Source organism: Sphingomonas sp. SORGH_AS_0789, from assembly GCF_031453055.1.
Taxonomy (GTDB): Bacteria; Pseudomonadota; Alphaproteobacteria; order Sphingomonadales; family Sphingomonadaceae; genus Sphingomonas.
This window is the reverse complement of the sequence record NZ_JAVIYV010000001.1, coordinates 1,132,439-1,190,109: the sequence shown is the minus strand read 5'-3', so window position 1 is coordinate 1,190,109 and position 57,671 is coordinate 1,132,439. Positions and strand designations below refer to the sequence as shown.

General features: G+C 65.7%; 46 protein-coding genes, 1 tRNA gene and 1 riboswitch (2 of these 48 running past the window's edge). Of the genes, 31 read left to right on the top strand and 16 right to left on the bottom strand.

Annotation, left to right across the window (positions count from 1 at the left end; all coding sequences use genetic code 11):
- On the top strand, positions 1-1,574 hold the 3' portion of the coding sequence (locus tag QE360_RS05475; RefSeq protein ID WP_309699895.1) for a DEAD/DEAH box helicase family protein. Its footprint begins 1,552 nt before the window's first position; only the last 1,574 of its 3,126 coding nucleotides appear in the window; the start codon falls outside the window, past its left edge; its stop codon occupies positions 1,572-1,574.
- Positions 1,575-2,543: 969 nt separating this feature from the next.
- On the opposite strand, the gene QE360_RS19115 is transcribed toward QE360_RS05475, so the two are convergent.
- Positions 2,544-2,711 carry a helix-turn-helix domain-containing protein gene (locus QE360_RS19115; RefSeq protein WP_405052670.1) on the bottom strand — a complete coding sequence of 56 codons (168 nt, stop codon included), beginning with the start codon at positions 2,709-2,711 and terminating at the stop codon, positions 2,544-2,546.
- Between QE360_RS19115 and QE360_RS05470 the strand changes: the two genes are divergently transcribed.
- On the top strand, positions 2,640-3,251 hold the full coding sequence (locus tag QE360_RS05470; protein WP_309699893.1) for a hypothetical protein: 612 nt from the start codon (positions 2,640-2,642) through the stop codon (positions 3,249-3,251). The two genes, QE360_RS19115 and QE360_RS05470, sit on opposite strands and share 72 nt — an antisense overlap.
- Positions 3,252-3,271: 20 nt before the next feature.
- Positions 3,272-3,616 carry a hypothetical protein gene (locus tag QE360_RS05465; protein WP_309699891.1) on the top strand — a complete coding sequence of 115 codons (345 nt, stop codon included), beginning with the start codon at positions 3,272-3,274 and terminating at the stop codon, positions 3,614-3,616.
- Between the two features lie 408 nt (positions 3,617-4,024).
- Here the strand turns inward: QE360_RS05465 and QE360_RS05460 are convergent, their stop codons facing one another.
- Positions 4,025-4,966, bottom strand: coding sequence for a hypothetical protein (locus tag QE360_RS05460; RefSeq protein ID WP_309699889.1), 942 nt, complete (start codon positions 4,964-4,966; stop codon positions 4,025-4,027).
- Between the two features lie 319 nt (positions 4,967-5,285).
- Between QE360_RS05460 and QE360_RS05455 the strand changes: the two genes are divergently transcribed.
- The 3 genes from QE360_RS05455 to QE360_RS05445 all read left to right on the top strand — a co-directional run bounded on the left by QE360_RS05455 (position 5,286) and on the right by QE360_RS05445 (position 7,457).
- Positions 5,286-5,957, top strand: a complete 672-nt coding sequence (locus QE360_RS05455; protein WP_309699887.1) for a hypothetical protein — start codon at positions 5,286-5,288, stop codon at positions 5,955-5,957.
- A gap of 294 nt (positions 5,958-6,251) precedes the next feature.
- Positions 6,252-6,467 (top strand): hypothetical protein, encoded by a 216-nt coding sequence (locus tag QE360_RS05450; RefSeq protein WP_309699885.1) that lies wholly within the window; start codon positions 6,252-6,254, stop codon positions 6,465-6,467.
- A 396-nt stretch (positions 6,468-6,863) separates the two neighbouring features.
- A complete protein-coding gene (locus QE360_RS05445) occupies positions 6,864-7,457 on the top strand; it encodes a recombinase family protein (protein ID WP_309699883.1) in 594 nt (197 codons plus the stop codon).
- Between the two features lie 774 nt (positions 7,458-8,231).
- Here QE360_RS05445 and QE360_RS05440 read toward each other — a convergent pair.
- The 3 genes from QE360_RS05440 to QE360_RS05430 form a co-directional block, all read right to left on the bottom strand.
- On the bottom strand, positions 8,232-9,164 hold the full coding sequence (locus QE360_RS05440; RefSeq protein WP_309699882.1) for a DUF2971 domain-containing protein: 933 nt from the start codon (positions 9,162-9,164) through the stop codon (positions 8,232-8,234).
- 106 nt (positions 9,165-9,270) lie between these two features.
- On the bottom strand, positions 9,271-10,647 hold the full coding sequence (locus QE360_RS05435) for a DUF6538 domain-containing protein (protein WP_309699880.1): 1,377 nt from the start codon (positions 10,645-10,647) through the stop codon (positions 9,271-9,273).
- A 179-nt stretch (positions 10,648-10,826) separates the two neighbouring features.
- Positions 10,827-10,913, bottom strand: a tRNA-Leu gene (locus tag QE360_RS05430).
- Between the two features lie 106 nt (positions 10,914-11,019).
- On the opposite strand from QE360_RS05430, the gene QE360_RS05425 reads away from it, so the two are divergent.
- The 8 genes from QE360_RS05425 to QE360_RS05390 all read left to right on the top strand — a co-directional run bounded on the left by QE360_RS05425 (position 11,020) and on the right by QE360_RS05390 (position 21,953).
- A complete protein-coding gene (locus QE360_RS05425) occupies positions 11,020-11,952 on the top strand; it encodes a complex I NDUFA9 subunit family protein (RefSeq protein WP_309699878.1) in 933 nt (310 codons plus the stop codon).
- A 93-nt stretch (positions 11,953-12,045) separates the two neighbouring features.
- Positions 12,046-12,855: an undecaprenyl-diphosphate phosphatase gene (locus tag QE360_RS05420; RefSeq protein WP_309699876.1), complete on the top strand. Its 810-nt coding sequence runs from the start codon at positions 12,046-12,048 to the stop codon at positions 12,853-12,855.
- A 153-nt stretch (positions 12,856-13,008) separates the two neighbouring features.
- Positions 13,009-14,460 carry an NAD(P)-dependent oxidoreductase gene (locus tag QE360_RS05415; protein WP_309699874.1) on the top strand — a complete coding sequence of 484 codons (1,452 nt, stop codon included), beginning with the start codon at positions 13,009-13,011 and terminating at the stop codon, positions 14,458-14,460.
- Positions 14,457-15,014: a DUF2059 domain-containing protein gene (locus QE360_RS05410; RefSeq protein WP_309699872.1), complete on the top strand. Its 558-nt coding sequence runs from the start codon at positions 14,457-14,459 to the stop codon at positions 15,012-15,014. The genes QE360_RS05415 and QE360_RS05410 overlap by 4 nt, the downstream gene beginning before the upstream one ends.
- A 13-nt stretch (positions 15,015-15,027) precedes the next feature.
- Positions 15,028-19,548, top strand: coding sequence for a glutamate synthase large subunit (gene gltB, locus QE360_RS05405; RefSeq protein ID WP_309699870.1), 4,521 nt, complete (start codon positions 15,028-15,030; stop codon positions 19,546-19,548).
- 288 nt (positions 19,549-19,836) lie between these two features.
- Complete coding sequence (locus QE360_RS05400) at positions 19,837-20,916, top strand: AI-2E family transporter (protein WP_309691490.1); 1,080 nt, start codon at positions 19,837-19,839, stop codon at positions 20,914-20,916.
- A 91-nt stretch (positions 20,917-21,007) separates the two neighbouring features.
- A complete protein-coding gene (locus QE360_RS05395; protein ID WP_309699868.1) occupies positions 21,008-21,535 on the top strand; it encodes an OmpA family protein in 528 nt (175 codons plus the stop codon).
- Between the two features lie 67 nt (positions 21,536-21,602).
- Complete coding sequence (locus QE360_RS05390) at positions 21,603-21,953, top strand: hypothetical protein (RefSeq protein WP_309699867.1); 351 nt, start codon at positions 21,603-21,605, stop codon at positions 21,951-21,953.
- A gap of 12 nt (positions 21,954-21,965) precedes the next feature.
- Here QE360_RS05390 and QE360_RS05385 read toward each other — a convergent pair whose 3' ends face one another.
- Entirely contained in the window at positions 21,966-23,036 is a 1,071-nt protein-coding gene (locus QE360_RS05385; RefSeq protein ID WP_309699865.1) for a low specificity L-threonine aldolase, read from the bottom strand.
- Positions 23,037-23,082: 46 nt separating this feature from the next.
- Positions 23,083-23,193, bottom strand: a riboswitch (SAM-I-IV-variant riboswitch).
- 114 nt (positions 23,194-23,307) lie between these two features.
- Here QE360_RS05385 and QE360_RS05380 point away from each other — a divergent pair.
- Both QE360_RS05380 and QE360_RS05375 read left to right on the top strand, forming a co-directional pair.
- Positions 23,308-24,375, top strand: coding sequence for a LacI family DNA-binding transcriptional regulator (locus tag QE360_RS05380; RefSeq protein WP_307102032.1), 1,068 nt, complete (start codon positions 23,308-23,310; stop codon positions 24,373-24,375).
- 203 nt (positions 24,376-24,578) lie between these two features.
- Positions 24,579-25,982 carry a sugar porter family MFS transporter gene (locus tag QE360_RS05375; protein WP_309704073.1) on the top strand — a complete coding sequence of 468 codons (1,404 nt, stop codon included), beginning with the start codon at positions 24,579-24,581 and terminating at the stop codon, positions 25,980-25,982.
- Positions 25,983-26,168: 186 nt separating this feature from the next.
- On the opposite strand, the gene QE360_RS05370 is transcribed toward QE360_RS05375, so the two are convergent.
- Both QE360_RS05370 and QE360_RS05365 read right to left on the bottom strand, forming a co-directional pair.
- Positions 26,169-27,422, bottom strand: coding sequence for an ROK family transcriptional regulator (locus tag QE360_RS05370; RefSeq protein WP_309691497.1), 1,254 nt, complete (start codon positions 27,420-27,422; stop codon positions 26,169-26,171).
- 158 nt (positions 27,423-27,580) lie between these two features.
- Positions 27,581-28,786, bottom strand: a complete 1,206-nt coding sequence (locus QE360_RS05365; RefSeq protein ID WP_309699863.1) for a PQQ-dependent sugar dehydrogenase — start codon at positions 28,784-28,786, stop codon at positions 27,581-27,583.
- A gap of 172 nt (positions 28,787-28,958) precedes the next feature.
- Here QE360_RS05365 and rimP point away from each other — a divergent pair, with 172 nt between their 5' ends.
- From rimP to rbfA, 6 genes are all read left to right on the top strand, one after another.
- Positions 28,959-29,537, top strand: coding sequence for a ribosome maturation protein RimP (gene rimP, locus QE360_RS05360; RefSeq protein ID WP_309691500.1), 579 nt, complete (start codon positions 28,959-28,961; stop codon positions 29,535-29,537).
- Positions 29,537-31,153, top strand: coding sequence for a transcription termination factor NusA (gene nusA / locus QE360_RS05355; protein ID WP_309699861.1), 1,617 nt, complete (start codon positions 29,537-29,539; stop codon positions 31,151-31,153). The genes rimP and nusA overlap by 1 nt, the downstream gene beginning before the upstream one ends.
- Entirely contained in the window at positions 31,153-31,389 is a 237-nt protein-coding gene (locus QE360_RS05350) for a 4-oxalocrotonate tautomerase family protein (RefSeq protein WP_309699859.1), read from the top strand. The genes nusA and QE360_RS05350 overlap by 1 nt, the downstream gene beginning before the upstream one ends.
- Complete coding sequence (locus QE360_RS05345) at positions 31,370-32,173, top strand: DUF448 domain-containing protein (protein ID WP_405052569.1); 804 nt, start codon at positions 31,370-31,372, stop codon at positions 32,171-32,173. The genes QE360_RS05350 and QE360_RS05345 overlap by 20 nt, the downstream gene beginning before the upstream one ends.
- Positions 32,170-35,058 (top strand): translation initiation factor IF-2, encoded by a 2,889-nt coding sequence (infB, locus tag QE360_RS05340; RefSeq protein WP_309699857.1) that lies wholly within the window; start codon positions 32,170-32,172, stop codon positions 35,056-35,058. Before QE360_RS05345 ends, infB begins: the two co-directional genes overlap by 4 nt.
- A 101-nt stretch (positions 35,059-35,159) precedes the next feature.
- Positions 35,160-35,561: a 30S ribosome-binding factor RbfA gene (rbfA, locus tag QE360_RS05335; protein ID WP_307102046.1), complete on the top strand. Its 402-nt coding sequence runs from the start codon at positions 35,160-35,162 to the stop codon at positions 35,559-35,561.
- A gap of 315 nt (positions 35,562-35,876) precedes the next feature.
- On the opposite strand, the gene QE360_RS05330 is transcribed toward rbfA, so the two are convergent.
- Positions 35,877-36,467, bottom strand: coding sequence for a YceI family protein (locus QE360_RS05330; protein WP_309699855.1), 591 nt, complete (start codon positions 36,465-36,467; stop codon positions 35,877-35,879).
- A 52-nt stretch (positions 36,468-36,519) separates the two neighbouring features.
- On the opposite strand from QE360_RS05330, the gene QE360_RS05325 reads away from it, so the two are divergent.
- From QE360_RS05325 to pnp, 4 genes are all read left to right on the top strand, one after another.
- A complete protein-coding gene (locus QE360_RS05325; protein WP_307102050.1) occupies positions 36,520-37,128 on the top strand; it encodes a thymidine kinase in 609 nt (202 codons plus the stop codon).
- 27 nt (positions 37,129-37,155) lie between these two features.
- Complete coding sequence (gene truB, locus QE360_RS05320; RefSeq protein WP_309699852.1) at positions 37,156-38,157, top strand: tRNA pseudouridine(55) synthase TruB; 1,002 nt, start codon at positions 37,156-37,158, stop codon at positions 38,155-38,157.
- 12 nt (positions 38,158-38,169) lie between these two features.
- Complete coding sequence (gene rpsO, locus QE360_RS05315) at positions 38,170-38,439, top strand: 30S ribosomal protein S15 (RefSeq protein WP_261268525.1); 270 nt, start codon at positions 38,170-38,172, stop codon at positions 38,437-38,439.
- A gap of 250 nt (positions 38,440-38,689) precedes the next feature.
- On the top strand, positions 38,690-41,014 hold the full coding sequence (gene pnp / locus QE360_RS05310) for a polyribonucleotide nucleotidyltransferase (RefSeq protein ID WP_309699850.1): 2,325 nt from the start codon (positions 38,690-38,692) through the stop codon (positions 41,012-41,014).
- 295 nt (positions 41,015-41,309) lie between these two features.
- Here pnp and QE360_RS05305 read toward each other — a convergent pair whose 3' ends face one another.
- The 4 genes from QE360_RS05305 to QE360_RS05290 form a co-directional block, all read right to left on the bottom strand.
- A complete protein-coding gene (locus QE360_RS05305; RefSeq protein ID WP_309699848.1) occupies positions 41,310-42,302 on the bottom strand; it encodes a glycosyltransferase family 2 protein in 993 nt (330 codons plus the stop codon).
- Between the two features lie 34 nt (positions 42,303-42,336).
- On the bottom strand, positions 42,337-43,752 hold the full coding sequence (locus tag QE360_RS05300) for a M48 family metalloprotease (RefSeq protein WP_309699847.1): 1,416 nt from the start codon (positions 43,750-43,752) through the stop codon (positions 42,337-42,339).
- A 379-nt stretch (positions 43,753-44,131) separates the two neighbouring features.
- Positions 44,132-46,231, bottom strand: coding sequence for a bifunctional (p)ppGpp synthetase/guanosine-3',5'-bis(diphosphate) 3'-pyrophosphohydrolase (locus tag QE360_RS05295; RefSeq protein WP_309699845.1), 2,100 nt, complete (start codon positions 46,229-46,231; stop codon positions 44,132-44,134).
- 231 nt (positions 46,232-46,462) lie between these two features.
- Entirely contained in the window at positions 46,463-48,874 is a 2,412-nt protein-coding gene (locus QE360_RS05290) for a ligase-associated DNA damage response DEXH box helicase (protein WP_309699842.1), read from the bottom strand.
- 19 nt (positions 48,875-48,893) lie between these two features.
- Between QE360_RS05290 and QE360_RS05285 the strand changes: the two genes are divergently transcribed.
- Positions 48,894-49,892: a ligase-associated DNA damage response exonuclease gene (locus QE360_RS05285; protein WP_309699840.1), complete on the top strand. Its 999-nt coding sequence runs from the start codon at positions 48,894-48,896 to the stop codon at positions 49,890-49,892.
- Positions 49,893-50,001: 109 nt separating this feature from the next.
- Here the strand turns inward: QE360_RS05285 and mdoH are convergent, their stop codons facing one another.
- The 3 genes from mdoH to QE360_RS05270 all read right to left on the bottom strand — a co-directional run bounded on the left by mdoH (position 50,002) and on the right by QE360_RS05270 (position 54,413).
- Entirely contained in the window at positions 50,002-51,801 is a 1,800-nt protein-coding gene (gene mdoH / locus QE360_RS05280; protein ID WP_309699838.1) for a glucans biosynthesis glucosyltransferase MdoH, read from the bottom strand.
- The gene (locus tag QE360_RS05275; protein WP_309699836.1) at positions 51,798-53,309 is read right to left on the bottom strand and encodes a glucan biosynthesis protein; all 1,512 of its coding nucleotides are present in this window, start codon (positions 53,307-53,309) and stop codon (positions 51,798-51,800) included. Before QE360_RS05275 ends, mdoH begins: the two co-directional genes overlap by 4 nt.
- Before the next feature lie 489 nt (positions 53,310-53,798).
- Positions 53,799-54,413: a TlpA disulfide reductase family protein gene (locus tag QE360_RS05270; protein ID WP_309699834.1), complete on the bottom strand. Its 615-nt coding sequence runs from the start codon at positions 54,411-54,413 to the stop codon at positions 53,799-53,801.
- Between the two features lie 16 nt (positions 54,414-54,429).
- Between QE360_RS05270 and argH the strand changes: the two genes are divergently transcribed.
- The 4 genes from argH to QE360_RS05250 all read left to right on the top strand — a co-directional run.
- Positions 54,430-55,797, top strand: a complete 1,368-nt coding sequence (gene argH / locus QE360_RS05265; RefSeq protein WP_309704068.1) for an argininosuccinate lyase — start codon at positions 54,430-54,432, stop codon at positions 55,795-55,797.
- A complete protein-coding gene (locus tag QE360_RS05260; protein WP_307102074.1) occupies positions 55,794-56,030 on the top strand; it encodes a hypothetical protein in 237 nt (78 codons plus the stop codon). Before argH ends, QE360_RS05260 begins: the two co-directional genes overlap by 4 nt.
- Positions 56,030-57,292, top strand: coding sequence for a diaminopimelate decarboxylase (gene lysA, locus QE360_RS05255; protein ID WP_309699832.1), 1,263 nt, complete (start codon positions 56,030-56,032; stop codon positions 57,290-57,292). The genes QE360_RS05260 and lysA overlap by 1 nt, the downstream gene beginning before the upstream one ends.
- A 204-nt stretch (positions 57,293-57,496) precedes the next feature.
- Positions 57,497-57,671, top strand: the 5' portion of a protein-coding gene (locus QE360_RS05250) for a bifunctional precorrin-2 dehydrogenase/sirohydrochlorin ferrochelatase (protein ID WP_309699830.1). Its footprint extends 599 nt past the window's final position; only the first 175 of its 774 coding nucleotides appear in the window; the start codon lies at positions 57,497-57,499; its stop codon lies beyond the right edge, outside the window.

Genomic DNA, 57,671 nt, shown 5'->3' with positions numbered 1-57,671 from the left:
GCTTCATCCTCGACGTGCTTAAGAACTACACGCCCTATCGGCTCGCATTCCGCCTCGCCAACGACGGCCGGGAATGGGACGATCAGCAAGTCGAGCGCAATGCGGCGCTCAAGGGCATCATGCGCTGGGTGCGACTCCACCCCTATAATATTGCACAAAAGGTTCAGATCGTCGTCGAGCACTTCCGCGAAAACGTCGAGCCGCTACTCGATGGCAACGCCAAGGCAATGGTGGTGCTGGGTAGCCGGGTCGAGGCGGTGCGCTGGAAGAAGGCGATCGACAGCTACATTAGGTCGCAAGGTTACGGCCTTGGCACGCTGGTCGCCTTCTCTGGTGAGGTAAACGATGCCGAGTCAAACGGCGAGCCCGTCACCGAGGGCAGTGCCTTGCTAAACCCCGGCCTCAAGGGCCGTGATATCCGTGATGCGTTCGCGGGAGCGGACTTCCACCTGCTGCTGGTTGCGAACAAGTTTCAGACCGGCTTCGATCAGCCACTGCTGTGCGGCATGTATGTGGATCGACGACTTGCGGGCATTCAGGCCGTGCAGACACTATCGCGACTTAATCGTGCGCACCCCGGCAAGGACACCACCTACGTCCTCGATTTCGTGAACTCGTCTGAGGAAATCCTCACCGCCTTCCGCACCTACTATGATACTGCTCAGCTTGAGGGTGTCACTGACCCGAACCTTGTCCTTGATCTCAAGGGTAAGCTCGATGCCAGCGGGCACTATGATGATTTTGAGGTCGAGCGTGTCGCTGCGGTCGAAATGAACCTCCGCGCCAAGCAGGGCGATCTCATCGCTGCCATCGAGCCTGTCGCTGACCGCCTACTCAAGCGCTACAAGGCTGCACAAGAACGCCTGCGGAGCGCACGCGAACGTAACGACGATGACGGCGCGTCGGACGCTCAGGATGAGATCAACGCGCTCGTTTTGTTCAAGAACGACATGGCGGCATACCAGCGCGCCTACAGCTTCCTCTCGCAAATTTTCGACTACGGCAGCAGCGCGGTCGAGAAGCGCTTCGTGTTCTACAAACGGCTGACCCCGCTGTTGGAGTTCGGTCGCGAGCGCGAGGGCGTAGACCTGTCCAAGGTCGTGCTGACTCATCACAGCCTCAAAGATGAGGGGCAGCGCCGCCTCGACGTGTCAGGCCGCGATGAGAGCAAGCTCAAGCCGATGACCGAGGTCGGTTCCGGGTCGGTGCAGGAGAAGGAGAAGGCGCTGCTCGCCGAGATCATTGAGCGCGTAAACGATCTGTTTGGTGCTGATACCACCGATGGCGACCAACTGAGCTACGTCACAACACTGCGTGACAAAATGCTAGAATCTGACGCGCTGGTGACGCAGGCGGCAAATAACACCGAAGCTCAGTTTGCCAATTCACCTACACTCAAGGACGAATTGATGAACGCGATCATTGAGGCGTTCGAGGCTCATTCCTCATTGAGTAAGAAGGCCCTTGATTCGCAGAAGGTGAGGGACGGCCTTAAGGAGGTTCTGCTCGGACCTGCCCAGCTTTACGATGCGCTACGTGAGCGGGCTAAGCGGGAAACGTCTGGAGCGTCATAATGCTTTTTTCTATCGCCGACAATTTTTCCTTCTTAGGAATTTTTAGATTCGCAGTATTTTCATCGGCTGGGCAATATTTAACGAATTATCATATGTACCAGATTAGTGAGTGGAGTCGTAATGGAAATTTCTATATTCACCTTGGATCAAATATGCTTTGGTATTGATGGCCATCGCTCATTCTGAATTTAGTATCATGATGAACGATTGGAGCATATATCTGAACGGCGGACGGCGAGCGCCCACCGGCTGACTGCGCCGCTTCGCAAAACCCTGCGCTCCGCTTCGGATTTCACCAATCGGCTTGCAGCATTTATGATAGATTGATCATTATCAATCATCCGAAGGAAGCGGACACAACTCTATTCCCCCTCCATCTTTTACAAGGTTACTGAACGAACAGTTTTGGTGAAAGACGGAGGGGAAAGAATGGGTTCGTGATGGCTGGGCATCATCCGTGAGGTTGTCGAACTGTGAGGTGCAGCTTGAGGCTTTTACGCCTTCGACCGTGACGATCCGAAACCGGTCATTACTGCAATCTTTCGCACCCAACCCCTCGCGCAAGCGGTCATAGGGGAATTACGTTGTATAGTGCATCGTGGTTATCTCTTTGGGAGAAGCGCATCGCCCAAGCTCTCGTTAACTCAACCGAGGCGATGCATGCGACGTGTCAGCGTGAACGGACAGCGGTCGCAATCTGTTTCGGGCTTTATTTGACTTCGCACCCGCGACGACCGTTGCTTGCTCAACAGGCGGCAGGGCTCTGGCCCCCACCATTCTTCCCGATGCCCCGTCTCGTGTCCGGGTCGGTTGTTGGCCGGGCCAGCCTTCGGACGCCCTGCAAGATATTCTATCTATTTAGCATATATAAAAATTTTATGGCTATAAATAAATTACAAATTGCCAATAGGAGTCACGCCTTCGCAAGCTCTCAGCAATTCCTACTTAAGACAAAGTTCGCTGATCTGATTAAGATATTTCCGCCACAACGTGAGTATAAAGGGCCGCTGGTTCGTTACCAAGGGCGATTGCTATATCGTATAGCAGCAAAACATCGACCCCTTGATGCCCCCCTTCGATCTTGCTGATGTAACCCTGCGTCTTCCCGATCCGTCGCGCGAGTTCGATCTGCTGCAATCCCGCGTCCTCACGGGCTTGGCGCAGCACTCTGCCGACGGTCTTTTGACGCTCCCCGAAAGCCATGTGCGAACGGTAGGCGCAGGACTGTTGCATTCCATTTTGGAATGTGCATGCTCTTGGCGCGCGATTTTAAACGCCGCCCGGGGGAATAATATGCATGTGCGCTTGAGCAATGATCGGACAGGCGAGGTGAAGGATATCAAGATCGGATTCAGCTTCACGCTATTCTTTTTTTCATCCGTCCTTGGAATTCCGCTTTTCCTACGCAAGCTTAATCAGTGGGGCGGCTGTATGCTGCTTATGTGCATCGTTTACTGGTGTGTAAATTATCTACCTATGCCCGACGATGGCGAGCCTTGGCCGAGCGGCAGTGATGTATTCTTCACAGCCCTTAGCTTTGCCATGCTTGGCTTCTCAATTTTCTTCGGCATCAAAGGCAACGAAATGACTGCAAAACATCTTCTGGAGAACGGTTGGTCGTTCATGGAGGATGATCGAGCTACCGAATTTGCCAAGATTAAGTGGTCGCTGTTTTGACGAAGCGAGCACTGCTCGCGGTGGCGATCGCCGTCACCGCCTGCGCAGATCGCATTGAGAACCTGACATGCAGCGACTTGGAATTGGAGGCTGTCGATATGTCCAAGGGCAGCCTCATTAAAATTACGAATGCGCGCCTCATTCGTCGGTCACCATCCGAGCTTGTCTGCAAGGGAACCGGCGTCTTCGCGGATAACAACGACGCGCCGATCACATATCGCGCCTACACTGACGAAGATCACGAAATTATGGTTTCGGCGAGCACGGACGACAATCAGATTGATGCTGATTCACAACGAGAGTTCGAACGTGCGTCGCAAGCCTTCAATGAAACGGTAGATCGTATTTACGGCGACGACAATTAATAACGATGCACTATTTAGACTGTGAAGTGGAACGATCTATTTCCATACAGGTATGTTATCCACTGCTTTCCTAAATTAGCCAGCACACTGTAATCTAGTTTTAAAAGGCGCATTTGATTAAATAATATGCGATTTATTCTAAATTTAGAGATCGTTCGAGAGGATGTGGATTGATAAAAGTTAACCATGCTCATGCGAAAACTAAATAGTGTATTATGACAATATGCAACTCTAAATTCCTTTCGCTTTCAATCGAACACGAGCAATATGTCGCCCGTATCACCCCAATAATCCGCGCTCAACTGGCCAGTCTCTGCAAGACTGAAGCCCAAATTGACCGCTTCATATCTGAAATTCCGACCGAGCACATTGTTATCCGTCTTATGCGTGCTCTCACGGTGTAGCGAATCAGGCTGCAATCCGCTGTGGCTCACTGCTATGCTTCGGCATAGCCTTTAGCAGCATGGACCAATCAGCATTCTGAGGAATATCGAACTGCTTTTCCCGCTTGGGTCCGAGAAGCCCAGCCAGTTCCTCGGCCAGCACCGCAGGGGGCATGTCTCCACGGTTTGCTCTCCCCATAAACTGGGCTGCCTGCTTGAGAGTGCGTGGGCTTATGACAGCGAGGCGATCAATATTGGCCGTGAACCAATCCATAGCCTGCGCCTGAACTGACAGGGAATTCGCCTGCATGAGCGGTTTGCCGCCGGTGGGATTTCGAACTGTAACATCACGCGTGAGATGGGAACATAATGCAAGGTAAATACTCCATTCCCACAGCGCCAACGGATCATTTGGGATTGCAACCGGTCGCGAGCGATTGAAGAGCGCATCGCGATCAGCGAGTAGGTTTTTGTCCCAGCCTTCCTCGCCCATCAGGTCCAAGTTGGTAGTCACGACAATTGGAACGTTGAGGCCGATTTTTACCGCAATCTTTTTACCATCAACCTTGACGAGCCGCGTGATGATGTCGGGAGTAACTGGGTCAGTCGCCTGTTTTAGCAATTCAAACATCGGCTTGGATCGAAAGATGATATCCGCCTCTTCCATGATCAGCGGCCTCGATCCTCTTGCCTCTGCAAAATAATCCAGAAGCTCGCGCGCCGTCGCCGGACGGAAACGGAGGGGCTCCAGTCCTTGAGCGCGCCAGACGCGTTCCTGCTCAACGATGCTATGGGTTTTTCCAATCCCCGGCGGTCCGCTTATATAGAGCGCGCGCAGGCCCACCCCTCCGTGGTGCCCGAGATCGCCGAGCTTGTATCGTGCCGCTGCTATTCGCCGCGCCACAATATTGTCGGTTGCCACTTCCCGCCAATCGGCGACCGTCTGCCTGTTAATGATGTTCTGCATCGCTTTTCTCCGTGCCGCCCGCGAAGGCGAGGGTAGCTACCCAGCTTTGATCTCCATCCCCGATGGGGGCAGAGGGCTTATTGCGTGAGACCCGTAGGTCCCGGTCAGGTGGTTCGGCTCCGTTGGAACTTCCCCGGTATTCGAGCCCCCCTAGAGGGGCGGGCGCTCGCTACTTGAGCAAGCTTCCAACACGCGATGTGTCGGCTGGACGGCCATCCGAGGTCGGAGATACGTGACGGATGCACCCCCGCCGAGGATAAACTGCGCATTTTTCCAAACTTGTGGACGCTGAAGTTCTCGTCGGGCAAAGATGGGGCGCATGGGAAAGCGCCCCCTCGACGACAGCGACCGGAAGAAATCCGCTATTGCGCGAGCCGCAATAGCAAAGGAGCACGACGGACGAATTGATCTTGGTATCGCGCTCGCCGTCCTTGACGGCGCTAAGACCCTCAAATCACTTGTGGAAATTTTAAACCGCAATGGGGTCGCACCTCGCACGGCCAAAGTATGGACCATACCGCTTGTTGATCACGAGCTTTCCCGCACAGGCAACAAGGTGAAGGACCTATACACTTACTCGACACGTGCGTTCGGCGACGAACCATTGGACTGGTCGGAGGATGCTTTCTGGCGCGTGGTCACAGAACAACGGAAAGTCGCCGAGCGAAATGGGCGATGGGTGCCTGCGGTGAACCATGCTCCAAAAAAGCGCGATGTAGTTCGCAATGCTGAGCATGGTGAAGGCTACTTTCATGACACTCAGGGTCTGACGCTACTTTGTCGGTTCCGCCCGGGAACGGGATTATTTCCGCTGATCGGCCTCATGCCCGTGGAAGTTGAGGTGTTCGTGTGGGATATCTCTGCCGCCGATCGCGAAGACATATTTGGTAGGATCACGGATCGATTTCTTACCAAGTCGGCACTCGTGCGATCACGAACCATTACGCTCGAACAGCGGCGCGCTCGGCAGCGGGCCATCCGATGGTCATAGCGCGAAATATCTGACCAACTTGTATGCGGGTCTGGTGCAGGCGCATAGCGCCCGCAGCGTGCCGTTCCAGTGGGAAGTATCCTCGACAGCCCTCGTGTCACTGGGATTGCCCGCAGAGATCGACCCAGAAGAGCCATTCCGCAACCCTCCCCGAATTGCCATCTGTCAGACCCATGCTTTTCTGCCGATCCTGCGCGCTCACTCTGCCTGTTCCGAAATCGAATGGTTGGGGAACAGCAGATGGTGACGGTTCGATGATGAACGTTAGGATGTGCTCAGACAGAGGGGATCAATATGAGCGAGATCGAGGGCAAGATTGCCGTCAAGCGGAAGTCTGTCGGACTGCGCTTTAAGAAGGTGAAATCCACAGCACGGCTCGGCGGGGTTCAAAAGACGATTGAGAGCCTGATGGGCCTTCCTGCTGGAAGCGTTCGTTTCGTCACGCCGAAGGGTAAAAAGGTCCGATCTGACGCACGGGTCAGTAAACTCCGGTCGCATTGGGGAGAATGATGCCGACTTGGACCGGATGGCCCCCACGCAGCAGTTTGCACGTATACTCGCGGGGAAGAAAATTATTCCCCGTCACCCATGCGCGGGGAATCGATCTAGCGGACACCATTATTCAAATGGATTGGCCCCACAGCCAGCGCACCGTTGAACTTGCACTTACTACCGAGAGCGCGAAGTGGGACCGGTGGGACGAGAACGCGCTCTCTTTAATGGAAGACAACATTCGTCATGACCTCGGCCATGATGGCTATGGTGTCGTAATTACGCGATTGTCGGGTATGGGCAGACCTTGCACCGCCGAGATGCGGTGGAGGTTGGTTGTTAGGCCCAAGTAAAACAATGCCAAACCCTTCAGAATGAACTGAAATATTCCATAAGCTCTGGTATAATCCTGCTATGAGCAAGCGGGTCGCGATCTATACGAGGGTGAGCACGGACCAGCAGACGGTCGAGAACCAGCTTCGTGAACTTGACGGTGTTGCCGAACGCATGGGCTGGACCATTGTTGAGCGGCTAGCAGATGAGGGCATCTCGGGAGCCAAGGGTCGGGAAAAGCGTCCCGCCTACGACCGTCTTATGACGATGGTGGCGAGGAAAGAGATCGACCTTATCGCGTGCTGGTCCGTCGACCGGTTAGGCCGCAGCCTTCAGCATCTCGTGACCTTCCTTGGCGAGATCAACAGCCGGGGCGTCGACCTCTACCTTCATACGCAGGGGCTCGACACCTCGACCCCGGCAGGCCGGGCGATGTTCAGCATGCTCAGCGTCTTCTCGGAATTCGAGCGTGCCATCCTCCGCGACCGCATCATGGCGGGCCTCGCCCGATCTACGAAAAAGGCGGGTCGACCCTCGCTAGACGCTTATATCGAGCAGCGCGCCCGCAAGCTCCTCAACGCCGGGACCAGTATCAACGCGACGGCGAGGGCTTTGAAGATTGGGGTCGCCACCGTTCATCGCATCAAAACGAGGATGACGGTGCAGGCTGCTTGATCCGCCAGCGTGCACCCACGGTCAACATCACCCGAGACGGTCAAGGCCGTCCGTCGATATGGAGATCGAGCGTGCAGCCTATCCGGATATCAGTCCGTGCCGCACCTTCGGCCATCGCTTGGCATATTCCGACTATTCAAGCGGGAGTCCCTATGGCCGAGGTGAGCGCCAACCGTTCCACCTTCTGCTTCCCCCATGCTGACCCACGCGACCCTGATCCAGCGCTTCGAGCATGGATGACCAAGAACATTCGAGAAGCAATTCGCCGGGACGGTTTGAAACGCTGGATTTTATGGCCCGAGGGCGGTGTTACCTCATTCGTCGGGCCAGACCTTGCTACCCACCATCGAACTGCACCGCCCAAACATCATGGAGATGAGCATGCCTGACAACGCTCCCTCAACACCTGTGGCGTGCGCCGATGCTACGAATGATCTCGTGACGGTGAATGCCGATGGTTCGGGGCCTCTTCTGGCACTCGAACCGCCCCTCATTGTAAAAGCAGGAGGAAACTCCCCGGTCGAGGTGGAGGCCACCCGCTCGCCCCCGCTCACTCCTCTTCTGGGCACCATCGCTTCTTACAGCGTTGAAATCTCTCGGGGATCGTCCAAAAAACGGTCCCCAGAGAGCATCTGCTACCCGCAACTGCTACGGGAAAATGGCCCATCATCAGGCCGAAAATTCCGGAAAACCGCGCCTGTTGAGGGCCGTGTCGCCGGTAGGGAGACTGGCACTGGCGATTGACAACCGTGCGCTTTGTGACAGTTGCCTCACTCAGTTTTCATCGCCTTCTGGATCAAAGTCTTCCGCAGGCTTAAGCTCGTCCACTAGCTCAAGATTTTCATCCCACACCAAGTCTTTGAACAGCAAGAACGACGGTTCGCGAATACCAGCGCGCTGAACCTCTTCCCGATCAACCTGCTCTCTTCTAAGAGCGAAACTGTCATCTTTCGGTAGCATCTGCCAAAGTTTTATCTTTGGGTGATCGCTCAGCAAACGCACGAAACTGGTAATAATCGACGGGTCGCATCTGAGACCAAACAAGATGGCGGTGATCCGGAACGGCACGCCCCGCACACCGCTTTTATCAGATACATCTCGCCACTCTTTTTCATATTTCCACTCCGATGATTTCGAGTAGAAATAGGTATCAAACACCCGCTGACGGGCGAAATTATCCCCCTTTGCCTTCCAAAGCCAGAGGTCGCTAGTTTTGACGGCTCTCGGAGCCCGATAGTTCACTGGTGCGAGTCGAGGGTGGTCCTGATCACGAGTGTCATATTCTATGCATATGCCTTTGTGTTCATCGGCATAATGGCTCCACATCAAAGCGCTTGCCCATGTCGACGACAATGCGAGAACACCCTCGTTTCCGAGCTCATCATCCAACTCATCTTTTATTTTGTTCGCTACGATGGTTTTGAGGTAGCTCTCGACGGTCTCGTCTTTTCTGTAGTCTCCATATTCAGTTGAGTAATATCTTAATCGACTAATATCTCCCTCCGCTTCCTTCTCGCTTCTTGTCCTAAGAAGCATCTGGTATAGCAGGTTTTCTAAATGTGGCCGTGAGATATCTATCTCTATCGTTGGGTCACAATCGAGGGGATCATTGAAGGTTTTGGGTTTAGCGTAAAACACCTCTGCCTGAATCACTGACCGGAGAGAATTGATATGGAACGGGCGATATTTGTATAGCTTATCAGGCACGGAACTTTCCTCCCGGAGCGGTTCTTGCTCACCGTGTTGATACGGTTGACCGCAGCTTTCTCTATCCGCACCATAATTTAGCCCCCTGTGGCAATAGGGTATCGCATCAGCGCAGATGACGGACATCCACCTGTGCGAACGACAGCTTCCGCACAGCCTCGTTGAGCGCATCGACCCGGTAGCCGCTGCCGTAGTTCTCATGGACGGCGGTTCGCGATGACCCCGTTGTCCAACCGCCGAGCAGCAATGCAATGTCGTGGTCGATTCGCGCGGCGCGTAGCTCGTCCCTGAAGTTGTGGCGGAACGAGTGGAACGAGGTGCGGGGCCGCTGCGCTCCGCAGGCGCGGAGGAACTGGGTGAACCACTTGGAAAAGGCGACAGGGCGCGAGCCGGTTGAGCCCGTCTCTATGTCGTCGAATAGCTTCTTCTCGCCCGCCTTCCGTTTTGTCTCGGCGAAGTGGACCAACCCGCAGTCGATAAGCATTGGGTGGACAGGAATTAATCGGTCGCTCGCGGTGGTTTTCAACTGCTTATCGTTCGTCCCGTTCAGTGAGCGCAGGCTCACCACGATACAATCTACGCCATCGACGATGCGGATGTCGGTGGTATCAAGCTGGCAGATTTCACCCAAGCGCGCGCCGGTGAACAGCGCGATGAGCGGCACCCAGAATCGCGCGTTGCGTGGGCGGTGGTCCCCAACCTTGTTATAGCCGCGTCCGCCATCGACGCAGCCGCGATAGAGCGGCGCGTTGAAGATCGAATGAAGCTGCTCCCGGTCGAACGGTGAGCGCTTGTCCCGCTTGTTGATCGGGTCGGGGAGGCGCAACCCGCGCGCCGGATTACGGGCGAGCAGTTCCTCATTGACCGCCCAGTTGAGGAAACTGCTCATGTTGGACATCAGCGAGTTGGCGTTTGCCGCGCTGATGACCTTGATGTCGTCGCGCAGGCGGGCGCGATCTGCCGCCTCGCGCGGCGAGAGCTTCGGGAACAGTTTTCCTGCGTTTGCGGGGAGGAAGCGCAACACATCCAGCATATTGCGGCAGTGCGCACGCGAGATCGACGCGACGGGAACGGCTTCACCGATCACCGCGATGGCGAGCTTGCGGCTCGTCTCATACGCCTCCCGCGTGTTGGCGGTCCACGCGCGCGTCGGGTCGTCGATGTATTTGCGATATGCCTCGGCGAGCGTCAGCGGGCTATCAGGTTCAATGCTGGCGACGGGTTGAAGAGCGATCGAAATCGGGCGCTCGACAAAATCGTCGTTCAACGGTCCAATCAGCATCGCATCGACCGGCATGCCCGCCATCGCGCGGGCGTGCTCAATCTCCATTTCGATCCGAGCGACAACTCCCGGCAATCGGCGCAGGGCAACGGAAAGGCTGTCAGTCCTCAGCGAGCGCCAGATTTCGAGCCGATTCAGCAGTCTCTGAGCGTCCACCGGGACGGTGTGCCGATAGTAGAGTTTTTGCCCCCGTCGAAGCACGCCACGGGGCAAATCCCGTAGCAGCTTACCGTAGCAAACACGGCCCTCAACAGGCGCGGTTTTCCGGAATTTTCGGCCTGATGATGGGCCATTTTCCCGTAGCAGTTGCGGGTAGCAGATGCTCTCTGGGGACCGTTTTTTGGACGATCCCCGAGAGATTTCAACGCTGTAAGAAGCGATGGTGCCCAGAAGAGGACTCGAACCTCCACGACCTTGCGATCGCCAGCACCTGAAGCTGGTGCGTCTACCAATTCCGCCATCTGGGCACGGGGTAGGCCCGCGCCTTTAGGGTAGGGTTCGAATCCTTGTCAACGGCTTTTTTGCGAGGCAAAGGGGCGAAAGACGATTTTTCTCGAAAAAATAGGGACGGTCATGACGAACAAGCTGGTGACGCTGATTGGCGGCGGGGGCTTTCTGGGCCGCTATGTCGCACGCGAGTTGATGCGCACGGGCGCGCGGGTGCGGGTCGCGCAGCGCGATCCGCGCCAGGCCTATTTCCTGCGCACCCAGGGCGGGCTGGGCCAGACGCAGTTCGTCGCGGCCGATATCGCGCGGCCCGACACGGTCGCGCGCGCGGTCGAGGGCGCGGATGCCGTCGTCAATCTGGTCGGCGTGATGGGCGGCAATATGCAGCGCATCCATGTCGACGGCGCACGCACTGTCGCCGAGGCCGCGCGCGCGGCGGGGGTCGAGGCGCTGGCCCATGTCTCGGCCATCGGCGCCGACTCGAACGGCGCGGCGGCCTATGCCCGGTCGAAGGGGCAGGGCGAGGATGCGGTGCGCCAGGCTTTCCCGAACGCCACGATCCTGCGCCCCTCGATCGTGTTCGGGCGCGAGGACCAGTTCGTGAACCGCTTTGCAGGCATGGTGTCGGCGCCGATCGTGCCGATCCTGCGCGCCGGCGTGAAGTTCCAGCCGGTGTTCGCGGGCGATGTCGGCCAGGCGATCGTCGCGGCGATCCTGGACGGCGAAACGCATGGCGGCCGCACCTATGAGCTGGGCGGGCCGGACGTGCTGTCGATGGGCGAGCTGATCCGCTGGATCGCCGCGACGCTGGGCCGCAAGCCGAACTTCGTCGAACTGCCCGACTTTGCGGGCGCGCTGCTCGCCCGGCTGCCCGGCTCGCCGATCAGCTGGGACCAGTGGCTGATGCTCCAGCAGGACAATGTCGTCGCCGCCGATGCGCCGGGTCTCGCCGCGCTGGGCGTCACCCCCGCGCCGCTGGCGACCGTCGCGCCCGAATATCTGATCCGTTTCCGCAAGGCGGGTCGGTTCGGGCGGCGGGCGCAGACGCTGGCGGCCTGAGCCGTCCCATAACGCCCCACGGGTCGCCGCTTAGGCGTTTCCCTGTCGGCCCCGTCGTCCTATGGCGACGGGGCCAATTTTTTGGGGACGCTCGTGAACGATCTGCTAGCCGCCATCATCCTCGGTATCGTCGAGGGGGTCACCGAATTCCTGCCGGTGTCCTCGACCGGACACCTGATCCTGGCGGGCGCGCTGCTCGGCTATGACGATGCGCGGTGGCAGATGTTCAACATCGTCATCCAGCTGGGCGCGATCTTGGCGGTCGTCGTCCTCTACTGGCGGACCTTCTGGACCGTGCTGGAGGGGCTGTTCAAGCGCGATCCGGGCTCGATCCGCTTCGTGCGCAACCTGCTGATCGCCTTCATCCCCGCCGCCGTCATCGGCGTGCTGGCGAAAAAGCATATCGAGGCGCTGCTGCTCCAGCCCAAGGTCGTCGCCATCGCGCTGATCGTCGGCGGCATCGCAATCCTGGTGATTGAGCGGCTGGTGAAGCCCGGCACGACGCGCGGCATCGCGGCCGTCCCGGCCAGGACGGCACTCGGCGTCGGCTTCCTCCAGTGTCTGGCGATGATCCCGGGCGTCAGCCGGTCGGGCGCGACGATCCTGGGCGCGCTGACCCTGGGTGTCGAGCGGCGCACGGCGGCCGAGTTCAGCTTCTTCCTCGCCATCCCCACCATGCTGGGCGCCAGTGTGGTCGAGACGGCGGGGCATCTGGATGCGATGCGCAGCGGGAGCAGCGTCGGGCCGATCGAGATCGGTGTCGGCTTCGTCGTGTCGTTCGTGGTCGCCTTGCTGGTCGTCCGCTGGTTCGTCGGCATCGTCGGCAAGCACGGCTTCGGCCCCTTTGCCTGGTATCGAATCGTCGCGGGCAGCATCGCGTTGGCGCTGTTGACGCTGCATTGATGCCGGATCGGACCCATTTACTTGCGGGTCGCTCGCAATAAGGGCGTGTCGAGCGCGATTAAGGGGTTAAATAGGGCACGCTTGCTGTCCTATATGTCGATTTGCCCGTGACATGGGGTCGTTCGCGCAATATCCGCATCTTCGGAGGCGCATATGGCGAACGATTCTATGCTGAAGTTTGTAGGCCGCGAGCAGGCTTATCCGGCCAAGCGGGCGGCCGAGGCGCGCGCGGAGGATTTCCGCGAGATCGCCGAGCGTTACGCGCCCCCGGCGGCGGAGGATCAGGCCGGGCGCTGCTCGCAATGCGGCGTGCCCTATTGCTCGGTCCATTGCCCGCTGCACAATCATATCCCCGACTGGCTGCGCCTGACCGCCGAGGGGCGGCTGCGCGAGGCCTATGAGCTGTCCAACGCGACCTCGACCATGCCCGAGATCTGCGGCCGCATCTGCCCGCAGGACCGGCTGTGCGAGGGCAATTGCGTCATCGAATTTTCGGGCCACGGCGCGGTCACGATCGGATCGGTCGAGAAGTTCATCACCGACACCGCCTGGGAAGAAGGCTGGGTCGAGCCGCTGGTCCCCGGACCCGCGCGCGGCCAGTCGGTCGCGGTGATCGGCGCGGGGCCTGCGGGCCTGACGGCGGCCGAATATCTGCGCGTGTCGGGCTATGAGGTCCATGTCTATGACCGGCACGACCGGGCGGGCGGCCTGCTGACCTATGGCATCCCCGGCTTCAAGCTGGAAAAGCCCGTCGTCATGCGCCGGGTCGAGCGGCTGAAGGCGGGCGGCATCGTCTTCCATGAGGGCTTTGCGGTCGGCGAGGATGCCACGCTGGAGGATCTGCGCCGCCGCCATGACGCGGTGCTGATCGCGACCGGCGTCTATAAGGCGCGCAATGTCGATGTGGACGGCGCGGGCGCGAACGGCGTGATCGCCGCACTCGACTATCTGACCGCGTCGAACCGCAAGAGCTTCGGCGATACGGTCGAGGCGTTCGAGAATGGCTCGCTCAACGCCGAGGGCAAGAATGTCGTCGTGATCGGCGGCGGCGACACCGCGATGGACTGTGTCCGCACCGCGATCCGCCAGGGCGCCAAGTCGGTGAAGTGCCTCTATCGCCGCGACCGTGCCAACATGCCCGGCTCGCAGCGCGAAGTCGCCAATGCGGAAGAGGAAGGCGCCAAGTTCGTCTGGCTCTCCGCGCCGCTCGGCTTCGAGGGGGGCGAGACGGTGACGGGCGTGCGCGCCGCCAAGATGCGGCTGGGTGCCCCCGACGCGAGCGGCCGCCGTGCGCCGGAGGCCGAGCCGGGTGCCGACCATCTGCTCGAGGCGGACATGGTCATCAAGGCGCTGGGCTTCGATGCCGAGGACCTGCCGAGCCTGTTCGGCACCGCCGAACTGGGCGTCAGCCGCTGGGGCACGGTGCTGGTCGATGGCCGCACGCTGATGACCAGCCTGGACGGCGTGTTCGCGGCGGGCGACATCGTGCGCGGTGCCTCGCTGGTGGTCTGGGCGATCCGCGACGGTCGCGACGTGGCCAAGGCGATGCACCAGTGGCTGAAGGCGCGCGCCAAGACCGCGACGCGCGAGAAGGTGGCGGCATGATGCGCGGGCTTGCCTTTGCCGTGCTGCTGCTGGCGGCCCCCCTGTCGGCGCAGACCGCAACCGCTGCGGCGGCGCAGGACGATCCCGATCGGATCGCGGCGGCCGATGCGCTGATGACCAAGATGGGGCTTGAGCGGCAATATGACGCGATCATGGCCCAGATGATCCCCTTGGCGACCAGCCAGTTGTTCGACGGGCTGGAGCATAACAACCAGGTTCCCGCCAAGCTGCGCGAGGCGTTGTCCGAACCGAACCGCATGGCGGCGTTCAAACGCGATTTTGCCGAGCGTTTCGCCAAGGCGTTCCGTGCCCGTTATCCCGAGATGCGCGCATTGACCGACCGCGAATATGCCCGTGCCTTCACCGCTGCCGAATTGCGGGAGCTGACCGCCTTTTATGGCACGCCGCTGGGACAGAAGACCCTGTCGGTGATGCCCGAACTGCAACAGCGCCTGTTTCCGGTCGGCGTGAAGGTCGGTCGCGAAACCGGCGAAGCGGCGATGCGCGCGACGATCGAACATCTTATCCCCGCCGACCAGCGGCCGGCAGCCTGAAGGGGTGACATCCATGACCTTTGAAACCGAAAAGCAGCGCCTCGCCGAGCAAGGCATGTACCGCCCCGAATTCGAGGGCGATGCGTGCGGCGTCGGCATGGTCGCGGCCACCGATGGCCAGCCCTCGCGCCGGGTCGTCCAGTCGGCGATCGACGCGCTGAAGGCCGTGTGGCATCGCGGCGCGGTGGATGCGGACGGCAAGACCGGCGACGGTGCGGGTCTGCATGTCGACCTGCCGCACCGCTTCTTCGACGATGCGATCGCCGCCTCGGGGCACAAGGTGCTGCCCAACCGGCTGGCGGTCGGCATGATCTTCATGCCGCGCACCGATCTGGGCGCGCAGGAGACCTGCCGCACCATCGTCGAGAGCGTCATCATCGAGGCGGGCTATACCATCTATGGCTGGCGCCAGGTGCCGGTCGACGTCTCGGTCATCGGGCTGAAGGCGCAGGCGACCCGGCCGGAGATCGAGCAGATCATGATCGCCGGGCCGATGCCCGACGAGGTCGATGCCGCCGAGTTCGAGAAGAACCTGTACCTGGTCCGCCGTCGCATCGAGAAGCGGGTGATCGCGGCGCAGATCAGCGGCTTCTATATCTGTTCGCTGTCCTGCCGCTCGATCATCTACAAGGGGCTGTTCCTCGCCGAGAGCCTGTCGGTCTTCTATCCCGACCTGCAGGATCACCGGTTCGAGAGCCGGGTGGCGATCTTCCACCAGCGTTATTCGACCAACACCTTCCCGCAATGGTGGCTGGCGCAGCCCTTCCGCTGCCTGGCGCATAACGGCGAGATCAACACGATCCGCGGCAACAAGAACTGGATGCTCAGCCACGAGATCCGGATGGCCTCGATCGCGTTCGGCGACAATTCGGAGGACATCAAGCCGGTGATCCCGGCGGGCGCGTCCGACACGGCCGCGCTGGATGCCGTGTTCGAGGCGATCTGCCGGTCGGGTCGCGACGCGCCGACCGCCAAGCTGATGCTGGTGCCCGAGGCGTGGCAGAAGGACCTCGACACGCCCAAGGCGCATGCCGAGATGTATCAGTATCTCGCCTCGGTGATGGAGCCGTGGGACGGCCCCGCCGCGCTGGCGATGACCGATGGCCGCTGGGCGGTGGCGGGCATGGACCGCAACGCGCTGCGCCCGCTTCGCTATACGCTGACCGCCGACGGGCTGCTGATCGTCGGGTCGGAAAGCGGCATGGTGGTGGTGCCCGAGGCGACCGTCACCGCCAAGGGCCGGTTGGGGCCGGGGCAGATGATCGCGGTCGATCTGGCCGAGGGCAAGCTGTACGACGACCGCGCGATCAAGGACCAGATTGCGGGCGAACAGGACTATGCCGCGATGATCGGCGAGTTCCTGACCATGGACCAGCTGCCCGCGCCGTCCGAAGAAGAGGCGCTGGTGCGCATGCCCCGCGCGGAGATGCTGCGCCGTCAGGTTGCCGCCGGGCAGACCATGGAGGATATGGAGCTGATCCTGTCCCCCATGGCCGAAGGCGGCAAGGAAGCGATCGGGTCGATGGGCGACGACACGCCGCTCGCCGTCATTTCCGACAAGCCGCGCCTGATCAGCCAGTTCTTCCGCCAGAACTTCAGCCAGGTGACGAACCCGCCGATCGACTCGCTTCGCGAACGCTATGTGATGTCGCTGAAGACGCGGTTCGGCAATCTCGCCAACATCCTCGACACGGAGGATCGGCGCGAGCGCGTGCTCGTCCTGCCGTCGCCCGTCCTGACCGGCGCGGACTGGCACCGGCTGAAGACGCATTTCGGCCGTTCGGCGGCGGAAATCGACTGCACCTTCGAGGCCGATGGCGGTCCCGACCGTCTGCGCGCCGCGATCCAGCGAATCCGCAACCAGGCCGAACAGGCGGTGCGCGAAGGTCGGTCCGAGCTGTTCCTGACCGACGAGCATGTCTCCGAAGACCGCGTCGCGATCGCGGGCGTGCTGGCGGCGGCGGCGGTGCACACGCATCTCGTCCGCCGGGGCCTGCGCTCCTACGCGTCGATCAATGTCCGCTCGGCCGAGTGCCTCGACACCCATTATTATGCGGTGCTGATCGGCGTCGGCGCGACCACGGTGAACGCCTATCTGGCCGAAGCCGCGATCGTCGACCGTCATGGCCGCGGGCTGTTCGGTGACCTGTCGATCGAACAGTGCCTCGCCAACCATCGCACCGCGATCGAGGATGGCCTCCTCAAGATCATGGCCAAGATGGGGATCGCGGTGATCTCCAGCTATCGCGGCGGCTACAACTTCGAGGCGGTCGGCCTGTCCCGCGCGCTGGTCAACGACCTGTTCCCGGGCATGCCCGCCAAGATCTCGGGCGAGGGCTATAACTCGCTTCATTACTCGGCGATGGTCCGTCACGAGGCGGCCTGGGACCAGCATGTCGCGACGCTGCCGATCGGCGGCTTCTATCGCCAGCGCGACGGCGGCGAGACTCATGCCTATTCGGCGCAGCTGATGCACCTGCTCCAGACGGCGGTGGCGACCGACAGCTATTCGACGTACCTGCAATTCGCGCGCGGCGTCGGCGACCTGCCGCCAGTCTATTTGCGCGACCTGCTCCAGTTCAACTTCCCGAATGAGGGCGTGGCCGTAGATCAGGTCGAGGCGATCACCGAGATCCGCAAGCGGTTCGTGACGCCGGGCATGTCGCTGGGCGCGCTCTCGCCGGAAGCACACGAGACGCTGGCGATCGCGATGAACCGGATCGGCGCGAAGGCGGTGTCGGGCGAGGGCGGCGAGGACAAGCTGCGCTATCAGCCCTATGACAATGGCGACAACGCCAACTCGACGATCAAGCAGATCGCGAGCGGCCGCTTCGGCGTGACTGCGGAATATCTGAACGCCTGCGACGAGATCGAGATCAAGGTCGCGCAGGGCGCCAAGCCCGGCGAGGGCGGGCAGCTGCCCGGCTTCAAGGTGACCGAGTTCATCGCCAAGCTGCGCCATGCGACGCCCGGCGTGACGCTGATCTCGCCGCCGCCGCACCACGACATCTACTCGATCGAGGATCTCGCGCAGCTCATCTATGACTGCAAGCAGATCAACCCGCGCGCGCGCGTCTGCGTGAAGCTGGTCAGCTCGGCGGGCATCGGCACGGTCGCGGCGGGCGTGGCCAAGGCGCATGCCGACGTCATCCTGGTGTCGGGCCATGTCGGCGGCACGGGTGCCTCGCCGCAGACCTCGATCAAATATGCCGGTACGCCCTGGGAAATGGGCCTGTCGGAGGTCAACCAGACGCTGACCCTGAACGGCCTGCGCGGGCGCATCCGCCTGCGGGCGGACGGCGGCCTGAAGACCGGGCGCGACATCGTGATCGCGGCGATCCTGGGTGCCGAGGAGTTCGGCATCGGCACGCTGAGCCTCGTCGCGATGGGCTGCATCATGGTGCGCCAGTGCCATAGCAACACCTGCCCGGTCGGTGTCTGCGTGCAGGACGAGCGGCTTCGCGCCAAGTTCACCGGCACGCCCGAAAAGGTCATCAACCTGATGACCTTCATCGCCGAGGAAGTCCGCGACATCCTGGCGCGGCTGGGCGTGCGCTCGCTGGACGAGGTGATCGGGCGGACCGAGCTGCTGCGCCAGGTCAGCCGGGGTGCCGAGCATCTCGACGATCTCGACCTCAATCCCGTTCTGGCCAAGGTCGATGCGACCGATGCCGAGCGGCGGTTCAGCCTGTCGACCTTCCGCAACGAAGTGCCCGACAGCCTGGATGCGCAGATCATCAAGGACGCCTCGGCCGTCTTCTCGCGCGGCGAGAAGATGCAGCTGACCTATTCGGTGCGCAACACGCACCGCGCGGTCGGCACCCGCCTGTCGTCGGAGATCACCCGCAAGTTCGGCATGAGCAAGCTGGCCGACGGGCATGTCACCGTGCGGCTGCGTGGGAGCGCGGGCCAGTCGCTGGGCGCGTTCCTGTGCAAGGGCGTGACGCTGGAAGTGTTCGGCGATGCCAATGACTATGTCGGCAAGGGCCTGTCGGGCGGCACCATCATCGTGCGCCCGGCGGTCAGCTCGCCGCTGGCCAGCCAGAAGAACACGATCATCGGCAACACCGTCCTCTACGGCGCGACCTCGGGCAAGCTGTTCGCGGCGGGCCAGGCGGGCGAGCGTTTCGCGGTCCGCAACTCGGGCGCGACCGTGGTGGTCGAGGGCTGCGGCGCCAATGGCTGCGAATATATGACCGGCGGCGTCGCGGTGGTGCTGGGTCAGGTCGGCGCGAATTTCGGCGCGGGCATGACCGGCGGCATGGCGTTCATCTATGACGAAGAGGACCGCTTCGCCCGCCGCGCCAACCCCGAGAATATCGTGTGGCAGCGCCTGGCCTCCGCCCATTGGGAAGGCGTGCTGCGCGACCTGGTCGAACAGCATGCCGCCGCGACCGACAGCAAATGGTCGAAGGGTCTGCTGGAGGACTGGGACCGGGTCGCCGGGCATTTCTGGCAGGTCTGCCCGAAGGAAATGCTGACCCGCCTCGCCCACCCGCTCGATGACAGCGTCGAGGCGGTGGCGGCGGAGTAACGGACCATATTCTTCCTCCCCTGCAAGGGGAGGGGGACCATGCGCAGCATGGTGGAGGGGTGTCACCCTATCGAGAGTGCGACACCCCTCCGTCAGCCCTTCGGGCTGCCACCTCCCTTGCAGGGGAGGAATAGCGACCCACTCCGTTCAGCCTGAACGGGGCGGCGGGCTGCGGGGCAGGGCAAGAGCCTTTTGCGTCCTGACATCTCCGTCATCCCGCCGACAGGGATCGCGGAACCGTTGCGGGATCGTGACGGTTACGCCGCGATGCATGAAGGGGAGGGCCATATGAACATCGACCGCCAGAGGATCGAGCGAGGGGGATTCATCCTCTTCCTCGCGATCGTCACCATCGGCCTGATCGCGGTGATTTCGGGCTTTCTGATCGCGCTGCTCTGGGCGGGGCTGGCGGCGATCCTGTTTCGGTCGCTGTTCCAATGGCTGCTGACCAAGACCGGCGGGCGGCGCAATCTCGCCGCCGGGCTGACCATGTTGATTATCACCTTTGCCGTGGTGGTGCCGACCCTGTTGATCGGCAGCATGGTCGTCGACCAGGCGTCGGGCGTCTATCTGAAGATGCGCAGCGGCCAGATCGACTTCGCGCAATATTTCCAGCAGGTCCGCGACGCGCTTCCCCAGCGGCTGCGCCAGGCGATGGACAATTCGGGTGTCGGCAGTTTCGAGGGGCTTCAGGCGCGCGTCTCTCGCACGCTCAGCAGCAGCGTCAGCCAGATCGCGACCCGCGCGCTGTCGATCGGGCGCAACGCCTTCGCCTTTGCGCTGGCCTTTGGCGTGGGGCTCTATGTCGCCTTCTTCCTGATCCGCGACGGCGACCGGCTGGGCCCCGATTTCGTCCGCGCGCTGCCGCTGGAGCGGGGCGTGGCGACGCGGCTGGTCGATACGTTCGTCGCGGTGGTGCGCGCGACGATCAAGGGATCGGTCATCGTCGGGCTGGTGCAGGGGGCGCTGGGCGCGATCACCTTCTGGATCGTCGGCGTGCCCGCCGCGCTGCTCTGGGGCGTGCTGATGGCGATCGCGGCGCTGCTGCCCGCGATCGGCCCCGCGATCATCTGGGGGCCGGTCGCCATCTATCTGCTCGCGACCGGCGCGGTCTGGCAGGGGGCGGTGGTCGTCGCCTCGGGCGTGCTGGTCATCGGGCTGGCCGACAATATCCTGCGGCCGATCCTGGTCGGGCGCGACACGGGGCTGCCCGACTGGATCGTGCTGCTGACGACGCTGGGCGGGATCGAGCTGCTGGGGTTGAGCGGCATCGTCGTCGGACCGGCGGTCGCCGCGCTGTTCCTGGCGGGATGGCGTATCCTGAGCGAGCAGCGCGGGGCGGTCCCGGCTGCCGAAACGGCGGGCTGAGCGCACGCCGCCGCGGTTTGCACCACGGCAAGCCGGTCCCTATGGTCCGCCGCCACGGGGGCAGGGGTGCGCCTGGGGCAAAGGGACGGTAATGAGGGTGCGATCGGGCGGGTGGATGGCGATCATCGGGCTCGCGGTGGTGCTATGTGGATGCCGCGAGCGCACGTCTGCAACGGCCAGCCGGGGGACGGTGATCGAAGTGCCCGTGCCCGAGCCTGCTTCACCCGCCCGTCCGGCGGAGCCACGATCGGACGCCGTCGCGGGCCGGGTCGGCCCGACCATCGGCTTTCCCCAGGGCGGCGCGGCGCTGAACGCCGAGGCCCGCGCCGCGCTCGACCGGCTGGCCGGCGACCGGGCGGCGGGGCAGGGGCGGATCGTCCTGCGGGGCCATTCGGACAGCGAAGGCGATGACGACTCCAATCGCCGCATGTCGCGCAAGCGCGCGGAGGCGGTGCGCGACTATCTGGTGGCGCGGGGCATCGCGCCCACGCGGATCGAGGTGATCGCGCTGGGCGAGACCCGTCCCATCGCCCCCAATGCGAAGCCCGACGGCAGCGACGACAGCGCGGGCCGCGCGCGCAACCGCCGGGTCGAGATTGAGCTGGACCCCGCCGCCTGACGCTCGACGGAACCGTGCCGGTCACCCCGGATTGCGGACCGGGTCGCCGCCCTTTAGGGGGATGGGCATGGCCAAGGCTGATCGACTTGCTCGCCTCGACGCGCACCGCGTGGATATGGAAGGCGAATATCGCGAGGCGCTGATCGCCGCGCTGCGCACCACGGCGGCGGGCAAATGGGGGCTGTTCGATCATCGCAAGGACCGCGCGGCGCGGGCGGCGGCGGTCGTCGCGCAACTGACCGAGATCGGCGAGAGCATCGACGACGCGCGCGAGCAGCTGGGGCTGCCGCCGTTCGACCTTCATGCGGAGTTCCTGGCCGCGCGCGGGCCGGTCGGCCCCGAGGCGGTCGGCGAGCCCCGGCAGGCGCAGGCCTGGCTCGACCGCCTGCTGGCGGCCCTGCCTCTGACCGACGGATGACCGGCGGGCGGCTTACGCCGCCTCCAGCCCCTCCATCGCGACCGCCGCGATATCGTCGGCCAGCTGGTCGACCCGCGCCGGATCGGCGTCCCAGGCGAACATGAACCGCGCGCCCCCGCCGATGAAGGTATAGAAGCGCCATCCGCGCGCGCGCAAACCTTCGAGGACGGCGGGCGGCGCGCTCAGGAACACCGCATTGGCCTCGACCGGGAACATCGGCGCGATACCGGGCAGGCCCGCCACCCGGTCGGCCAGCCGCCGGGCACAGTCATTGGCATGGGTCGCGTTGGACAGCCAGGCGCCGGTGTCGAGCATCCCGATCCACGGCGCGGCGAGGTAGCGCATCTTCGACGCCAGCTGCCCCGCCTGTTTGCAGCGATAGTCGAAATCCTCGGCCAGCACGGGGTCGAAGAACAGGATCGCCTCGCCCACCGCCATGCCGTTCTTGGTGCCGCCGAAGCACAGCACGTCGACCCCGGCGCGCCACGTCATGTCGGCGGGCGAACAGCCGAGCGCGGCGCAGGCATTGGCGAAGCGGGCGCCGTCCATATGCAGCCGCAGACCCAGTTCGCGACAGGTCGCCGACAGCGCATGGATTTCGGCCAGCGTATAGACCTGCCCCGTCTCGGTCGGCTGGGTGATCGTCACCGCGCGCGGCTTGGGGAAATGGATGTCCGACCGGCCGGTGGCCAGCGCGCGCACCGCGTCGGGGGTCAGCTTGCCGTCCTCGGTCTGCGCGACCAGCAGCTTGGAGCCGTTCGAGAAGAATTCCGGCGCGCCGCATTCGTCGGTCTCGACATGGGCGGAGGCCGAACAGATGACGCTGTGATAGCTCTGGCAGAGCGCGGCGAGCGCCAGCGAGTTGGCCGCCGTGCCGTTGAAGGCGAAGAACACCTCGCACTTGGTCTGGAACAGCGTGCGAAACGCGTCGGCGGCGCGGTCGGTGAACGGGTCCTCGCCATAAGCGGGGACATAGCCCTGGTTCGCCTCGGCCATCGCCGCCCAGGCCTCGGGACAGATGCCCGCATAATTGTCGCTGGCGAACTGCTGGGGGGCAGGGTGCTGGGGAATGGCCGCGTCCATCACAAATCCTTCGTGCCTATGGGCGAGTCGGGATGAGGAAAGTGGCTGATCGTCCCGTTGTTGCCGGTCTGGCCACATCCCTCTCCGAAGGGGAGAGGCACCACCTTGCCGGGAGGCAGGTTGGTGCCGGGCGACGGCCCGACTCTTGATGCTGCGTCGCCCCTAGCCGCGCGGCTGGGGGAAATCAAGCCGTGCGGCCGGATCGGACTAAGCCGACCAAAATAGCGCAAAGCATTGCGTATCGTCGCCGAAAGGTGGAAGCGTAAACGTTATGAGCATCAGGACCTCGCGCCGCGGCAGCAGCGCTCCCACGATCAGCGATGTCGCGCGCGCGGCGGGCGTGTCGCTGATGACCGTCTCGCGCGTCATCAATAACGAGGCCAATGTCCGCCCCGCCACCCGCGAAAAGGTCGAGGCGGCGATCGCCCAGCTGAACTATGCGCCCAACCCCGCCGCGCGCAGCCTGGCGGGCGCGGCGCAGATCCGTGTGGGGATGCTGTACAGCAACCCCAGCCAGGGCTTTCTCAGCGAATTCCTGCTCGGCACGCTGGACCAGGCCTCGCGCCTCGACATCCAGATGGTGGTCGAGAAATGCGAGATCGGCGAGCATGAGGTGGAGGTCGCCCGGCACCTGATCGCGGGCGGGATCGACGGCGTGATCCTGCCGCCGCCCCTGTGCGAGGCGGATGCGGTCCTGTCGCTGCTGGGCGAGGCGGGGGTGCCCGCCATCGTCGTCGCGACCGGCGTGCCCGCCGAGGAGATGCCCGGCACGACCATGGCGGTCCAGATCGACGACCGCGCCGCCGCCGAGGAGATGACGCGCCACGTCATGACGCTGGGCCATCGCCGGATCGGCTTCATCTGCGGCAATCCCAATCTGTCGGCCAGCGCGCGCCGGTATGAGGGGTTCCGCGCCGCGCTGGAGGCGGCGGGCGTACCCTTTGACGAGGCGCTGGTCGCGCCGGGCCTCTATACCTATCGCTCGGGACTGGACGCCGCCGAGCGGCTGCTCGACCTGGCCGAACCGCCGACCGCGATCATCGCGTCGAACGACGACATGGCGGCGGCGACGGTCGCGGTGGCGCATCGGCGCGGGCTGGACGTGCCCAGCGACCTGACGGTCTGCGGGTTCGACGACACCACGCTGTCGACCACCATCTGGCCCGAGCTGACCACCATCCACCAGCCGATCGCCGACATGGCCCGCGCGGCGGTGGAGATGATCGCGACCGTGATCCGCCAGAAAAGCGCCGAGGCGGTCGACCATCGCCTGCTGGATTACAGCCTGATTCGCCGCCAGTCGGATGCCGCGCCGCGCCGCCGCCCGCGCGAAATCTGACGACGGCGCGGGCGGCGGCCGCGAATCCGTCCGGCATGGGACAGGATGCGCGCGCGCCCGCTTGACGAAGCGATGATTTAAGATAGCGTTACCACGGAAGGCCGGTCGCATCTTGGACCGGTGACAGGACGAGTTCGTGCGGATAGGCGAAGACGCCACGCAGCGACGAGGAGAGGGCCCGAGTGACCGATAATGCGAGAGGGTTGACCGCAGGCAGCGTCAACCATGGATTCATCGCCGCCATCGTCGTCGTCGCGACGATCGGCGGTTTCATGTTCGGATACGACTCGGGCGTCATCAACGGCACCCAGAAGGGGCTGGAGGCCGCGTTCGACCTCGGCCGCCTGGGCGTCGGCGTCAATGTCGGCGCGATCCTGGTCGGCTCGGCAATCGGCGCGTTCGGCGCAGGCCGTCTGGCCGATGCGATCGGCCGCCGCAACGTCATGATGCTGGCCGCGGGGCTCTTCCTGGTCAGCGCGCTGCTGGCCGGTGCGGCGGGCAGCTCGGCGATCTTCATCCTCGCGCGCATCATCGGCGGCCTGGGCGTCGGCGCGGCCAGCGTGATCTCGCCGGTCTATATCTCCGAAGTGACCCCGGCCTCGATTCGCGGCCGCCTGTCGAGCGTGCAGCAGGTGATGATCATCACCGGCCTGACCGGCGCCTTCGTCGCCAATTTCGCGCTGGCCCGCTATGCCGGTGGCTCGACCGCCGAATTCTGGCTGGGCTTCCCGGCGTGGCGCTGGATGTTCTGGCTCCAGGCGATCCCGGCGGCGATCTATTTCGCGGCGCTGTCGATCATCCCGGAAAGCCCGCGCTTCCTGGTCGCCAAGGGCCGCGATGCCGAGGCGCATGCCGTGCTGACCAAGCTGTTCGGCGAGGCCGAGGCGACCCGCAAGGTCGCCGATATTCGTGGCAGCCTGGCCGCCGACCAGCACAAGCCCAAGCTGTCCGACCTGGTCGACAAGACCACCGGCCGGATTCGCCCGATCCTGTGGGCGGGCATCGGCCTGGCGGTGTTCCAGCAGCTGGTCGGCATCAACGTCGTCTTCTATTACGGCGCGACCCTGTGGGAAGCGGTCGGCTTCTCGGAGGATTACGCGCTCCAGACCAACATCCTGTCGGGCGTGCTGTCGATCGGCGCCTGCCTGTTCACCATCGCGACCGTCGACAGGATCGGGCGCAAGCCGCTGTTGCTGATCGGCTCGGCGGGCATGGCGGTGACGCTGGCGATCGTCGCCTATGCCTTTTCGACCGCCGTCACCGGCGCGAACGGCGGCGTGACCCTGCCCGGCAACAACGGCGTGATCGCGCTGGTCGCGGCGAATCTGTACGTCATCTTCTTCAACGCCAGCTGGGGCCCGGTCATGTGGGTCATGCTGGGCGAGATGTTCCCCAACCAGATTCGCGGATCGGGCCTGGCGGTGTCGGGCTTTGCCCAGTGGATCGCCAATGCCGCGATCTCGGTCAGCTTCCCCGCGCTGGCGGTGTCGCCGGGGCTCAGCGTCACCTATTTCGGCTATGCCTTCTTCGCGGCGGCATCGTTCTTCTTCGTCAAGGCGATGGTGAACGAAACCCGGGGTCGCGAACTGGAAGACATGGCGGGCTGATCCGTAGGTCCCAGACCTGGCGAGGCCCGCTCCCTCCGGGGGGCGGGCCTTTTTCTACGCGCGCGCCTCCCTCCGTTCAGCCTGAGCGAAGTCGAAGGCCAAGGGAATCCCTCACCCCAGGGGGCAGGGGAGAGGCTTGGGGCGTGGCCTTCGACTGCGCTCAGGCCGAGCGAAGGGGTGTGCCCCTCAGCCCCGCCCGGCCTGGATCAGGATCGAATCGGAGGGCAGCAGCCGGTCCATGAAGGGCAGCATCGCCGCGCCGATGGCGGGGGCGTCCTGCGCCATGCGGGCGGGGCGGATTTCGGGGCGGGCGGGCAGCTCGATCGCGGCCAGCGCCTGTTTCAGCCCGTCGGCCAGCCGGACGATCAGCCAGCCGGGAAGGCGTCCGCCGATCAGGATGGCGTCGGGATCGAACAGGGTGGTGACCGCGACGAAGGGCTGGGTCAGCGCCGCGACCGAGTCGTGGACCCATTGGTCGATCACCGCGCAGACGACCGGATCGTCATGCTCGCCCAGCGTCTCGGGCGACCCGAAGGCACGGCCCGCCGCCGCCAGCCGGACGCGCAAGCCCGCCAGCGACACGGTATCCTGCACGATCGCCCCGGCGCGCCCGGCGCTGGGATCGGGGATCAGCCCGATCTCGCCCGACCGGCGATGCGCGCCGCGATGATAGGAGCGGTCGATGATCAGCCCGCCGCCCAGCCCCGCGGTGATCAGCAGATAGAAGAAGCTGGGGCAGGAGAAAGTCTCGTCATATTGCGCCTCGCCCAGCGCGGCGGTGGCGGCGTCATTGTCGCGCAGCACCGGCCAGGGCAGCACCGGGGCGAGCAGCGCGTCGAGGTCGACCGCGTCCCACTGGGCATAATCCTCGGGCTGGTCGGGCAGCGAGCGGCCGAGCCCGTCGGGCATGGCGACCCCGACGCCCAGGATGCGCGCCCGGTCGACCGCCCCCTCGGCCAGCGCCGCGTCCAGTGTCTCGCGCAGGAAGGCGACCACCTCGTCCGGCCCGGCAAAGGCGATCTCGCGGGTGGCGCGGGCGCGCACCGTGCCGCTCAGGTCAAGGATCGCCAGCGACAGATGGTCGCGGTCGATGGTCAGCCCGATCCCGAAGGCGCCCTCGGGGCACAGCTCGATCTTGAGCGCCGGCTGGCCGCGCCCGCCATGCAGCCGCCCGGCGGTGCGGACCAGCCCCATATCGGTCAGGCGGCCGGTGATGTTGGCGATGGTCGGCGGCGTCAGCCCGGTTTCGTTGGCGATCGCGACTCGTGTGGTTTCGCGGTGGAAGCGGATGACCTGCAAGACGGTGCGCAGATTATAGTCGCCCGCCCGCTCCAGATTGGTGCCCGACAGACCGCGCGACAGGCGGGCGTCGCGGGCATGCCCATCGGCAGGTCGCCCGCGCTCTGGCGACAGGAGCGGCACCGCTCGCATATGATCCATCTCCCTTGTGAAGCGGACCCCCATCCGCTCCCTGTTATACGCTTGGATCGGCGGGATGGACCGTCGAGGTCAAGTGGTATCGTAGAATATCGCAAATGGTATTGCCGCAGGGCCGCCCGGCCGGCGTCCGGGCGGCCCCGCCCTGCGGGTCGCTGCGATCAGGCGGCGGGTGTCAGGCGGATCAGCCGCCCCTGCGATTCGCCGCCATCCTCCAGCACATAGATGGCGCCGTCGGGGCCTTGCTCGACCTCGCGGATGCGCGCGCCCATATCCCATTGGTCGCCCTTGGCCGCGCTGGTGCCGTTCAGGTCGACGCGGACCAGCGCCTTGCTCGACAGACCGCCGATGAACGCGTCGCCGCGCCACTGCGGGAAGAGCGACCCCGAATAGATCATCAGCCCGCCCGGCGAGATCACCGGGTTCCACGAGATCTTGGGCGCCTCATAGCCATCGCCCGCGCGGTGATCGGGAATGTCGCGCCCGTCATAATGCGATCCATTGGAGGCATTGGGCCAGCCGTAATTGCGGCCTGGCAGGATCAGATTGACCTCGTCGCCGCCCTTGGGGCCCATTTCCTGTTCCCACAGATTGCCCGAGGCATCGAAGGCGAGGCCGAGCAGGTTGCGATGGCCATAGGACCAGACGGCCGGATCGAAGCCCTGGGCGGCCAGCGGATTGCCCGGCGCGGGCTTGCCGTCCGGGGTCAGGCGCAGGACCTTGCCCAGCGTCGCCTTGGGGGCCTGGGCGGGGGTGAATTTCTGCCGGTCGCCCGCGGTGAGGAACAGATATTGGCCGTCGGGCGAAAAGGCGATGCGGCCTGAATAATGGCCGTCGCCGGTGACGGCGGGGCTGGCGCTCCACAGGGTCTCGATGCCCGCCAGCTGCGCGGTGCCGTTCGTTTCGCGCAGCGTGCCGCGCGCCAGCACGACATGCTTGCCGCCATCGGTCGCGGCCGAATAGCTGAAATAGACGCGGCCGCTCTGTGCGAAATCGGGGGCGAGGACCACGTCCATCAACCCGCCCTGGCCCGCCGAATCGACGCCGATCCGCGCGATCGTCTGGCGCTGTTGCCCGTCCGCGGCGACCAGCAGCATCCGGCCGTCCTTCTCGGTGACGAGCATCCGCCGGTCGGGCAGGAAGGTCATCGCCCAGGGCGCGTCGAAATCGGCAACGACCGTGCGGCCAAAGGGCTGGCCGTCGACCACGGTGGCGGGCGGAGTGGCCGAGGGGGAGGGCGTCGGGGTCGGCGTGCCTCCCGGCGTCACCGCGACCGGCGGGGCGTTTCCAGTCTCGTCGGGCCCCGGCCCGTTGCCCGAACAGGCGAGAAGCGCCACCGGCAAGGCGGCGAGCAACGGCAGTTTCATGATCTACTCTCCCGGTTGGCCCTGTCGGCCCGATGGGCCGCCAACGCTTCGGCATGGATGCTTGTTTCGTCAGGGGGATATGTGTATAGAATGCGGCATTCTCTTACATCGTCGGGTGAAAGAGGCTGCGGGACGGGTTCCGCGGCAGCGCACCGGCACATCTGGAGCTTTCATGGCGGACATCGCCCTTCTGACGCAACTCATCGAACCCGAGGCGAAAGCGCTCGGCTTCGAGCTCGTGCGCGTGAAGATGTATGGCGGCACGTCGGACCCCACGCTGCAGGTGATGGCCGAGCGTCCCGACACGCGCCAGCTGAACATCGACGATTGCGCCGATCTGTCGCGCCGCATCTCCGACGTGATGGACGCGCTGGAGGCCGAGGGCCGCGACCCGATCGACCATGCGTACCGGCTGGAGGTGTCCTCGCCCGGTATCGACCGGCCGCTGACCCGGCTGAAGGACTTCGCCGACTGGGCGGGGCATGAGGCGCGGATCACGCTCGCTGAGAAGCTGAACGGCCGCAAGCAGTTCAAGGGCGACCTGAACGGGGTCGAGGGCGAGACGGTGGCGATCACCGATGCCGAGGGGGTTCGCCACGAACTGCCCTTCGCCGCGATCGAGGACGCCAAGCTCGTCATGACCGACCGGCTGATCGCCGCGACGGTGCCGCTGTCCCTGGATGGCGCGGAAGAGGTTTATTATCAGGACGCGCCCGAACAGGACGGCGCCACCACGGAAGGACGGCACTGATGGCTACCGCCATTTCCGCCAACAAGGCGGAACTGATCGCGATCGCGAATGCGGTCGCCTCGGAAAAGATGATCGACAAGGGCATCGTCATCGAGGCGATGGAGGACGCGATCCAGCGCGCCGCCCGCGCCCGCTACGGTGCCGAGAACGACATCCGCGCCAAGCTCGACCCGAATTCGGGCGACCTGCGCCTGTGGCGCGTCGTCGAGGTGGTCGAGCAGGTCGACGATTATTACAAGCAGATCGACCTGAAGGGGGCCGAGAAGCTGCAAAAGGGCGCGAGCGTCGGCGACTTCATCGTCGATCCGCTGCCTCCGATCGAATTCGGCCGCATCGCGGCGCAGGCGGCCAAGCAGGTCATCTTCCAGAAGGTCCGCGACGCCGAACGCGACCGTCAGTATGACGAGTTCAAGGACCGCCAGGGCGAGATCATCACCGGCGTCGTCAAGCGCGTCGAGTTCGGCCATATCGTCGTCGACCTGGGCCGCGCCGAGGGCGTGATCCGTCGCGACCAGCAGATCCCGCGCGAAGTCGTCCGCGTGAACGACCGCATCCGCTCGCTGATCCTGAACGTGCGCCGCGAGAATCGCGGGCCGCAGATCTTCCTGTCCCGCGCGCACCCGGACTTCATGAAGAAGCTGTTCGCGCAGGAAGTGCCTGAAATCTATGACGGCATCATCGAGATCAAGGCCGCCGCGCGCGATCCGGGCAGCCGCGCCAAGATCGGCGTGATTTCGCACGACTCGAGCATCGACCCGGTCGGCGCCTGCGTCGGCATGAAGGGCAGCCGCGTTCAGGCCGTCGTGCAGGAAATGCAGGGCGAGAAGATCGACATCATCCCCTGGTCGCCCGACACCGCGACCTTCGTGGTGAACGCGCTTCAGCCCGCGAACGTCAGTCGCGTCGTGATCGACGAGGAAGAGGACCGGATCGAGGTCGTCGTCCCCGACGATCAGCTCAGCCTCGCCATCGGCCGTCGCGGCCAGAATGTCCGTCTGGCCAGCCAGCTGACCGCCAAGGCGATCGACATCCTGACCGAGGCCGACGCGTCCGAGAAGCGCCAGAAGGAGTTCGTCGCGAACTCCGAGATGTTCCAGAACGAACTGGACGTGGACGAGACGCTGGCCCAGCTGCTGGTCGCCGAAGGCTTCGGCGCGCTGGAAGAGGTCGCCTATGTCGAGCTGGACGAGCTGGCCGCGATCGAGGGCTTCGACGAGGATCTCGCGCAGGAGCTGCAGAGCCGTGCGCAGGAAGCGCTGGACCGCCGCGAACAGGCCGCCCGCGACGAGCGTCGTGGCCTGGGCGTCGAGGACGCGCTGGCCGAGATGCCCTATCTGACCGAGGCGATGCTGGTCACGCTGGGCAAGGCGGGCATCAAGACGCTCGACGACCTCGCCGACCTGGCGACCGACGAGCTGGTCGAGAAAAAGCGCGCCGAGCCGCGTCGCCGTGGTGACGACACCCCGCGTGCCGCGCCCAAGGGCGGTATCCTGGCCGAGTACGGCCTGAGCGACGAGCAGGGCAATGAGATCATCATGGCCGCGCGCGCGCACTGGTTCGGCGACGAGGACGAGGCCGCCGTCGAGGCGGCGCAGGCGGAGGGCGACGAAGCCTGATGCCGTTCGTCTCGATCCGTCTGGCGGGCACCGCCTCCAAGCAGCAAAAGGCCGAGATCGTCGCCGACGTGACTCGTTCGCTGGTGGAGCGGCTGGGCAAGAACCCGGCCGCCGTCCAGATCGTGATCGAGGAGGTCTCCACCGAAAATTACGGCGCGGGCGGTCAGTTGATCGCCGACCGTGATGCCCCCGCCACGCCATCCCGGGGAGACGCGCATGCGGAACCGGGACAATGAGCGCGGTGGCGTAAACGACACTCCGGCCAAGAAGGGCCGGAGCCCCAGAGACGCCGCGAAGGCGGCCCGCGAGTCGATCGACGGGCCGGTCCGCCGCTGCATCCTGTCGGGCGAGCATGATGCGCGGCCGCATCTGATCCGTCTGGCGCTGGCGCCCGACGGTCGGGTGCTGCCCGATGTCCGCGCCAAGGCGCCGGGGCGCGGCGGCTGGATCGGCGTGACCCGTGCCGAGCTGGAAACCGCGATGGCGAAGGGGCGGTTGAAGGGGGCACTGGCGCGCGCGTTCAAGACGAACGAGTTTGCGATCCCCGACGACCTGCCCGCGCTGATCACCGCCGCGCTGGAGCGCAATGCGCTCGACCGGCTGGGACTCGAGTCGCGCTCGGGGATGCTGCTGACCGGATCGGACAAGATCGCGACGGCGGCGCGCTCGGGACAGCTGCACGCGCTCTATCACGCCGCCGATGCGGGCGAGGATGGCTGTCGCAAGCTGGCGCAGGCGTGGCGCGTCGGATCGGACCGTGAAGGTTCCGATCTGAAGGGGTTGGCGTTGCCCGCCACACGCCCCATATTGTCATTGGCGTTGGGCCGCGAAAATGTGGTACACATCGGCCTGACAGATCGTAACGCGGCAAAGCGGGTGAGCGAAGCGCTCGACCGCTGGCTGCATTTTATCGGACCCGACCCTGTGGCAACGCCTTGCGAAACGGCCTCGCAAGGCGCATCGGCGTCCGACCTTACTGGTGACCGACCGGCCGTGACCGTACACGAGGATTTTGAGTGAGCGAGACCGACAACGACAAGCCGAAACTCGGAATGCGCCAGCCCCTGGGGCTGAAGCGCACGGTCGAGACCGGCAAGGTGAAGCAGAGCTTCAGCCACGGCCGCTCGAACACCGTGATCGTCGAGACGAAGCGCCGTCGCGTCCTGGGCCCGCAGGGGGGAGCGCCGGAGACGGCCGCCCCCGCGCAGGCCCCCGAACCCGTGCCCGCAGCGCCCGTCGCCGCGGCGCCGGTCGCACCGCGTCGCCCGGTGCCGTCGAACGAGACGGCACAGGAGCGCCAGGCGCGCCTGCTGCGTGAAGCCGAGGAACAGCGCCTCGCCATGCAGGAAGAGATTCGTCGTCGCGAGGACGCCGAGCGTCAGCAGCGCGCCGAGGACGAGCGTGCGCGGGCCGAAGAGCGCGCGCGTGCCGCCGCCGAGGCTGCCGCCGCCCCGCCGCCCGCGCCGGAACCGGCACCCGAGCCTGCGCCCGTGCCCGAGCCGACCCCGGCGCCCGCGCCCGTCGCTGCGGCGGAACCCGCCCCGGCTCCGGCCGCGCCGACCATCTCGGTCCAGCCGCGTCCCTTCCGTCCGGTCGAACGCCCGGTGATCCCGGCGCCGCAGCCCAAGGCGGAAGAGCCCAAGGTCGAGGCACCCGCCCCGGCACCGGCTCCTGCCCCCGCGCCGGCCCCGACGCCCGCCCCCGCTCCGGTGGCGGCGAAGCCTGCGCCTGCGCCCGCTCCGGTGGTGCCGACGCCGCCGATCCTGGGTCGCGATCCCTCGATGCCCGCGCCGCGCCGCTTCTCGCCGGTGCAGCGTCCCGAGATTCCGAAGCCCGCGCCCAAGCCCGCGCCTGCGCCCGCCGCAGCCGCGACTCCGGCCGCCAGCGCGCCGACCAACACCACCGCCTCCGCTCCGTCGGGTGGCGCACCGCGTTCGATGCCTTCGGGCCAGCCGACGCCGCGCAACGCGCCTCCGGGCCGTCCGCAGCAGCGCGACCGCAAGGGCGACGAGCGTCGCGGCGGCAAGCTGACCGTCACGCGCGCCCTGAACGAAGACGGCGCCCGCGCCCGTTCGCTCGCCGCGCTGAAGCGTGCCCGCGAGAAGGAAAAGCGTGGCTTTGGCGGCCCGCGCGAGCCGCAGGTCAAGCAGGTCCGCGACGTGCAGGTGCCCGAGGCGATCACCGTCCAGGAACTCGCCAATCGTATGGCCGAAAAGGGCGCGGATCTGGTCAAGGCGCTGTTCAAGATGGGCATGCCCGTCACCATGACGCAGACCATCGACCAGGACACGGCCGAGCTGCTGGTGACCGAATTCGGCCACAACATCGTCCGCGTCTCCGACAGCGACATCGATCTGGCGCTCGACACCAGCGAGGACGCGGCCGAGAGCCTGCAGCCGCGCCCGCCGGTCGTGACGATCATGGGCCATGTCGACCATGGCAAGACCTCGCTGCTCGACGCGCTGCGCGGCACCGACGTGGTGCGCGGTGAGGCCGGTGGCATCACCCAGCATATCGGCGCCTATCAGGTCACGCTGAAGGACAAGTCGAAGATCACCTTCCTCGACACGCCGGGCCACGAGGCCTTCACCCAGATGCGCGCCCGCGGTGCCGACGTCACGGATATCGTGGTGCTGGTGGTCGCGGCCGATGACGGGCTGATGCCGCAGACGATCGAGGCGATCAACCACACCAAGGCGGCGGGCAAGCCGATGATCGTGGCGATCAACAAGATCGACAAGCACGACGCCAATGCCCAGCGCGTCCGCGAGCGTCTGCTCGAGCATGACGTGCAGGTCGAGGACATGGGCGGCGAAACCCAGGACGTCGAGGTGTCGGCGCTCAAGAAGATCGGTCTGGATACGCTGATCGAGAAGATCCAGCTTCAGGCCGAACTGCTCGAACTGGCCGCCAACCCGGACCGCGCCGCCGAGGGCAGCGTGGTCGAGGCCAAGCTCGACAAGGGTCGTGGTCCGGTCGCGACCGTGCTGGTCACGCGAGGCACGCTGAAGGTCGGTGACGTGTTCGTCGTCGGCGCCGAAAGCGGCAAGGTCCGTGCGCTGGTCGACGACAAGGGCCGTCAGGTGAAGGAAGCGGGTCCGGCGATGCCGGTCGAGGTGCTCGGCCTGTCGGGCGTGCCCCAGGCGGGCGATCTCCTCCAGGTCGTCGAGAATGAGGCCCGCGCCCGCGAGGTCGCCGAATATCGCCAGAGCGTGCTGCTCCAGAAGCGCACCACCTCGGCCCCGGCCAGCCTGGAGTCGATGTTCTCGGCGCTGAAGGCGAACCAGGCCAAGGAATATCCGCTGGTCGTGAAGGCGGATACGCAAGGGACGGTCGAGGCGATCGTGGCGTCGATCAACAAGATCGCGTCCGACCTCATCAAGGCGCGCATCCTGCACTCGGGCGTCGGTGGCATCACCGAGTCGGACGTGACGCTGGCGGCCGCCAGCGGTGCGCCGATCATCGGCTTCAACGTCCGGGCGAACGCCAAGGCGCGCGAGATCGCCGAGCGGAACAAGGTGGCGTTGAAATATTACGACGTCATCTACGACCTGATCGACGAGATCCGGGCGGGCATGGCCGGCGAGCTGGGCCCCGAGGCGTTCGAAACGGTCGTCGGCCGCGCCGAAATCCGCGAGGTCTTCTCGGCGGGCAAGATCGGCAAGGCCGCCGGTCTGCTGGTCACCGAGGGTGTCATCCGCAAGGCGCTCAAGGCACGCATCACGCGCAACGACGTCATCATCTACCAGGGCGAGATCAACTCGCTCCGCCGGTTCAAGGACGATGTCGCCGAGGTTCGCGCTGGCCTGGAATGTGGTGTGACGTTCACGCAGAACTTCACCGACATCAAGGCGGGCGACTATCTCGAAACCTTCGAGGTCGAACTGCGCGAGCGTTCGCTCTGATGCGGGCAGGGTGGTGGGATCGCTCCTGCCGCCCGCCTCTGCCGGACATGATCGCGGTCGCCTGCCCGGCGGCCGCGATTTCCGTTTGAAGAAGAACTATCATGGTCCAAGCCAAGAACCCCGCCGAACCCTCGGTCCGCCTGCTCCGCGTCGGCGAGCAGGTGCGCCACATCCTGTCCGAAATCCTGGCGCGCGGCGACGTGCATGACGAGACGCTCGCCAAGCATATGGTCAGCGTGACCGAGGTGCGCATGTCCCCCGACCTGCGCCACGCCACCGTCTTCGTGAAGCCGTTGCTCGGCAAGGACGAGGAGGTGGTGATCAAGGCGCTGCGCACCAACACCGCCTATCTCCAGCGCGAGGTCGCGCACCGGGTGAAGATGAAATATGCCGCCAAGCTGAAGTTCCTGGCGGACGAGAGCTTCGACGAGGGCAGCCATATCGACTCGCTCCTCCGCTCGCCGAAGGTCGCGCGCGATCTGGAGGAGGGGGACGAGGGCTAAAGGACCCTCGCTCCGTTCAGCCTGAGCGAAGTCGAAGGCCAAGGGAAAAGGTTCGCGCAGAGGCGCAGAGGGCGCAGAGAAGAAGCGCCCCACCTTCAAACGTCGCCCCACCCCGGCGAAGGCCGGGGCCCAGTCTCCCTGTCGTAGATGGCGCGTTGCGCCGGGGCGGGGGAGGCAGATATCCTGCACCGCCGCCCGTTAATGGCAACTGGACCCCGGCCTTCGCCGGGGTGGAAGCGTTGGGGGCAATCCCCCTCTGCGTCCTCCGCGCCTCTGCGCGAACCCCTGTCAGCCGGAACGGCCGTTGGGAACGGCCTAATCCCGCCCCGGCACCAGATCGGCGTCGATCGTGATCGTCACCTGTCGCCCGACGATCAGCGGATAGGCAGTCATTCCGAAGTCCCGCCGGTCGATCCGCGTCGACGCCGCGATATGCACCGGCTCGCGCCCGGTCATCGCGGCGAAGTCGCGTGAGAAGTCGACCGCCAGTGTCGCCGGACGGGTGACGCCGCGCGCGGTGATCGTCCCTGCGACCTGCGCGCTATGCGGTCCGGTCCGGGTCATGGTCGAGCCATGGAAGATCACGCGGGGGTATCGCTCGACATCGAAGAAATCGGGTCCGCGCAGGCGGGACCGGGTCAGCGAATCCCCTGCCTCCAGCGCTTGCGCATTGATCCGCACGTCCAGCGTCACGGCTTGCGCGTCCCGGTCCGACAGGGCGACGCGACCCTCCAGCCGGGGAAAACGCGCCGTCTTGCTGCCCAGGCCGAAAAAGCCGACCTTTGCCTGCACGCGCGCATGGGCGGGGTCGATGCCATAGGCGAGCGAGCCGGGCGCGGTTGCCGATCCGGCGCCGCCCACCCCTATGGCCGCCACCGCCATCGCCATCCGCGTGCCAACCCACATGCCGGTTCGTCCCATGCTCGAAATGGCGGCTCCCTTCCGATAAGGGCGGCGGATGGCCAAGCTCTATTTCTACTATGCCAGCATGAATGCGGGGAAATCGACCATGCTGCTGCAGGCCGATTTCAACTATCGCGAGCGGGGGATGAACACGATGCTGTTCACCGCCGCGATCGACGATCGCTTCGCCTATGGCACCATCGCCTCGCGAATCGGCCTGTCGCAGCCCGCGACGCCGTTCCAAGCGACCACCGATCTGGAGGCCTGCGCGCTCGACCGGCACGGACGGACGCCATTGGCCTGTATCCTGGTCGACGAGGCGCAGTTCCTGACGCCCGAACAGGTCGATCAACTGGCGCGGCTGGCCGACCGGCACCGGATTCCCGTGCTCTGCTATGGCCTGAGGACCGATTTCAAGGGCCAGCTCTTCCCCGGCTCGGCGCGGTTGCTGGCGCTGGCCGACACGCTCAGCGAGATCAAGTCGGTGTGCGTCTGCGGCGCCAAGGCGACGATGAACCTGCGCGTCGATGGCCAGGGCCAGGCGATCGCCGAGGGCGCGCAGACCGAGATCGGCGGCAATGACCGCTACATCGCCTTGTGCCGCCGCCATTTCGGCGAGGCGCTGGCGGGCGGCACGGTGCTTGAGGCGCCGTCCTTGAGATAGGGGCCAAGCCCGACTAACGCTCGTCCGATGCATGGATGGATCATACTCGACAAGCCGCTGGGGCTCGGCTCGACGCAAGGGGTGAGCGCGGTCAAGCGCGTGCTGCGCCAGGGCGGCTATGGCAAGGGGATCAAGGTCGGCCATGGCGGCACGCTCGACCCGCTGGCGACCGGCGTGCTGCCGATCGCGGTGGGCGAGGCGACGAAGCTCGCCGGGCGGATGCTCGACAGCGACAAGGTGTACGACTTCACCATCCGCTTCGGCGCGCAGACATCGACGCTGGATGCCGAGGGCGAGGTGGTCGCCGAGAGCGACGTCCGCCCGACTCGCGCGGCGCTGGAGGCGGTGCTGCCGCGCTTCACCGGCCCGATCGAACAGGTGCCCCCCGCCTATTCCGCGCTGAAGGTGGATGGCGAGCGCGCCTATGACCTGGCGCGGGCCGGGGAAGAGGTGGTGCTGGCGAGTCGCAGCGTGACGATTCATTCGCTTCAATCCTCCCCAAGCTCGCTTGGGGAGGGGGACCATCGCGCTAGCGATGGTGGTGGGGCGGGACGGACCGCCGCCGCCCCTCCACCACGCCCTGCGGGCGCGGTCCCCCTCCCCGAGCAAGCTCAGGGAGGATTGGAAGACATCACCCTCACCGCGCATGTCTCCAAGGGCACCTATATCCGCTCCCTCGCGCGCGACATCGCGCTGGCGCTGGGCACGGTGGGCCATGTCACCATGCTCCGTCGGATCAAGGCGGGGCCGTTCACTTTGGCCTCGGCGATATCGCTGGACAAATTGAACGAAATGGGGCAGGCGCGCGGGCTTGAAGAGATACTCCTGCCGCTGAGGGCGGGGCTGGACGACATCCCGGCTCTCGCGCTCGACCCCGACCAGGCAGGGGCGCTCCGTCAGGGGCGTGTGCTGGTCGGGATTGCCGCTGACGATGGCCAATATTTCGCGATGCTGGGCGACCGCCCGGTGGCGCTGGTGGAGGCGCTGGACGGGGACGTCCGGGTCGTGCGCGGTTTCAACCTCGATTAAGAAAGGACCACGATGTCGATCACCGCTGAACGCCGCCAGGAAATCATCAAGGACCATGCCCGCGCCGAGGGTGACACGGGTTCGCCCGAAGTCCAGGTCGCGATCCTGACCGAGCGGATCCAGAACCTGACCGGCCACTTCAAGACCCATGCGAAGGACAATCATTCGCGTCGCGGTCTGCTGATGCTGGTCAACAAGCGTCGCTCGCTGCTCGACTATCTGCGTCACAAGGATGGCGACCGCTATCTGGCGCTGATCGCCAAGCTCGGCCTGCGCAAGTAAGACGCGGGGCGCGCCAAGCGACCAAAAAGGGCACTCCCATCAGGGGGTGCCCTTTTTTTATCGGCTGGTGTATGAAGCACCGGGCCGACCGGATGCCGCAAGGGCGCATCCCCAAAGCCTCTATGTCATCAAACCCGACGATAGGGTCGGGCAGGATCGGAGGATCGGCAATTCGGTCGACCTCCAGAGCCAATCTTGGCTCAACCCATAGGCCCCGGCGGGATAGGCCCGTCGGAGTGAAGGATATTCCATGTTCAATACCAAGAAAGTGGCCATCGAGTGGGGCGGCAAGACGCTGACCCTCGAAACCGGCAAGGTGGCCCGTCAGGCCGACGGCGCGGTGATCGCGACGCTGGGCGAGACGGTGGTGCTGTGTGCCGTGACGGCCGCGAAGACTGTGAAGGAAGGCCAGGATTTCTTCCCGCTGACCGTTCACTATCAGGAGAAGTTCTCGTCGGCGGGCCGCATCCCCGGCGGTTTCTTCAAGCGCGAGCGCGGTGCGACCGAGCGTGAGACGCTGATCAGCCGCCTGATCGATCGTCCGATCCGCCCGCTGTTCCCCGAAGGTTTCTACAACGAGATCAACTGCATCTGCCAGGTGCTCTCCTATGACGGCGAGAACGAGCCCGACATCCTGGCGCTGGTCGCCGCGTCGGCCGCGCTCACCATCTCGGGCGTGCCGTTCATGGGCCCGATCGGCGCGGCGCGCGTCGGCTATGTCGATGGCGAGTATCAGCTGAACCCGACCGATGCCGAGGCGCTGGCCGGTGACCTGGACCTGGTCGTCGCCGCCACCCACAATGCGGTGATGATGGTCGAGTCGGAAGCCAAGGAGCTCTCCGAAGAGGTCATGCTGGGCGCGGTCATGTTCGCGCACAAGGCGTCGCAGCAGATCATCGACGCGATCATCGATCTCGCCGAGCAGGCCGCCAAGGACCCGTGGGAACTGAAGGTCGGCGACGACCAGAAGACCGTGAAGGCCGAGCTGAAGAAGCTGGTCGGCAAGGACATCACCGCCGCCTACAAGCTGACCGACAAGCAGGCGCGCCAGACCGCGCTGGGCGAGGCCCGCGCCAAGGCGAAGGCCGCCATGGCCGAGCGTACCCCGCAGGAGCAGCTGGTCGCCGCCAAGCTCGTTAAGAAGCTGGAAGCCGAGATCGTCCGTACCGCGATCCTGAAGGACGGCCGCCGCATCGACGGGCGCTCGACCACCCAGATCCGTCCGATCGAGGCAGAGGTCCACTTCCTGCCGCGTTCGCACGGCTCGGCGCTGTTCACCCGCGGCGAGACCCAGACGATCGCGACCACGACGCTGGGCACCAAGGATGCCGAGCAGATGATCGACGGGCTGAACGGCCTGTCCTACCAGCACTTCATGCTGCACTATAACTTCCCGCCCTATTCGGTCGGCGAAGTGGGCCGCTTCGGCGCGCCGGGCCGTCGCGAGATCGGCCATGGCAAGCTGGCATGGCGCGCGCTGCACCCGGTGCTGCCGTCGAAGGAGGAATTCCCCTACACCATCCGCGTGACCAGCGACATCACCGAGTCGAACGGCTCGTCGTCGATGGCCACCGTCTGCGGCGGCTCGCTGTCGCTGATGGATGCGGGCGTTCCGCTGAAGCGCCCCGTCTCGGGCATCGCCATGGGCCTGATCCTGGAAGGCAAGGACTTCGCGGTCCTGTCCGACATCCTGGGTGACGAGGATCACCTAGGCGACATGGACTTCAAGGTGGCGGGCACCTCCGAGGGCATCACCTCGCTCCAGATGGACATCAAGATCGCCGGTATCACCGAGGAGATCATGAAGGTCGCACTGGCGCAGGCCAAGGAAGGCCGCGCGCACATCCTGGCCGAGATGAACAAGGCGCTGGGCGAGACCCGCACCGAACTGTCGGCGCATGCGCCGCGCATCGAGACGATGACGATCGACAAGTCGAAGATCCGCGACGTGATCGGCACCGGCGGCAAGGTGATCCGCGAGATCGTCGCCACCACCGGCGCCAAGGTCGACATCGACGACGAGGGCGTGATCAAGATCAGCTCGTCCGACTCCGCGCAGATCGAAGCCGCGATGAACTGGATCAAGGGCATCGTCGAAGAGGCCGAGGTCGGCAAGATCTACAACGGCAAGGTCGTCAACCTGGTCGATTTCGGTGCGTTCGTGAACTTCATGGGCGGCAAGGACGGTCTGGTCCACGTCTCGGAGATCAAGAACGAGCGCGTCGAGAAGGTCTCGGACGTCCTGAGCGAAGGCCAGGAAGTCAAGGTCAAGGTCCTCGAGATCGATCCGCGCGGCAAGGTTCGCCTGTCGATGCGCGTCGTCGACCAGGAAACCGGCGCCGAGCTGGAGGACAATCGTCCGGCCCGCGAACCGCGCGGCGAGCGTGGTGACCGTGGTCCGCGCGGCGACCGTGAAGGCGGTCGCGGTCCGCGTCGCGATGGCGGCGACCGTGGCGGCGAAGGCCGCAGCGGCCCGCGTCGCGACCGTGGCGACCGTCCCCGTCGCGAAGGCGGCGAGCAGGGCGGTTCGTCCGAATTCGCCGCTCCGGCCTTCCTGACCGGCGATCGCGACTGATCCTTTGCCATGAGGCAGGAAAAGGGCTCGGGGGAAACCCCGGGCCCTTTTTCGTTGGGGCGAATGCGGGTGGGTGATTCCCTTGGCCTTCGACTTCGCTCAGGCTGAACGGATTTTTGTGCCCAGAACCATTCCCGAACGCCGTTCAGCCTGAGCGAAGTCGAAGGCTACGCCCCGACCCCCGCCGCGTGCGTTCCGGAGTCAAGATTCCCGTGCGAAAGTCAGCCGGCTACCACCACCACCCCGACGAACGCCGGGGGAATACCACAGGGGCGCCGGACCCGCGCGATGGCGGTCAGGCGGGATCCTTGGCCCCCTCATGCGCGCTATAGCCCAGCCGGGCATGGCCCTGCACCGGCCCCGCCACATCGGCGACCAGATAGAGCGGGCGCCGCTTCGATTCGATATAGAGCCGCCCCAGATATTCGCCGATCATGCCCAGCACGAACATCTGCACCGCGCCCAGGATGACGGTGACGAGCATGGTCGAGGTCCAGCCCTGCACCGCCGAGCCGGTCAGCCAGCCGATCGCGATATAGACCAGCAGCAACAGCGACGCGGCCGTCAGCGCCAGCCCGATATGGCTGGCCCAGCGCAAGGGCGCGGTCGAGAAGCCGGTCACCGCGTCGAAGGCCAGCGCGATCATCTTGCCCAGCGGATAATGGGTCTCGCCCGCATGCCGCTCGGCGCGGTCATAGGGGAAGGGGACCTGGCGGAAGCCGACCCAGGCGACCATGCCTCGAATGAAGCGCGCCTGTTCGGGCAGCGACTGCAACGCGTCGAGCGCACGGCGGCTCATCAGGCGGAAGTCGCCGGTGTCGAGCGGGATCGGCGTGTCGGTCAGCCGGTCGAGCATGCGGTAGAAGATCGCCGCCGTCGCCTTCTTGAATAGCGTTTCTCCGGCCCGCTTGCGGCGCACCGCATAGACCACGTCCGCCCCTTGCGCCGCCATTGTCGTGCGCATGTCGGTGAGGAGTTCGGGCGGGTCCTGAAGATCGGCGTCGATGATCAGGATCTGCTCGCCCGAACACAGGTCCAGCCCGGCGGTCAGCGCGAGCTGGTGGCCGTGGTTGCGCGACAGGTTGATCGCGACCAGATGCGGATCGGCGGCGGCGAGCCGCTGCATCACCGGCCAGCTGTCGTCGCGCGAGCCGTCGTTGATCAGTACGATCTCGTAATCCTCGCCCACTGCCGCACGCGCAGCGCCCGAGATACGCGCGTGCAGCACGTCCAGACAGGCGGCTTCGTTATAGCAGGGGACGACAACGGACAGGGCAGGGCGCTTCATGACGCCGCCGGTTTAGCGGCGTCGAGCGCGTCCGTCACCCATTCACGACCAGCTTGACCAAACGACCCGGCACCAGCGCTTGTTCCGAATCGAGCCCGTTCAGCGTCACGAACCGCTCGCGCTTGTAATCGGGAAAGGCCATGCGCGCCGACAGGCTGTCGATCGTGTCGCCCTGGCGGACGGTGACGATGCTGATCTTCTTGCCGCGAATGGCATTGGCCTCGGCGGTCGAGAGCGGCGCGACCGAGGCGAGCAGCGGCTGGAACGGTCCGATGCCGGACCCGGCGGGCGTGACCAGCGTGAAGGTATAGGTCGCCGAGGGGAAGCGGTACGCGACCACCGTCGCATCGACCGCGCGGTTGTTGGCGGCGGCGCGGGTGGTGACATAGGCATAGGGGATGCCGTTGGCCGTGCCGTTCTGCACCTGACCCGAGGGGGTGCCCGTGCCGAGCTGGCCGAAGCGCTGCGCGATCGCCTGGCCCAGATCGCTGCCCTGACCGAGACGCATCTCGGCCTGGCCGCCCTGACCGGCGATGGTCACCGCATCGCTGCCATTGGCGATGGCATAGCCGGTGGGCGCGGTGAATTTCAGCTTCAGGCCGGGATGGCGAAAGCTCTGACCGTCGACCACGCCCTCCTTGGGATCGTCGCCATAGGGCAGGCCGTCGAGCATCCGCAGGAAGGCGGTGTCCTGCGGCGGGGTGGTTTCGGGACGGCCGGTTTGCTGGGCGAGCGAAGCGGCGCGGCGGACGCGGTCGGCGCTGTTGGGATGGGTCGAGGCCCAGGTCGGAATGGCGTTGGCGTCCTTGCCGGATGTGCGCGCCGCCAGGTTGCTCGACGCGGCCAGCGAGGCGAGCATGTCGGCCGAGGCATAGGGATCATAGCCGGCGGCGGTCATGTAGCGGATGCCGAGGCCATCGGCCTGATATTCCTGATCGCGGCCATATTTCAGCGTGTAGAGCTGTGCGCCGGTGCCCACCAGCTGGGTGGCGATATTGCTGCCGGTCAGCAGCCCCGCGCCCGCCGCCAGGATCGAGCCGATGGTCGAGCGGGTGTTGCGGCTCTGCGAATGGCGTGCGGCGACATGGCCGACTTCATGGCCCAGCACCGAGGCGAGCTCGGCCTCGGAATTCATCAGGGCGAGCAGCTGGCGGGTGACGTAGATATAGCCGCCGGGAATGGCGAAGGCGTTCTCGACCGGCGAGTTCAGCGTCGTGACGGTGAAGTCGCCCTGCGCGTTCGACAGGCCGGACTGGACCGCGACCCGCTTGCCGACGCGTTCGACGAACGCGGCCTGCGGGCCGGTATAGCGGCCGCCATATTGCTTCACCAGTTCCGGGTTGGCCTGTGCCCCCTGCGCCTTATCCGAGGCGGAGATCGACCGGGTCTGCTGGGCGACGGCGGGGGCCGCGACGAGCGCGAGCATGGCGGCGGCGGTGACGAAACGCATGTTAAGGCTCCCCTGTTTGGGGTCTCCAAAGCGCAGGCGCGTCGGGGGTTCCAGCTTTTTGTTACGCTGGCGTCATCCGGGCGTCAGGAAATCCAATGCCGCATGGTTCGCCGGCGGAGGCCGGGGTGCAGTTTCTTGGCGGCTTAGGAGGCGCGAAACGATGCGGGGGAGGCATCCGCCCAGCACCTTCGATCGTGCACCCCTACTGGGCCCCGGCCTTCGCCGGGGAACGAAGAAGATTTTGTTCGCGCAGAGGCGCGGAGGACGCAGAGGGGGGGCGTTCAACCACCTTGGCGACGGTCATCATGCAGCGTCGAAAATGACAGGACGCGCGTTCCGCGCGTCGGACCTCTCTGCGTTCTTCGCGCCTCTCGCGAACCTAAACCCGCTCCACCGAACTCACCACATCGGCCGCCCGCAAGGCTGCGATCAGGCGCATCAGGTGTTGCAGGTCGTGCACCTCGACATCGATCAGGTTCGTATGGAAGCGCGTGTCGCGGGTATCCAGCCGGACGTTGATGATGTTCGCCTTATGCTGGCCGATGATCGTCGCCAGGATGCCCAGCGCGCCGGGTTCATTCTTGACCATCACCGAGATTCGCGCGGTCGCGCCCTCGCTGTCGTCGCCCCAGGAGACGTCGACCCAGTCGGTTTCCTCGTCGGTCCGATCGGCCAGTTCGGCGAGGACCGGGCACTGGATGGCGTGCACCTCGATCCCCGCATCCGGCCGCCGCAGCCCGACGATGCGGTCGCCCGGCACCGGGTGGCAGCATTGCGCCAAGTCATAGGCGACGCCGGGCGTCAGCCCCTTGATCGAGATGGCGCTCGACTGCGGCGGCAGCGCGGCGACGTCCGCGCCCGCAGAGCCCGGCATCAGCGCCTCCATCACCGCGGCATCCGACACGGTCCGCCTGGCGATCGCGATCATCAGATGCGCCTCGTCGGGCATCTTCAGCCGTTGCAGCGCATGGGTCAGCGCGTCCGCGCCGATCTGGGCGGGCAGACGCCGGACGATGTCCTCGTACAGCTTGGTGCCCAGCGTCACCTGCTCGGCGCGCTCGGCATGGCGCAGATGGCGGCGGATCGCGGCCAGTGCCTTGCCGGTGATCGCCAGGTTCAGCCAGTTCGCCTGCGGCGTCTGCCCGGCCGAGCGCAGGATCTGCACCTGATCGCCATTGGAGATGACGGTCGACAGCGGCACCACGCGGCCGTTGAGCTTGGCCCCCACCGCCTGGTCGCCCAGATCGGTATGGACGGCATAGGCGAAGTCGATCGGCGTTGCGCCCTTGGGCAACTGGATCAGCTCGCCCTTGGGGGTGAAGGCGAAGATGCGATCCTGGTACATCGCCATCTTCGTATGCTCGATCAGCTCCTCGGGGCTGCCCGCGGTATCGAGAATCTCGACCAGGTCGCGAATCCAGCTCACCTGCGCATCATGGCGGGTCGCTTGTTTATAGGTCCAGTGCGCGGCCAGGCCGAAATCGGCCTCGGCATGCATTTCGGGCGTGCGGATCTGGATCTCGATCCGCGCATTGTCGGCATGGATGACGCTGGTGTGGAGCGAGCGGTATCCGTTGCGCTTGGGCGTCGAGATATAGTCCTTGAACCGCCCCGGCACCATCGGCCAGCGGCGATGGATCAGCCCCAGCGCGCGGTAGCAATCCTCCTCGGTCGGCACGATCGCGCGGAACGCCATGACGTCGGACAGCTGCTCGAAGCTGATGTGCCGCTCGTTCATCTTGCGGAAGATCGAGAAGGCCGATTTCTCGCGCCCCGTCACCTCGGCCTCCACCCCGCCGCGCGACATCAGCAGCTTCAGCCCGGAGGCGATCTTGGAAATCCGGTCGCCGCCGCCTTCCTTCATCTGGGCGAGCCGAAGCGTGATCGACTCATACGCCTCGGGTTCGAGCTGCTGGAAGGAGAGCATCTGCATCTCCTTCATGAACTCGTACATGCCGATCCGCTCGGCGAGCGGGGCATAGATGTCCATCGTCTCCTTCGCGATGCGGCGGCGCTTCTCCGGCTTCGCGATGTGATGGAGCGTGCGCATATTGTGGAGGCGATCGGCCAGCTTCACCAGCAGGACGCGGATATCGTCCGACATGGCGAGCAGGAACTTGCGCAGATTCTCGGCGGCGCGCTCGCTCTCGGTCTGTGCCTCGATCTTGGACAGCTTGGTGACGCCGTCGACCAGCCGCGCGACATTGGGACCGAACAGCCGTTCGATCTCGTCATAGGTGGCGACCGTGTCCTCGATCGTGTCGTGCAGGATGGCGGTCGCGATCGTCTCGTCATCCAGATGCAGGTCGGTCAGGATGCCGGCCACCTCGATCGGATGGCTGAAATAGGGATCGCCCGAGGCACGTTTCTGGCTGCCATGCGCCTTCATCGAGAAGACGTAAGCGCGGTTCAGCAGCGCCTCATCGGCCTGGGGGTCATAGTCGAGCACGCGGTCGACGAGTTCATACTGGCGGAGCACGGGATCAGATTTGCGTGGGTGGGATGACCATTGCAACATTTTTGATGCGATCAGGGTGATCGGACGCGCTTCTCAAGCCGCTTTCTTTTTCGAGCCCCTCTCCCGGCAGGGGGAGGGGTTGGGGAGGGGCAAGAGCCACGGGGGCTGGTCTCTGTGAGACCCCGTGCCCTCCCCCATCCCCTCCCGCCTGCGGGAGGGGAGCGGCCAGAGGAGAGCGTTGGGCCACGGGAATCACCCCGCCATCGCCTCCGCCGCCAGAGCCTCCGCCTCGATCAGCAGGTCGTCGTCCGCACTCCCCGTCGCCACCTTCTCACGCCCGATCAGCACCAGCACCGGCACGGCGAGCGGGCTCACCCGCTCCAGATCGACATGCAGCATCGTGCCGCCCGCCCGGTCGAGCAGATTGGCCAGCCGCCCCACATCGGTCATCCGCGCCCGCGCATCGTCCCATGCCGCCTGGAGCAGCAGATGGCCGGGCTCGTACTTGCGCAGCACGTCGTAGATCAGGTCGGTCGAAAAGGTCACCTGCCGCCCCGTCTTGCGCTTGCCGGGATGCTGGCGCTCGACCAGCCCGCCGATCACCGCCACCTCGCGAAAGGCGCGCTTGAGCAGGTGCGATTGCTGGACCCAGTCGACGAACTCGTTCTCGAGGATGTCGGGGGAGAAGAGGCTGGCCGGATCGGTCACCTTCTCCAGTCCGTAACAGGCCAGCGCATAGTCGCTGGCGACGAAGCCGAGAGGTTTGAGCCCCTGGGCCTCCATCCGCCTTGTGATCAGCATCCCCAGCGACTGGTGCGCGTTCCACCCCTCGAAGCTGTAGGCGACCATGTAATGCCGCCCCTCGCGCGGGAAGGTCTCGACCAGCAACTGGCCGGGGCGGGGCAGGACCGAGCGGCGGTCCTGCATCTCCAGCCAGGCATGCACGTCCGCCGGGAAGCGATCCCACTCGCCCCGGTCGGCCAGAAACGCGCGCACCCGGTCGGCCAGGCTGGTCGACAGCGGCATCCGGCTGCCGCCATAGGTCGGGATGCGCGCAGGGCGGGAGGTGGCGCGGACGATCAGGTCCTCGCCGTCGATCGATTCCACCTCCAGGCTCAACCCGGCGAAGAAGAAGGTGTCGCCCGGCGCCAGGGTCGCGGCGAATCCCTCCTCCACCCGGCCCAGCTGGCGGCCGTTGCGGAAGCGGACCTTGAGCATCGTCGCTTCCACGATGATCCCGGCGTTCAGCCGGTGCTGCGCGACGAACTGTGGATGGGTGACGCGCCACAGGCCGTCCGGCTGCTGCACCAGCCGCTTGAACCGGTCATAGGCGCGCAGGGCATAGCCGCCATCGGCGATGAAGCGCAGCACCCGGTCGAAGGTCTCGTCGTCCAGCGCCGAATAGGGCATGGCCGAGCGGATTTCGCCCAGCAGCGCGGCCTGTTCGAACGGCGCGGCACAGGCGCAGGCCATGACATGCTGCGCCAGCACGTCGAGCGCGCCGGGGCGGAAGAGGTCGGGGTCCAGCTCGCCCGCCTCCACCGCGTCGAGCGCCGCGCGTGCCTCCAGATATTCGAAGCGATTGCCGGGGACCAGGATCGCGCGGCTCGATTCGTCCAGCCGGTGATTGGCGCGGCCGATGCGTTGCAGGAGGCGCGACGAGCCCTTGGGCGCGCCCATCTGGATCACGCAATCGACATCGCCCCAGTCGACGCCCAGGTCGAGGCTGGCGGTCGCGACCAGCGCGCGGAGTTGCCCGTCGGCCATCGCCGCCTCGACCTTCTGGCGGGCTTCCAGGGACAGCGAGCCGTGATGGACGCCGATCGGCAGGCTCTTGTCGTTCGCCTTCCACAGATCCTGGAAGATCAGCTCGGCCAGGCTGCGCGTGTTGCAGAAGACGATGGTGGTCCGGTTGGCCTCGATGACGCGCATGACCTGCGCGGCGGCATAGCGGCCCGAATGGCCCGCCCAGGGGATGCGGTCCTCGGGCAGCAGGATCGCTATGTCCGGCGGCGCGCCGGGTTCGCCCGTGACCAGGCCGACCGCGTCGATATCGCCATCGGGCGCGAGCCAGGCGCGATAGCCGTCCGGGTCCGCCACCGTCGCCGACAGCGCGACCCGTCGCAGACCGGGCGACAGAAGCTGCAACCGCGCCATGCACAAGGACAGCAGGTCGCCGCGCTTGCCGGTGGCAAAGGCGTGGACCTCGTCCACCACGATGGTCTTGAGGCCCGCGAACATGGTCGCGGCATCGGGATAGCTGAGCAGCAGCGACAGCGATTCGGGCGTCGTCAGCAGGATGTGCGGCGGCTTCACCCGTTGCCGCGCCTTCTTGTCCGACGAGGTGTCGCCGGTCCGCGTCTCGACCCGGATGTCGAGGCCCATCTCCTCGATCGGGGTCACGAGGTTGCGGCGGATGTCGACCGCCAGCGCCTTCAGGGGCGAGACGTAGAGGGTGTGCAGCCCCTCGCTCGGCTGCTCGATCAACTCGGTCAGGGTCGGCAGGAACCCCGCCAGCGTCTTGCCCGCGCCCGTGGTGGCGACCAGCAGCGCGTGGCGGCCTGCGCGGGCTTCCTCCAGCATCGCCAGCTGATGGGTGCGCGGATGCCAGCCCTTGGCGGCGAACCAGTCGGTCAGGGCGGGCGGAAGGGAACCGGGGAGCATCCCGAAGGATATAGGTATCATGGTCAAGCTCGGCGACTGGATACAGCCCCATAAACACGGGATTTACGTGGCCCCCGCCGATGTGTGGGTGGACCCGTCCGAGCCGGAGTCACGCGCGCTGGTGACGCACGGCCATGCCGACCATGCGCGCGGCGGCCACGGCACCGTCTGGGCGACGCCCGAGACGCTGGCGATCATGGCGGCGCGCTATGGCCCGCAGAACGGCGTCGAGGTCGCTTACGGCGAGACGATCCGGCTGGGCGAGGTGGAGGTCGGCTTCGTCCCCGCGGGCCATGTGCTGGGATCGGCGCAGATCGTGCTCGACTATCGCGGCGAGCGGGTGGTGGTGTCGGGCGACTATAAGCGTCGCGCCGACCCGACCTGTGCGGCCTTCGAGCCGGTGAAATGCGACGTCTTCGTCACCGAGGCGACCTTCGCGCTGCCCGTCTTTCGCCATCCCGAGACGGGCGACGAGATCGACAAGCTGATCGCGCGGCTCCACGCCAATCCGACGCGCTGCGTGCTGGTCGGCGCCTATGCGCTGGGCAAGGCGCAGCGGGTGATCGCCGAACTCCGCGTGCGGGGGCATGAGGCGCCCATCTATCTCCACGGCGCGCTGGCGCGGCTATGCACGCTCTATCAGGAGCTTGGTGTCGATCTGGGCGAGCTGCGCATGGTGGCCGATACGCCCAAGGCGGAGATGGCGGGGCATGTGGTCATGTGCCCGCCCGGTGCGCTCAACGATCGCTGGTCGCGGCGGCTGCCAGAGCCCATCACCGCCATGGCCAGCGGCTGGATGCGGGTGCGCCAGCGCGCGCGGCAGAAGAATGTCGAGCTGCCGCTGATCCTGTCCGACCATGCCGATTGGGACGAACTGACGACCACGCTGACCGAGATCGCCCCGCGCGAGGTGTGGGTGACGCATGGGCGCGAAGAGGCTCTGGTCCACTGGTGCGAGACGCGACAGATCAAGGCGCGGGCCTTGGCGCTGGTGGGGTTCGAGGATGAGGATGATTGAGGGGACGGGGCGTGGCCTTCGACTTCGCTCAGGCTGAACGGAGCGAGGGAATGGGTCTGGATACAAAACGCCGTTCAGGCTGAGCGAAGTCGAAGCCCATGCCCCACCCTCACACCATGGCCAAAGGCCGCGCCGGTTCCGCCACCACCGACCCCGGCACCGCAAACACGCCCTTCTTCGCCAACCGCTCGCCGGGCCGGACCTTGGCCGTCTCCATCGCCAGCCACGGCGCCAGCAGCAGCCCCAGCGTCACCGGCGACAGCCACGCGCCCAGCACCGGGTTCAGGAACGACACCCCCAGGAACACCACGCCCAGCGCCAGATGCCAGCGATAGCGCGGCATCGCATCCGCCGCCGCCAGCCCGTCGCGTACCCGGCTCTGCGGGTTCCAGCCCGAGGGCTTGCCGCGCATGATGTTGACGAGGTCGATCGTCTGGGTCAGCGCGATTCCCGGCGCGGTCAGGATCGACAGCGGCACGTCGAGCGCCACCGAGGCCAGGATCGCGCGCGCGCCGCCATAGCTGGCCCGGCGTTCGCGGTCGGCCATCGCCCAGACGACGCTCAGCAGCTTCGGCCCGAACAGCAGGATCAGCGTCACGACCAGCACCCGCGCCGACGTCACCGCGCGCACCGTCGCGGCATCGTCGGACAGGCTCTGCGCGATCGAGGTGGCGATCAGGATCAGCCAGGCGGGCGAGGTGAGATAGGCCGAGGCGCCGATCAGCAGCTGCAACCGGCTGATCCAGTGGAAACCGCTCGCGCCCAGCAGTTTCAGATGCTGGGTATTGCCCTGCGCCCAGCGCCGGTCGCGCACCGCCTGGTCGATCAGCGTGGGGGGATATTCCTCGAAACTGTCCTCGACCATCAGCATGTGCAGCCGCCAGCCGCGCCGCCGCAGCAGCGCCGCCTCGACCATGTCATGGCTCATAATCGTGCCGCCGAAGGGCGGGCGTCCGGGCAGGTCGGGCAGGCCGCAACTCTCGGCAAAGGCGCGGATGCGGATCAGCGCGTTATGCCCCCAGAAGGTCGATTCGGACCCCGACCACCAGACCAGCCCGGCGGTCGAGATCGGGCCGTAGAATCGGCTGGCGAACTGCATCCAGCGCTGGAAGAAGGTCGTCGCGCCGATGATCATCGGCACGGTCTGGAGGAGCGCGATCGAGGGGCGCTGCTCCATGATCTGCGCCATGCCGACGATCGTGTCGCCGCCCATCAGGCTGTCGGCATCGAGCATCAGCATGAAGTCGTAGGCACCGCCCTGGTTGCGGATCCAGTCGGCGACATTGCCGGGCTTGCGACCGACATTCTCGGTCCGGCGGCGATAATAGAGCGGCACCGCCAGCCAGGGGGCGAGCTTTTCCCAGGCGGCGCGCTCCTCGGCCTCGGCGGCTTCGCCCGAATCGGACAGGACGAAGAAGGCGAAACGGTCGGCCGCCCCCGCCCGGTCGATCATGACGGCCATGCGCGCGATCCGGTCGAACACCGCATCGACATCCTCGTTATGCACCGGCACCAGCACCGCCGTCCGCGCGGTCGGCGGCGCGGCCCCCTTGGGCGCGGGGGTGATGCCCGGATGCGCGCGCGAGATCAGCAGGACGAAACCGATCGCCGCCGTCACGAAGCCGAACGAGATCCAGGCGAACAGCGGAAAGAACAGCAGCAGCAACAGCCCGTCGAGCAGGTTCAGCCCGTCGCTCAGCAGGGCTTCCTTGACTGCGGCCGAGGCGGCGGTCGCCAGCAACCCGGTCAGCAGAACCAGCAGGAGGCGGCGGGTGAGGATATCGTCGGGCGCCAGATTGACCCCGGCGCGCGGCTCGGGCGCGGAGTGCGGCGGCGGCGGGCCATCGAAACGCTGCACCGCCATGGTCAGCGGTGCGGGCGGCGGCATGATGGCGCGCGGATGGGTCACGGCAGGAAGACCGGGGCGAGCACCGTCTCGGTCAGCGCCCTGGTTCCGCGCTTCAGGAACAGGCGGACATTGGCGGGGCCCTGACCTTCGGGCGCGATGTCGGCGGTGACGCGCCAGCGATTGGGCTGTCCCACCACCGGATAGGCGGCCTGGGTCAGCAGCTTGCCGCGCGTGACCGAAATATCGGCCGTCACGCCGCTCTGCCGGTCGAGCCCGGCCAGCACGGGGCCGGCAAAGTCGACCACCAGCTTGCGCGCGCCCGGCGTCGGCTCCGCACCGGGCCGCCCCGCCGCGCCGGTCCACAGGTCGACCGCATGGGCGACGGCCGGGACGATGGTGGGATCGGTCGATCCCCAGCTCAGGCGATAGTCGAACTGCCGCTTCTGCCCCGCCTTGGGCGCATCGGCGGGGTTCCAGAAGGCGACGATATTGTCGACCGTCTCCGACGCGGTGGGAAAGGCATAGAGCATCACCTGGCCCCGGCCCCAATCGCCCTGCGGCTGGACCCACAGGTTCGCGCGGCGGTCGTAAAAGGCCCCGTCGTCCTGGTAATGATCGAAGTCCCGGTCGCGCTGGAGCAGGCCGAAGCCGCGCGGATCGGTGTCGGCGAAGCTGTCGAGCGTCGGGCGCGGCGGATTGACGAGCGGCCGCCACAGCCGCTCGCCCGCGCCGGTCAGCAGTGCGAGGCCATCCGAATCGTGAATCTCGGGCCGCCAGTCGCTGCCCGCTGCCCGGTTGCCCTCGCCATACCAGAACATGCTGGTCGCGGGCGCGATGCCCAGCCGCTCGACATCGCGGCGGAAGAACAGCACCGCCGACACGCGCTGTTCGACGCCGGCCGCGCCCTTTTGCGACTCGATCCGGTAGGCCCCTGTGACGCTGGGGCCGTCGAGCAGCGCATGGACGGTATAGGCTTGCGCGCCGGTCCGCTCGATCCAGAAGTCCGTAAAGGCGGGAAATTCCTCGCGCCCGTCGATGCCCGTGTCGATCGCGATCCCCCGCGCCGACAGGCCATATTGGTCCTGCGCACCCGCCGTGCGGAAATAGGAGGCACCCTGAAAGGCCAGCCAGTCGCTCTTGCCGTCGGCCGTCATCGCGCGGAACCCGGCGATGCCCAGCGGCGGCGCATGGCCCGCCTCGGCGGTGAACAGCGCGGGCGAGAAGGGCACGGCGCGCGCCTGGCCGTTCGCGACGATGTTGATGCCGACCGGATGGGGCGCATAGCGGCCCAGCGGGAACAGGCGGATGCCGCCCGCCAGCGTGCGGTCGTCGCGATACCGGATCGTGCCCACCGCGTCATAGTCGATTGCCGCCGCTGCCTCGACCTTGGCCTGGGGGCGATAGGGCTGGCGCGCCAGCTCTTCTGCCCGCTTTTGCAGCGCGGCCCAGGAAAAGGGCTGGGGGGTGCCGGTCGCGCCACCGGGGGCAAGCGCCTGGGCGGCGAGGCGTGGCGATACGCCCAGAATGGCGAGGGCCGCGACCAGTTCACGGCGATTGGCCTGCATCATCGGCTCGGCGTCTCCATCGGTGAGTCCATCCGTCCCTCGCTGGCGGGACGTGGCTCGTGGTGCAACGCAGCATGCGATGATCGGTTGCTCTGTTACTGTCGAAGCGACAGCAGCAAAGGAAAGTATAATATATTTGACCGGGCTGACGGGATCGATTATGACCAGTGCAAATCAAGAGGGGGGCTCTTGAATGACCGAAAAGTGCAGGCGGATCCTGTGTTCGATCCGTCCGTCGCGTTCCCTTGCATAACTGACAATGATGAAGTCGCGCGTCTTTGCGATGCACCGACAATGTTGTTCGGCGGCCGATGACCGGCGCGGCATCTGTTTGTCTTGTCAGGACGAAAGCGGGGGAGCGCCGTTTGCGATCCGCTTCGTCGACCGTTTACCCCAGCCTGTCCCGCCCGGTTCGTGCCGGGCGGGGCTTTTTTCGCGTATCGCGAACGGCGCTCCCCCGCCGTGTATCGAAAATTCCCGCCGCTGTGACGGTTATTTCGCCTCGGACAGCAGTTTTTGGGCCTCGGCCCCGGCCCAGTCGAACCCGCCCGTCACCCGCCAAATCTCCTTGCCGTCCGCGCCATAGAGGATCGTGGTCGGCAGATTGGCCTGGTAATGGACGCTCAACCCCAGCTTGGGGTCGAGATAGACGGGCAGCGCGTCGAGCTTCCGGCCCGCCAGGAACGGCTTCACCTTGGCGGCTTCGTCCTGCGCGACCGCGATCACCGCGACCTTGCCCTTCAGCCGCTCGGCCGTGGCGGCCAGCGTCGGCATCTCGGCGACGCACGGCCCGCACCAAGTCGCCCAGAGATTGACCAGCACCGGCTTGCCCCGGAAATCGGCCAGCGTTGTCGGCTTGCCGTCGAGCGTGGTGAAGCCCAGCGTCGGGGCGGCCTCGCCCTTGTGGCTGCGGTTCACCGCCCCGGCAGGCTTGGGCGCTTCGGGCGTCGAGGCGACTTCGCCGCCGGTCACTTCCCCGGCGGTCACTTCGCCGCTCGAAACTTCGCCCGTGGCGGTGTTGGCGGCTTGCTCCGGCGCGGGGCTTTGCTTATCGCACCCGGCGACCATCAGCCCCAGGAGACAGGCGATCACGGTACGCGACGACATGGGCGGCTCCAACGCAATGTGGGGCGGGCGCTTCGCAGAAGGTCCCGCCGCGGTGATGCGCGAGATAAACGCGTCCATCCCCTTCGACAAGCGACTGTGGAAACAGGACATCGCCGGATCGAAAGCGCATGTCGCCATGCTGGGCAAACAGGGCATCGTCTCGGCCGAGGACGCTGCGACGATTTCCGCCGGGCTGGACCGGGTCGCCGAGGATTATGCCGCGAACGGCGTGGCCGAGGACCTGACCCTCGAAGACATCCATATGCAGACCGAGGCGAAGCTGGCTGCACTGATCGGCCCGGTCGCGGGGCGGCTGCACACCGCGCGGTCGCGCAATGACCAGGTGGCGACCGACTTCCGCCTGTGGGTGCGTGACGCGATCGATGAGACGCTGGCGGCGCTGGGCGCGCTGCGCGAGGCGTTGCTGATCCGCGCGGAAGAGCATGCCGACAGCGTGATGCCCGGCTTCACCCATCTGCAATCGGCGCAGCCGGTGACCTTGGGCCATCACCTGATGGCCTATCACGAGATGATCGTGCGCGACGCCAGCCGCTTTGCGGACGCGCGGGTGCGGATGAACCAGTGCCCGCTGGGCTCGGCGGCGCTGGCGGGGACGGGCTTTCCGGTCGATCGCCACATGACGGCCGCCGCGCTGGGCTTCGACGCGCCGACGCGCAACTCGCTGGATGCGGTGAGCGACCGCGACTTCGCGATCGACTATCTCCAGGCGGCGACCAACTGCTCGCTGCACCTGTCGCGGCTTGCGGAAGAGTTCGTGCTCTGGGCGTCGCAGCCCTTCGGCTTCGTCGCTCTGTCCGACCAGTGGTCGACCGGCAGCTCGATCATGCCGCAGAAGCGCAACCCCGACGCGGCCGAACTGGTGCGCGGCCATGCCGGGCGGATCATGGGCTGCATGACCAGCCTGATGGTCACGATGAAGGGCCTGCCGCTCGCCTATTCCAAGGACATGCAGGACGACAAGCCGCCGGTGTTCGAGGCGCACGACCTGCTCGCCCTGTCGATCGCGGCGATGACCGGCATGATCCAGAGCGCGACCTTCCGCACGGAACGGATGCGCGGCGTCGCGGAGGCGGGCTTCTCGACCGCGACCGACCTGGCCGACTGGCTGGTGCGCGTGGGCGGCATTCCCTTCCGCGAGGCGCATCACATCACCGGTCGCGCGGTGAAGCTGGCCGAGGAGAAGGGCGTGATGCTGCACCAGTTGTCGATCGACGAGCTGACCGGCATCGACGCGCGGATCGATGAGCGCATCTATGACGTGTTGTCGGTCGATGCCTCGGTCGCCAGCCGGGTCAGCTTCGGCGGCACCGCGCCCGCCAATGTCCGCGCCGCCATCGCGACCGCGCGGGGCCTTCCCGCATGAGGCGGGCGCTCGTCCTGCTGGTCGCGCTCGGCCTGAGTGCTTGCGGCGCGGCCAACCGGCTGCAACCGCCCAAGGGCGAGCAACTGCCCGTCGCGCCGCGCGGCGCCACCGTCCGCCCCACGGCGCAGCAATTGCTGACGCCGACCCCCCAACAACGCCCGCAACGCTCCGACGAACTGATGACCCAGTCGCAGGAACGGCGTTCGGACGAATTTGATTTGCCCCCCCGCTGATGGACCATTTTCATTTCCAAGACGGCGAACTCCATGTGGAGGACGTGGCCGTGTCCCGGATCGCCGCCGAAGTCGGCACGCCGGTCTATATCTATTCCGCCTCGACCTTCCGGCGTCATGCACAGGTGTTTCGCGAGGGGCTGAGCGTCCTGCCGCGCGTCCACCTGGCCTATGCGATCAAGGCGAACCCCAATCTCGCCGTGCTGCGCGTGCTGGCCGATGAAGGCTATGGCGCCGACGTCGTCTCGGTCGGCGAGATGCGCCGGGCGTTGGCGGCGGGGATGAAGGCGGAGGACATCGTCTTCTCCGGCGTCGGCAAGACGAAGCGAGAGCTGGTCGCCGCACTCGAGGCCGGGATCGGCCAGTTCAACCTGGAGCTGGAGGAAGAAGGCGCGGTCCTGGCCGAGCTGGCGCATGAGCGCGGGCTGGTCGCTCCCGCCACGCTGCGCGTGAACCCGGACGTGGATGCGGGGACGCACGCCAAGATCTCGACCGGCCGCAAGGAGAACAAGTTCGGCGTCCCGATCGACCAGGCGCTCGGCATGTTCGACCGTCTGGCGGGGCTGCCCGGCATCGACCTGAAGGGTGTCGCCTGCCACATCGGCAGCCAGCTGGGCGATCTCGCGCCGCTGGAGGCCGCCTATAAGCGCGTCGGCGAGCTGGTCGCGGAGCTGCGCGGGGCGGGGCACCGCATCAGCCGCGTCGATCTAGGTGGCGGTCTGGGCGTGCCCTACAAGCCCGGCGACGTGATGCCCGCCCCCGCCGCTTATGGCGAGATGGTGGCGCGCGTCACGAAGGACTGGGATGTCGAGCTGATGTTCGAACCCGGCCGGGTGATCGCGGGCAATGCGGGCGTGCTGGCGACCGAGGTCGTCTGGGTGAAGCCCGGCGTCGCCAACCCTTATGTCATCGTCGATGCGGCGATGAACGACCTGGCGCGCCCGGCGCTTTATGATGCCTGGCATGATTTCGTCGCGGTTCGGCCGACCGGCGAGACGATGATGGCGAATATCGCGGGGCCGGTCTGCGAGACGGGCGACACCTTCGCGATGAACCGCGAGATCGACGTGGTGAAGTCGGGCGATCTCGCCGTGTTCCGCACCGCGGGCGCTTATGGCGCGACCATGGCGTCGACCTATAACAGCCGCCCGCTGGTGCCCGAGGTGATGGTCGAGGGCGACCGCTTCGCCGTCGTCGCCGACCGCATCGCCGCCGAGACGATCATCGCCGCCGAGCGCGTGCCGGAGTGGCTGAAGAAGTGATGTCGCGACCTGCCGCCTTCCTCCCCTGGAAGGGGAGGTGGCAGGCCGTCAGGCCTGACGGAGGGATGTCACCCCTCTCGATAGCGGGACACCCCTCCACCAGCTTCGTGTGCGAGCGAGATTGTGCCCCCGGCACAATCTTGACTTGCCGGGGGCAAGCCAAAGCTCGCACACCCCCTCCCCTTACAGGGGAGGAATGGTGAGGTGAGCCTCGCCAGCCTGCCGCTGTTCGTCCGGCTGGGCGGCCGTCCGGTGATCCTGCTGGGCGAGGGCGAGCCCGCCGAGGCCAAGCGCCGCCTGCTCGACCGGGCGGGGGCGCAGGTGGTGGGCGAGGACGCCCAAGCTGCGCTCGCCATCGTCGCGATCGAGGATGAGGACG

Coding starts and splice junctions, on each gene's coding strand:
- QE360_RS05470 (WP_309699893.1), top strand. CDS start 2,640: ATGCCCCCCTTCGATCTTGCTGATGTAACCCTGCGTCTTCCCGATCCG.
- QE360_RS05460 (WP_309699889.1), bottom strand. CDS start 4,966: ATGCAGAACATCATTAACAGGCAGACGGTCGCCGATTGGCGGGAAGTG.
- QE360_RS05455 (WP_309699887.1), top strand. CDS start 5,286: ATGGGAAAGCGCCCCCTCGACGACAGCGACCGGAAGAAATCCGCTATT.
- QE360_RS05450 (WP_309699885.1), top strand. CDS start 6,252: ATGAGCGAGATCGAGGGCAAGATTGCCGTCAAGCGGAAGTCTGTCGGA.
- QE360_RS05445 (WP_309699883.1), top strand. CDS start 6,864: ATGAGCAAGCGGGTCGCGATCTATACGAGGGTGAGCACGGACCAGCAG.
- QE360_RS05425 (WP_309699878.1), top strand. CDS start 11,020: ATGACGAACAAGCTGGTGACGCTGATTGGCGGCGGGGGCTTTCTGGGC.
- QE360_RS05415 (WP_309699874.1), top strand. CDS start 13,009: ATGGCGAACGATTCTATGCTGAAGTTTGTAGGCCGCGAGCAGGCTTAT.
- QE360_RS05410 (WP_309699872.1), top strand. CDS start 14,457: ATGATGCGCGGGCTTGCCTTTGCCGTGCTGCTGCTGGCGGCCCCCCTG.
- gltB (WP_309699870.1), top strand. CDS start 15,028: ATGACCTTTGAAACCGAAAAGCAGCGCCTCGCCGAGCAAGGCATGTAC.
- QE360_RS05400 (WP_309691490.1), top strand. CDS start 19,837: ATGAACATCGACCGCCAGAGGATCGAGCGAGGGGGATTCATCCTCTTC.
- QE360_RS05395 (WP_309699868.1), top strand. CDS start 21,008: ATGAGGGTGCGATCGGGCGGGTGGATGGCGATCATCGGGCTCGCGGTG.
- QE360_RS05390 (WP_309699867.1), top strand. CDS start 21,603: ATGGCCAAGGCTGATCGACTTGCTCGCCTCGACGCGCACCGCGTGGAT.
- QE360_RS05385 (WP_309699865.1), bottom strand. CDS start 23,036: ATGGACGCGGCCATTCCCCAGCACCCTGCCCCCCAGCAGTTCGCCAGC.
- QE360_RS05380 (WP_307102032.1), top strand. CDS start 23,308: ATGAGCATCAGGACCTCGCGCCGCGGCAGCAGCGCTCCCACGATCAGC.
- QE360_RS05370 (WP_309691497.1), bottom strand. CDS start 27,422: ATGGATCATATGCGAGCGGTGCCGCTCCTGTCGCCAGAGCGCGGGCGA.
- QE360_RS05365 (WP_309699863.1), bottom strand. CDS start 28,786: ATGAAACTGCCGTTGCTCGCCGCCTTGCCGGTGGCGCTTCTCGCCTGT.
- rimP (WP_309691500.1), top strand. CDS start 28,959: ATGGCGGACATCGCCCTTCTGACGCAACTCATCGAACCCGAGGCGAAA.
- nusA (WP_309699861.1), top strand. CDS start 29,537: ATGGCTACCGCCATTTCCGCCAACAAGGCGGAACTGATCGCGATCGCG.
- QE360_RS05350 (WP_309699859.1), top strand. CDS start 31,153: ATGCCGTTCGTCTCGATCCGTCTGGCGGGCACCGCCTCCAAGCAGCAA.
- QE360_RS05345 (WP_405052569.1), top strand. CDS start 31,370: ATGCGGAACCGGGACAATGAGCGCGGTGGCGTAAACGACACTCCGGCC.
- rbfA (WP_307102046.1), top strand. CDS start 35,160: ATGGTCCAAGCCAAGAACCCCGCCGAACCCTCGGTCCGCCTGCTCCGC.
- QE360_RS05330 (WP_309699855.1), bottom strand. CDS start 36,467: ATGTGGGTTGGCACGCGGATGGCGATGGCGGTGGCGGCCATAGGGGTG.
- QE360_RS05325 (WP_307102050.1), top strand. CDS start 36,520: ATGGCCAAGCTCTATTTCTACTATGCCAGCATGAATGCGGGGAAATCG.
- truB (WP_309699852.1), top strand. CDS start 37,156: ATGCATGGATGGATCATACTCGACAAGCCGCTGGGGCTCGGCTCGACG.
- rpsO (WP_261268525.1), top strand. CDS start 38,170: ATGTCGATCACCGCTGAACGCCGCCAGGAAATCATCAAGGACCATGCC.
- pnp (WP_309699850.1), top strand. CDS start 38,690: ATGTTCAATACCAAGAAAGTGGCCATCGAGTGGGGCGGCAAGACGCTG.
- QE360_RS05305 (WP_309699848.1), bottom strand. CDS start 42,302: ATGAAGCGCCCTGCCCTGTCCGTTGTCGTCCCCTGCTATAACGAAGCC.
- QE360_RS05300 (WP_309699847.1), bottom strand. CDS start 43,752: ATGCGTTTCGTCACCGCCGCCGCCATGCTCGCGCTCGTCGCGGCCCCC.
- QE360_RS05290 (WP_309699842.1), bottom strand. CDS start 48,874: ATGCTCCCCGGTTCCCTTCCGCCCGCCCTGACCGACTGGTTCGCCGCC.
- QE360_RS05285 (WP_309699840.1), top strand. CDS start 48,894: ATGGTCAAGCTCGGCGACTGGATACAGCCCCATAAACACGGGATTTAC.
- QE360_RS05275 (WP_309699836.1), bottom strand. CDS start 53,309: ATGATGCAGGCCAATCGCCGTGAACTGGTCGCGGCCCTCGCCATTCTG.
- QE360_RS05270 (WP_309699834.1), bottom strand. CDS start 54,413: ATGTCGTCGCGTACCGTGATCGCCTGTCTCCTGGGGCTGATGGTCGCC.
- argH (WP_309704068.1), top strand. CDS start 54,430: ATGTGGGGCGGGCGCTTCGCAGAAGGTCCCGCCGCGGTGATGCGCGAG.
- QE360_RS05260 (WP_307102074.1), top strand. CDS start 55,794: ATGAGGCGGGCGCTCGTCCTGCTGGTCGCGCTCGGCCTGAGTGCTTGC.
- lysA (WP_309699832.1), top strand. CDS start 56,030: ATGGACCATTTTCATTTCCAAGACGGCGAACTCCATGTGGAGGACGTG.